The organism is Kitasatospora sp. NPDC005856, from assembly GCF_040629945.1.
GTDB lineage: Bacteria > Actinomycetota > Actinomycetes > Streptomycetales > Streptomycetaceae > Kitasatospora.
Genome location: NZ_JBEXWT010000021.1, coordinates 56,850 through 114,520 on the forward strand (window position 1 = coordinate 56,850; position 57,671 = coordinate 114,520).

The 57,671-nt window shown below is 70.7% G+C and carries 46 protein-coding genes and 1 pseudogene (2 of these 47 cut by a window edge); 18 read left to right on the forward strand and 29 right to left on the reverse strand.

Annotated features, from left to right (window positions below; genetic code table 11):
* The 7 genes from dgoD to ABZ449_RS15570 all read left to right on the forward strand — a co-directional run.
* A protein-coding gene (dgoD, locus tag ABZ449_RS15540; RefSeq protein WP_360345723.1) for a galactonate dehydratase crosses the window boundary here: on the forward strand, positions 1–127 show its 3' end. Its footprint begins 1,019 nt before the window's first position; only the last 127 of its 1,146 coding nucleotides appear in the window; its start codon lies off the left edge, out of view; its stop codon occupies positions 125–127.
* Positions 121–1,020, forward strand: a complete 900-nt coding sequence (locus ABZ449_RS15545) for a hypothetical protein (protein ID WP_360345725.1) — start codon at positions 121–123, stop codon at positions 1,018–1,020. The genes dgoD and ABZ449_RS15545 overlap by 7 nt, the downstream gene beginning before the upstream one ends.
* Positions 1,011–1,637, forward strand: coding sequence for a bifunctional 4-hydroxy-2-oxoglutarate aldolase/2-dehydro-3-deoxy-phosphogluconate aldolase (locus tag ABZ449_RS15550; protein WP_360345727.1), 627 nt, complete (start codon positions 1,011–1,013; stop codon positions 1,635–1,637). The genes ABZ449_RS15545 and ABZ449_RS15550 overlap by 10 nt, the downstream gene beginning before the upstream one ends.
* Before the next feature lie 70 nt (positions 1,638–1,707).
* Positions 1,708–2,664 (forward strand): sugar kinase, encoded by a 957-nt coding sequence (locus ABZ449_RS15555; protein ID WP_360345729.1) that lies wholly within the window; start codon positions 1,708–1,710, stop codon positions 2,662–2,664.
* Between the two features lie 221 nt (positions 2,665–2,885).
* Positions 2,886–3,269 carry a hypothetical protein gene (locus ABZ449_RS15560; protein WP_360345731.1) on the forward strand — a complete coding sequence of 128 codons (384 nt, stop codon included), beginning with the start codon at positions 2,886–2,888 and terminating at the stop codon, positions 3,267–3,269.
* On the forward strand, positions 3,266–3,733 hold the full coding sequence (locus tag ABZ449_RS15565) for a hypothetical protein (RefSeq protein ID WP_360345733.1): 468 nt from the start codon (positions 3,266–3,268) through the stop codon (positions 3,731–3,733). Before ABZ449_RS15560 ends, ABZ449_RS15565 begins: the two co-directional genes overlap by 4 nt.
* A gap of 34 nt (positions 3,734–3,767) precedes the next feature.
* Complete coding sequence (locus ABZ449_RS15570) at positions 3,768–5,573, forward strand: hypothetical protein (RefSeq protein ID WP_360345735.1); 1,806 nt, start codon at positions 3,768–3,770, stop codon at positions 5,571–5,573.
* 34 nt (positions 5,574–5,607) lie between these two features.
* Here the strand turns inward: ABZ449_RS15570 and ABZ449_RS15575 are convergent.
* From ABZ449_RS15575 to ABZ449_RS15585, 3 genes and pseudogenes are all read right to left on the reverse strand, one after another.
* Positions 5,608–5,940 (reverse strand): annotated as a pseudogene (locus ABZ449_RS15575) (TetR/AcrR family transcriptional regulator C-terminal domain-containing protein); the annotation flags it as partial.
* A 27-nt stretch (positions 5,941–5,967) separates the two neighbouring features.
* The gene (locus ABZ449_RS15580; protein WP_360345737.1) at positions 5,968–6,492 is read right to left on the reverse strand and encodes a hypothetical protein; all 525 of its coding nucleotides are present in this window, start codon (positions 6,490–6,492) and stop codon (positions 5,968–5,970) included.
* 192 nt (positions 6,493–6,684) lie between these two features.
* The gene (locus ABZ449_RS15585) at positions 6,685–7,227 is read right to left on the reverse strand and encodes a hypothetical protein (RefSeq protein WP_360345739.1); all 543 of its coding nucleotides are present in this window, start codon (positions 7,225–7,227) and stop codon (positions 6,685–6,687) included.
* A 262-nt stretch (positions 7,228–7,489) separates the two neighbouring features.
* On the opposite strand from ABZ449_RS15585, the gene ABZ449_RS15590 reads away from it, so the two are divergent.
* The gene (locus ABZ449_RS15590) at positions 7,490–8,431 is read left to right on the forward strand and encodes an RICIN domain-containing protein (RefSeq protein ID WP_360345741.1); all 942 of its coding nucleotides are present in this window, start codon (positions 7,490–7,492) and stop codon (positions 8,429–8,431) included.
* Positions 8,432–8,583: 152 nt separating this feature from the next.
* Here the strand turns inward: ABZ449_RS15590 and ABZ449_RS15595 are convergent, their stop codons facing one another.
* Positions 8,584–9,612 carry an alpha/beta hydrolase gene (locus ABZ449_RS15595; protein ID WP_360345743.1) on the reverse strand — a complete coding sequence of 343 codons (1,029 nt, stop codon included), beginning with the start codon at positions 9,610–9,612 and terminating at the stop codon, positions 8,584–8,586.
* A gap of 11 nt (positions 9,613–9,623) precedes the next feature.
* Positions 9,624–10,913 carry a lipase gene (locus tag ABZ449_RS15600; RefSeq protein ID WP_360345745.1) on the reverse strand — a complete coding sequence of 430 codons (1,290 nt, stop codon included), beginning with the start codon at positions 10,911–10,913 and terminating at the stop codon, positions 9,624–9,626.
* Positions 10,914–11,484: 571 nt separating this feature from the next.
* On the opposite strand from ABZ449_RS15600, the gene ABZ449_RS15605 reads away from it, so the two are divergent.
* Positions 11,485–12,663, forward strand: a complete 1,179-nt coding sequence (locus tag ABZ449_RS15605) for a ricin-type beta-trefoil lectin domain protein (protein ID WP_360345747.1) — start codon at positions 11,485–11,487, stop codon at positions 12,661–12,663.
* 67 nt (positions 12,664–12,730) lie between these two features.
* On the opposite strand, the gene ABZ449_RS15610 is transcribed toward ABZ449_RS15605, so the two are convergent.
* The 5 genes from ABZ449_RS15610 to ABZ449_RS15630 all read right to left on the reverse strand — a co-directional run bounded on the left by ABZ449_RS15610 (position 12,731) and on the right by ABZ449_RS15630 (position 19,161).
* Entirely contained in the window at positions 12,731–12,856 is a 126-nt protein-coding gene (locus ABZ449_RS15610; RefSeq protein ID WP_360345749.1) for a hypothetical protein, read from the reverse strand.
* Positions 12,857–12,864: 8 nt separating this feature from the next.
* Positions 12,865–13,254 (reverse strand): hypothetical protein, encoded by a 390-nt coding sequence (locus ABZ449_RS15615; protein WP_360345751.1) that lies wholly within the window; start codon positions 13,252–13,254, stop codon positions 12,865–12,867.
* A 171-nt stretch (positions 13,255–13,425) separates the two neighbouring features.
* Complete coding sequence (panD, locus tag ABZ449_RS15620) at positions 13,426–13,887, reverse strand: aspartate 1-decarboxylase (protein ID WP_360345753.1); 462 nt, start codon at positions 13,885–13,887, stop codon at positions 13,426–13,428.
* 19 nt (positions 13,888–13,906) lie between these two features.
* The gene (locus ABZ449_RS15625; RefSeq protein ID WP_360345755.1) at positions 13,907–15,883 is read right to left on the reverse strand and encodes a radical SAM protein; all 1,977 of its coding nucleotides are present in this window, start codon (positions 15,881–15,883) and stop codon (positions 13,907–13,909) included.
* A gap of 938 nt (positions 15,884–16,821) precedes the next feature.
* Entirely contained in the window at positions 16,822–19,161 is a 2,340-nt protein-coding gene (locus ABZ449_RS15630; protein WP_360345757.1) for a non-ribosomal peptide synthetase, read from the reverse strand.
* 594 nt (positions 19,162–19,755) lie between these two features.
* On the opposite strand from ABZ449_RS15630, the gene ABZ449_RS15635 reads away from it, so the two are divergent.
* From ABZ449_RS15635 to ABZ449_RS15645, 3 genes are all read left to right on the forward strand, one after another.
* Positions 19,756–20,952, forward strand: a complete 1,197-nt coding sequence (locus ABZ449_RS15635) for an aminotransferase class I/II-fold pyridoxal phosphate-dependent enzyme (protein ID WP_360345759.1) — start codon at positions 19,756–19,758, stop codon at positions 20,950–20,952.
* A gap of 24 nt (positions 20,953–20,976) precedes the next feature.
* Positions 20,977–21,114, forward strand: coding sequence for a hypothetical protein (locus ABZ449_RS15640; RefSeq protein ID WP_360345761.1), 138 nt, complete (start codon positions 20,977–20,979; stop codon positions 21,112–21,114).
* Positions 21,115–21,226: 112 nt separating this feature from the next.
* A complete protein-coding gene (locus ABZ449_RS15645; RefSeq protein ID WP_360345763.1) occupies positions 21,227–22,531 on the forward strand; it encodes a condensation domain-containing protein in 1,305 nt (434 codons plus the stop codon).
* A gap of 211 nt (positions 22,532–22,742) precedes the next feature.
* On the opposite strand, the gene ABZ449_RS15650 is transcribed toward ABZ449_RS15645, so the two are convergent.
* The 19 genes from ABZ449_RS15650 to ABZ449_RS15740 form a co-directional block, all read right to left on the reverse strand.
* Positions 22,743–25,394 (reverse strand): amino acid adenylation domain-containing protein, encoded by a 2,652-nt coding sequence (locus ABZ449_RS15650; protein ID WP_360345765.1) that lies wholly within the window; start codon positions 25,392–25,394, stop codon positions 22,743–22,745.
* A gap of 71 nt (positions 25,395–25,465) precedes the next feature.
* The gene (locus ABZ449_RS15655) at positions 25,466–28,906 is read right to left on the reverse strand and encodes an amino acid adenylation domain-containing protein (RefSeq protein WP_360345767.1); all 3,441 of its coding nucleotides are present in this window, start codon (positions 28,904–28,906) and stop codon (positions 25,466–25,468) included.
* A gap of 55 nt (positions 28,907–28,961) precedes the next feature.
* Positions 28,962–29,714: an alpha/beta fold hydrolase gene (locus ABZ449_RS15660; RefSeq protein WP_360345769.1), complete on the reverse strand. Its 753-nt coding sequence runs from the start codon at positions 29,712–29,714 to the stop codon at positions 28,962–28,964.
* Positions 29,711–29,926 (reverse strand): MbtH family NRPS accessory protein, encoded by a 216-nt coding sequence (locus tag ABZ449_RS15665; protein WP_360345771.1) that lies wholly within the window; start codon positions 29,924–29,926, stop codon positions 29,711–29,713. The genes ABZ449_RS15660 and ABZ449_RS15665 overlap by 4 nt, the downstream gene beginning before the upstream one ends.
* A gap of 36 nt (positions 29,927–29,962) precedes the next feature.
* Positions 29,963–31,351 carry a condensation domain-containing protein gene (locus ABZ449_RS15670; protein WP_360345773.1) on the reverse strand — a complete coding sequence of 463 codons (1,389 nt, stop codon included), beginning with the start codon at positions 31,349–31,351 and terminating at the stop codon, positions 29,963–29,965.
* 185 nt (positions 31,352–31,536) lie between these two features.
* Positions 31,537–32,232 carry a hypothetical protein gene (locus ABZ449_RS15675; protein WP_360345775.1) on the reverse strand — a complete coding sequence of 232 codons (696 nt, stop codon included), beginning with the start codon at positions 32,230–32,232 and terminating at the stop codon, positions 31,537–31,539.
* A gap of 20 nt (positions 32,233–32,252) precedes the next feature.
* Entirely contained in the window at positions 32,253–33,959 is a 1,707-nt protein-coding gene (locus ABZ449_RS15680; protein ID WP_360345777.1) for a non-ribosomal peptide synthetase, read from the reverse strand.
* Complete coding sequence (locus ABZ449_RS15685; RefSeq protein ID WP_360345779.1) at positions 33,959–34,141, reverse strand: hypothetical protein; 183 nt, start codon at positions 34,139–34,141, stop codon at positions 33,959–33,961. The genes ABZ449_RS15680 and ABZ449_RS15685 overlap by 1 nt, the downstream gene beginning before the upstream one ends.
* 34 nt (positions 34,142–34,175) lie before the next feature.
* Entirely contained in the window at positions 34,176–35,372 is a 1,197-nt protein-coding gene (locus tag ABZ449_RS15690; protein ID WP_360345781.1) for a cytochrome P450, read from the reverse strand.
* Entirely contained in the window at positions 35,369–35,500 is a 132-nt protein-coding gene (locus tag ABZ449_RS15695) for a hypothetical protein (protein ID WP_360345783.1), read from the reverse strand. Before ABZ449_RS15695 ends, ABZ449_RS15690 begins: the two co-directional genes overlap by 4 nt.
* Positions 35,497–36,192 (reverse strand): alpha/beta fold hydrolase, encoded by a 696-nt coding sequence (locus ABZ449_RS15700; RefSeq protein WP_360345785.1) that lies wholly within the window; start codon positions 36,190–36,192, stop codon positions 35,497–35,499. Before ABZ449_RS15700 ends, ABZ449_RS15695 begins: the two co-directional genes overlap by 4 nt.
* The gene (locus ABZ449_RS15705) at positions 36,189–37,856 is read right to left on the reverse strand and encodes a non-ribosomal peptide synthetase (protein ID WP_360345787.1); all 1,668 of its coding nucleotides are present in this window, start codon (positions 37,854–37,856) and stop codon (positions 36,189–36,191) included. The genes ABZ449_RS15700 and ABZ449_RS15705 overlap by 4 nt, the downstream gene beginning before the upstream one ends.
* Positions 37,857–37,888: 32 nt before the next feature.
* Positions 37,889–38,662 carry an alpha/beta fold hydrolase gene (locus ABZ449_RS15710; RefSeq protein WP_360345789.1) on the reverse strand — a complete coding sequence of 258 codons (774 nt, stop codon included), beginning with the start codon at positions 38,660–38,662 and terminating at the stop codon, positions 37,889–37,891.
* Between the two features lie 49 nt (positions 38,663–38,711).
* On the reverse strand, positions 38,712–40,469 hold the full coding sequence (locus tag ABZ449_RS15715) for an ABC transporter ATP-binding protein (RefSeq protein WP_360345791.1): 1,758 nt from the start codon (positions 40,467–40,469) through the stop codon (positions 38,712–38,714).
* Positions 40,466–42,202 carry an ABC transporter ATP-binding protein gene (locus ABZ449_RS15720; RefSeq protein WP_360345793.1) on the reverse strand — a complete coding sequence of 579 codons (1,737 nt, stop codon included), beginning with the start codon at positions 42,200–42,202 and terminating at the stop codon, positions 40,466–40,468. The genes ABZ449_RS15715 and ABZ449_RS15720 overlap by 4 nt, the downstream gene beginning before the upstream one ends.
* 210 nt (positions 42,203–42,412) lie before the next feature.
* Positions 42,413–43,678, reverse strand: coding sequence for a condensation domain-containing protein (locus ABZ449_RS15725; protein ID WP_360345795.1), 1,266 nt, complete (start codon positions 43,676–43,678; stop codon positions 42,413–42,415).
* A 20-nt stretch (positions 43,679–43,698) separates the two neighbouring features.
* The gene (locus tag ABZ449_RS15730; protein WP_360345797.1) at positions 43,699–44,841 is read right to left on the reverse strand and encodes an acyl-CoA dehydrogenase family protein; all 1,143 of its coding nucleotides are present in this window, start codon (positions 44,839–44,841) and stop codon (positions 43,699–43,701) included.
* Positions 44,842–44,915: 74 nt separating this feature from the next.
* On the reverse strand, positions 44,916–46,124 hold the full coding sequence (locus ABZ449_RS15735) for a pyridoxal-phosphate dependent enzyme (protein WP_360345799.1): 1,209 nt from the start codon (positions 46,122–46,124) through the stop codon (positions 44,916–44,918).
* A gap of 223 nt (positions 46,125–46,347) precedes the next feature.
* On the reverse strand, positions 46,348–47,280 hold the full coding sequence (locus tag ABZ449_RS15740) for a TauD/TfdA family dioxygenase (RefSeq protein WP_360345801.1): 933 nt from the start codon (positions 47,278–47,280) through the stop codon (positions 46,348–46,350).
* Between the two features lie 316 nt (positions 47,281–47,596).
* On the opposite strand from ABZ449_RS15740, the gene ABZ449_RS15745 reads away from it, so the two are divergent.
* The 6 genes from ABZ449_RS15745 to ABZ449_RS15770 form a co-directional block, all read left to right on the forward strand.
* A complete protein-coding gene (locus tag ABZ449_RS15745; protein WP_360345815.1) occupies positions 47,597–47,809 on the forward strand; it encodes an acyl carrier protein in 213 nt (70 codons plus the stop codon).
* Positions 47,810–48,138: 329 nt separating this feature from the next.
* Entirely contained in the window at positions 48,139–50,130 is a 1,992-nt protein-coding gene (locus ABZ449_RS15750) for a carbamoyltransferase C-terminal domain-containing protein (protein WP_360345803.1), read from the forward strand.
* A 206-nt stretch (positions 50,131–50,336) separates the two neighbouring features.
* The gene (locus tag ABZ449_RS15755; protein WP_360345805.1) at positions 50,337–50,900 is read left to right on the forward strand and encodes a class I SAM-dependent methyltransferase; all 564 of its coding nucleotides are present in this window, start codon (positions 50,337–50,339) and stop codon (positions 50,898–50,900) included.
* Between the two features lie 105 nt (positions 50,901–51,005).
* Positions 51,006–51,614, forward strand: coding sequence for a class I SAM-dependent methyltransferase (locus ABZ449_RS15760; RefSeq protein ID WP_360345807.1), 609 nt, complete (start codon positions 51,006–51,008; stop codon positions 51,612–51,614).
* A 65-nt stretch (positions 51,615–51,679) separates the two neighbouring features.
* Positions 51,680–54,220, forward strand: coding sequence for an amino acid adenylation domain-containing protein (locus tag ABZ449_RS15765; RefSeq protein WP_360345809.1), 2,541 nt, complete (start codon positions 51,680–51,682; stop codon positions 54,218–54,220).
* Positions 54,213–57,671: the 5' portion of an SDR family NAD(P)-dependent oxidoreductase gene (locus ABZ449_RS15770; RefSeq protein ID WP_360345811.1), read on the forward strand. Its footprint extends 1,170 nt past the window's final position; 3,459 of the gene's 4,629 nt are visible here — the first part of the coding sequence; its start codon is at positions 54,213–54,215; the stop codon falls past the right edge of the window. Before ABZ449_RS15765 ends, ABZ449_RS15770 begins: the two co-directional genes overlap by 8 nt.

Consider the following 57,671-nt stretch of genomic DNA (forward strand, 5'->3'; position numbering starts at 1 on the left):
CCGCCCCACCGGCCCCGGCCTGGGCATCGAGATCGACGAGCGCGCCGTCCGCCGGGCCGCCGAGACCGGCCACCGCTGGCGCAACCCCGTCTGGCGCCACGACGACGGGTCGTTCGCGGAATGGTGACCCGACTCCCGGTCACGGCCCGGACCGACCCCGCACACGGCGGCCGCTGGACCTCGCTGCGCACCGGCGGACGCGAATGGCTCTGGCGCCGGCCGAACCTCGACGACGACCGCGACGGCGACGGCGCCCGCTACCGCGACGGCGACCGCGAGGCCGTCCGCCCCGGCGACGCGTTCGTCGACGCCGGCGGGCTGGAGGAGTGCATACCCACCGTCCGCGGCACCCCCGACCACGGCGACGCCTGGTCCCGGCCGTGGCACCGGCTCGACGACGGAACCGCCGTCCTCGAACATCCCGACTTCCTGCTGCGCCGACGCATCCGGCACCGACCGACCGCACTGCGCGCCGAGTACGAGCTGTCCGCCGAACCCGGCTACCGCTTCGTCTGGGCCGCCCACGCACTGCTGGACCTCGGAGAACAGGCTGTCCTGAGCGCCCCGACGGGCACCGCGACCCGTCTCTTCCCCGAGGCGGCAGACCTGCTCGACCGCCCCTGGCCCACCGGCGCCCGCCATCTCACCGGCCCCTGGCCGAGCCCGCACGGCCTGCGCCTGGACCGACTCGGCCCCGACGACGGCACCGCCGTCGGCGCGATCCTCACCGACTGCGCGCACGTGACGGTCACCGACGGTCCGGACGCCCTGTCACTCTCTCTGCACACCGACGCCCGGGTCCCCGTCTCCGTCGCCCTGTGGCGCAACCTCCGCGGCTTCCCCGCCGCGGAGCCGTACCGCAGCATCGGCGTCGAACCCATGCTCGGCGCCGTCTTCGACCTCGCCGAAGCCGCACCGGACGACGCGGCCACCGTCCCGGCCGGCGGCGAACTGCGCTGGGAACTCGTCATCACCGCCACCCGTGCCCCCTCACCACCCGAAGGACGTTCGTGGAGCTGACCGAGCTGCCGTACCGGACACTGGCCATCGTGCGCGGCGCCGACCGGGAGGCCGCGCTGCGCACCGTGATCACCCTGGCGGAGGAGGGGTTCACCGCGGCGGAGGTCTCCCTGACCACCGCGGACGCACTGTGGGTGATCGAGCAGGCCCGCCGCGAGCTGGGCCCCGGCACCCTGCTGGGCGCGGGGACGGTGCTGACCGCCGCCGACGCCGACCGAGCCGCGCTGGCGGGGGCGGACTTCCTGGTGACTCCCGGCCTCGGGAACGGGCTTCGGCAGGCGCCCGCCCTCGGGTTGCCCGTCCTGGCGGGTGCCCTGACACCGAGCGAGGTCATCACCGCCATGGAGTTCGGTGCGTCGGCGGTCAAGCTCTTCCCGGCCTCGCTGGGCGGCCCCGGCTACCTGAAGGCGCTGCGGGATCCCTTCCCGACCGTGCCGTTCGTACCCGTCGGCGGCATCGACGCGCAGGCCGCGCTCGCCCATCTGGCGGCGGGGGCGGTGGCGGTCGGGGTCGGCTCGCCGCTGGTGGGGGACGCGGCCGGCGGCGGCGACCTCACCGCGCTGCGGGCGCGGGCCGCACACTGGCGCGGCGTGCTGGGCCGGGCGGTGGCCGCGTGAACGCCATGACCAAGCAGGGCGGTGACGGCGTGAACGCCATGCCCGGCCGGACGGTGACGGCGTGAACGCCATGGCCACGCCCGAAGTCGTCACCGTCGGTGAGGCGATGGCCGCCCTGCGGGCCACCGGCCCGATCAGGCTGGCCCCGCCCATGGAGCTGTCCGTGGCCGGCGCGGAGGCCAACGTGGCGATCGGCCTGGCCCGACTCGGCCACCGGGTCGGCTGGGTCGGCGCGGTGGGCGACGACTCCTTCGGCGCGCTGGTGCTGCGCACGCTGCGGGCCGAAGAGGTCGACGTCACCCACGCGCGGATCGACACCGACGGACGGCCCACCGGTCTCCTGGTGCGCGAGGACGGCCTCGGGGACCTGGCCAGGATCGGCTACTACCGCACCGGCTCGGCCGGCTCGGCGATCGCCCCCGAGCACGTGCTGCCCGCCCTCGGACCGGGCCTGCGGATCCTGCACCTGACCGGGATCACCCCCGCCCTCGGCCCGGCGGCCGCCCGGGCCGTCCTGGCCGCCGCGCAGCGCGCCCGCGAACTGGGCGCCCTGGTCTGCCTGGACGTCAACTACCGCTCACGGCTGTGGGATCCGGATCGCGCCAGGGCCACCCTCCTGCCACTGGCCCACGCCTGCGACGTCCTGGTCGCCTCCGCCGACGAACTGCACCTGGTCGCCGAGGACCCCGCCCTGCCGGAACCCGACGCGGTCGCCGCCTTGCTGGCGCGAGGACGGCGCGAGGTCGTGATCACCCGCGGCGGCGACGGCGCGAGCGCCACCACGCCCGACGCGACCGCGCGCGTTCCCGCGCGGCGGGTCCCCGTCACCGACGTGATCGGCGCCGGTGACGCCTTCGTCGCGGGCTACCTGTCCGCCGTCCTCGACGGACTCGACCTGGAGGCCCGCCTGCGCCGGGCCGCCGGCACCGCCGCCTTCGCCGTCGCCACCCGCGGCGACTGGGAGGGCCTGCCGCTCCGAAGGGACCTCGCACTCCTCGACGCCCCGGCCGGCACCACGCTGCGCTGACCCCGGCGGCGACCGTGACACCCGCTCCCCGACCGGCGACGCGACCGGCCGGCGCGACCGTCGAGGGCGGGGCCGTCACGGACGGGGCCGTCACGGACGGGGCCGTCGCCGCCGCCCCACCCGCACCCGCACCCTCACCCTCACCCGGCCGTGACGTCACACTGTGACGCCCCCGTTTCACGCCTCTCGGGTGTCCGCTTCGAACGACACCGGAGGTCATCATGCCGCGCACCCGCAAGGACGAGGCACCGTTGCTCGTCGACGCGCCGGTCATCCAGGGCCGGTACGTCGACCTGGACGACTACACCGTCTCCTTCGAGACCTTCCCCGCCGACGCCGACGCCACCGAGGTGTTCCGCGGGCTGCCCGACGACCGGTGCCAGTGCCCGCACTGGGGCCTGGTGCTGGCCGGTCGGCTGGTCCTGCGCTACCCGGACCACACCGAGACCTACCGCGCCGGGGACGCGTACTACGCCCCGCCCGGCCACGTACCGGTCGTCGCCGCCGGGACGGAGACCGTCGAGTTCAGCCCCGCCGCCGCGCTGCGGCGGACCACGGACGTCGTGGCCGCGAACATGGCGATGGCCGAGGGAGGCCCGCGATGAGCACCGCACCCGCCGATGCCCGTGCCACCGCCGACACCGCCACCGCCACTGCCACCGCCGGCACCGACATCCGGCTTCGCGAGACCGCCGCCGACTTCGTCGCCTTCCTGGAGACCGGCACCCCGCCCACCGGCCTCTTCACCACCGACGTCTTCTGCGACTTCACCATGCCCCGGTGGCGGCTTCAGGCGCGCGGAGTCGACGACGCGGTCGCCCTGCGCCGGGCCGGGCACCCGGGGCCCAGCCGGGTGCCGAGGTCGCGGTTCGACGCGACGCCGACCGGCTTCGTACTGGAGGTCGAGGAGCGATGGGAGCAGGACGGAGAGTCCTGGTACTGCCGGGAACTGTTCCGCGCCGACGTCTCCGAGGGCTCGATCTCCGATCTGTCGGTGTACTGCACCGGCGACTGGGACCGCGCCCGCGTGGCCGAGCACGCACGGGCCGTGCCCCTGCTGCGGCCCTGAGCGCCGGCAGCCGACTCGCCGTACGATCTGGGCCATGGAGGCTGGGTCGGACCCGGCAGCCGACACCCTGGCCGGGCTGCTGGCGGCCTACGAGCGGGCACGTGAGACAGGGGACGCCGAACTCATGGCCGCGGCGGCCCTCGACCTGCCGTCGGGCCTGCGCTTCGGGGTCCACCCGGGGCAGGTCCCGGCGCTGATCCACGAGGCGTACGCGGTGGCCGTCTCACCCGCGAGCCGGTGCCGGCTGGCCGCCGCCCTGGCCCGGGCCTGGGTGTACGGGGGCGACGCGGGCCGGGCGGCCGCCTTCGCACGGGAGGCGGTGGCCGTCGCGGACGGCCTGGGTGATCCCGCGGTCCTCGCCGAGGTCCTGGACGCCTCGCTGGTCGCGCACTGGGGGCCGGACGACTTCGCCGAACGGCTGGCCCTCTCCGCGCGCCTGGCCGACACGACGGCGCACCTCACCGACCCCGAGCGCCGGCTGACCAGTCACCTCTGGCAGCTGACCACCGCATGGGAGTGCCTGGACGTCGTCGCCGTGCAGCGCCAGCTGCGCGCGCTCGACACCCTCGCCGAGGAGTCCGGCCGGGCGCGCCCGGCCTTCTTCGCCGCCTCCCGCCGCGCCGCACTCGCCCTCGTCCACGACGAGATCGAGACGGCCGACCGCCTGCTGGCCGCCGCCCGAGGCCTGGGTACCGACGCGGCCGAGCCGGACCTGGCCGCCGTCCTGCACAGCCTCGCGGCCGCCCGGGCACGGCAGCTGGGCGACGTGGCGGCGCTGCGGCGGGAGGCCGCCGCCTTCGAGGAGTTCGGCGCAGCCGAGGGCGTGCCGTCGGTCTCCGCCGAGGCGGCCGTCCTCTGGCTGGCCGCCGGTGAGGACGGACGGTCCCGGCGACTGCTCGACCTGCTCGCCGGTGCGGGGTTCGAGGCGGTACCGCGCGACGTCGACTTCCTGCTCACCATCGCCTGCCTCAGCGAGGTCGCCGCCGCGCTGCACCGCCACGACCTCGCCTCCGAGGGCGCCCTGCTCCTCGCGCCGTTCACCGGCCGGGCCGTGATCAACGCCGGGGCGGTCACCTTCCACGGCGTGGTCGACGACTACGTCCACCGCGCACAGGCGGCCCTCGGACTCCCCGAAGCGGCCGCCGCGCAACGGGACGCGACAGCCGCCTACCGGCGGATCGGCGCCACCTGGTGGCTGCGCCGGCTCGCCGAACCCGCTCCCCCGCCGACCGCCCGTCCCCGCACCGTGCACCTGCACCCGACCCCGGACCGTGACGACGCGCTCGGCTGGCTGATCGGCGAGGAGGGCGCGACGTTCGCACTGCCCGACCTCAAGGGACTGCACCACCTGCGTACGCTGCTCGGACGCCCGGGCACCGACGTGAGCGCGGGCGACCTCGCGGCCGCGGCAAGCGGCCACCCCGGGCTCACCGTCACCGAATCCGGCACCGCGGAGATCGCCGACCGGCAGGCCCTGGACGCCTACCGCCACCGGCTGCGCGACATCGACGCCGAACTGGACGACGACGCCGGGTGGGCCGACCAGGGCCGCCTCGACCGACTGCGGCTGGAACGCGAGGCGCTGCTGGACGAGATCCGCACCGCCACCGGCCTCGGCGGACGCCGGCGCCGCTTCGGCTCCACCGACGAACGCGCCCGGGTCGCCGTGCGCAAGGCCGTCGTCTCCGCCCTCGACCGCATCGCCCGCCACGACGCCCCACTGGCCAGGCTGCTGCGCGACACCGTCCACACCGGCGCCTCCTGCCGCTACGACCCGGACCCGGCCCGCCCGGCGACCTGGCTCCTCGACCCCCCGAAACCGGCCCGAACCGACACCTGATGACTCCGGCGCTCGGAGGTGACCGGCCGGCCGGCTACGCGCCCGGAGCCTCGTCCGGGTGGAGGGCGTCGAGGACGAGAGCGAGGCCGAAGGCGAACTCGTCGGCGTAGTCGTAGCCGGGTTTGAGGACGTGTTCGGTGGCCAGCTCGGCGAGGTGGGGGTAGGCGTCGGCGGGCATCCGGCTCACGATGGCGCCCGCGACCTCGGCCGACTCCGCCCCGTCCTTGAACGGCAGGCTGACCTCCTGGAGCACGAAGCCGTACAGGTAGCTGTCGATCAGCGAGACCGCGTGCGCGGTCATCGGCACGGAGAATCCGCCGGCGCGCAGCGCGCCGATGACGGCGTCGTGGTGGCGCAGGGTCGCCGGGCCGAGACGATCGGACCGGTGGCCGGCTCAAGCCGACTCGAACTTGACCATCGCGTCGCCCGCGGCTGCGGCCGCGGCGAAGAACGACTTCAACTCGCCCGGATCGGCCGCCAGATGCGCGGCCCACGCCGGGCTCCAGGATCTGGTGAAGCCCAGGGACCTGACCTCCTGTTCCAGCGCGACATCCAGGTCCCTCACAAGGGCGTCGACCGCGATGTGCTGCAGGAACGCCGCGGCCTCCCGCACCTCGTCGGGACGGAGCACCCACAGCTCCGTCCTGACGGCCCCGCACTCAGGGTCTCCTTCTCCTTCGGCCCGTTGCTCACCGCCGAAAACCGGCAGCTGGGCGACGTCACCCGACGTCGTGCGGCCTGCGGTCAACGCGAAGTCCATCAAGTAGCCGTTGCGTTCGACGGCCATCACCATGCCGGCCTCGCCGAGCGGCCCGAAGTCCGCATCGGACCAGTACGGCACCAACGCGGCCAGTTCCTTCGGCGAGAGCTCGTCCAGCAGCCTGTCGTCCACACGCCGCCAGAAGAAGTCCACGCTCATCTCGGCCCCACTCCCCTACTGCCGCCCCGGCGTCCTCAGCACCGCTCGCGCGGCAGATCAGATGATCACTCTGACAAGTCGGGCGAACGACAGGGGTCTCGATGGGGTCGCGGGCCCGTGGGCGCCTGGCGGTCCCGGCGGTCTGCTCCCCTCGGCAGACGAGGCAGGTGATCGACGCGGTTCACACCTTCGTCAGTCCGGCATGAGGTCGTCGGTGGCGCGCACGGCCTGCTGGAGGAGCTCGAGGGCTTGGGGCTCCTGCTCCCGACCGATCACCGCGATTTTGGCCACGTACTGGCCGTAGCGGAGTTCGCCGAACCAGCGTTCACAGCCCTCCTCCTTGAAGGTCTTGTCCCGGATGAGGCAGGTGTAGGACTGCTCGTCCGCCTTCGAGCTGCCGGCGACCTCGACCGGCACGGTGGTCCACGGCTTGTCGTCGTCCGCTATGCGCCGGTGGAAGTGGAGCCAGGCCCAGGTCGGGGAGTCGAACCGATTGATGCTCTGCGAGAAGCCGCGGCGCAGGAAGTCGCTGCCGTGGAGCACGAAGTTCCGGCCCTCCTGTTCGTCGAGCCCGGACTCGGGCAGATACACGCCCACGGGGTAGCTCTCCCAGGCCCCCGGCCCGGGCGGGGACTGCGGTAGGAGCCGGGTGAGTTCGGGCTCCCCCCGCCACTGCCCGGCCAGCGGCACGTTCCACAGCAGGACCGCGGCCAGCACCGGTCCGAGGGTTCCCACAGCCAGGAGGCGCCCGCGCCGTGTCGCGGGTATCGAACGCATCGTCACGAATGCGACAGACGCGCTAAGCGCGCACACAGTTGCACCCACGGCCGCCATCGCACCGCGGGCCGTTCAGGGGGCGGGGACCATCCTAGAAAACTCGGATACCGGAGTTCGACTGGACACGGACAAGATGGGGGCGGACGGGCCGCCGCGAAGCGCACCCCAGGCGGCCGGCCCGCCCCCCATTCGTCGATCCGTTGATCAAATGGAGTGGCCCGTGCGTTTCTCATCAGTCAGGCGCGTCCTGACGGCACTCGTGCTGGCACTGGCCGGCCTGGGGCTGTTTCCGGCCGCCGCGTCGGCGGACGCCCCGGCGACCGTGCTGTTCAACCAGTTCTCCGAGCGCTGTCCGGACGCCGCGAGCGGCTACCAGGACATGCACCCCTGCGCCCCGGCGGACAACCCCGGCATGTGGGTGATCAGCCGGCTCGCACCCAACCGGTACACGATCACCGACGTCCGCGACCACAACGCCTGCCTGACCTCCGCCGATGCGCCGGTCGTCCAGCCCTGCGCGCTGTCGGACGAGAGGCAGAAGTGGGAGATCACCCGGTACGAGCCCGAGCCGGGGCGCTACGGCATGGTCGGGATGCGGATCAAGAACGCGAAGACCGGCTGGTGCCTGGACAACTCGAAGAAGACGTTCGGGGGCTGGACCATCACCCAGCGCGCCTGCCTCGACGACACCCACCAGCAGTGGGACATCTACCGCACGACCTACGAGGCCGTGTGGGGCACCCCGGGCGCACACGCCGGCATGACCTGGACCACCCTGGCACAGCGCGCCGACAACGTGGTTCACGTCGGGTTCGACGACCTGAGCCGCAGCAACCCGTACCAGGGTGACACTCCCTCCAGCGCGGTGCTGCCGATGCTGTGCATCTACCGCGACGGCCGCCCGGCGCCCGGCGGAGTGCCCACCGACGGGTACCACGCCTGGTCGGGTGGAGAGGTGCGGGCGACCACGCCGGTGGCCGGCTGGCAGCTCCCCAGCCGCCAGGCCGCCGACCAGCGGTGCTCCGACAGCTTCGGCGGCGGCTGGCGGATGGCGGAGTTCCACGACGGCAACGGCTGGGGGCTGTGGGCCCACGGCACCCTGCCCGGGGGCACCCGGTTCTGGACCGCCATCAACGACCAGCCCGCCAACCCCTGGAGCTGAGCGCCCGATCCGCCCCGGCCGGTCGACAGCCTGACGACGACCGGCCGGGGCGGCAGGAATGACAGGACGGCCGGTCGATCCGAGGATCGACCGGCCGTTCGCCGCGAACTCAGCACCGCACCCGTACGGCCGCTCCGCGACGGCCGTCACGGTCATGCCCCGTCCAGCACCTCCACGAGCGCCGCCAGGAACTCCTTCGGTCGCTCCAGCTGCACGCTGTGCCCGGCGCCTTCGACCGCGACCTCGCGCACCCGCCCGCCGGCGGCGGCGTAGCGGTCCAGCGCGGCCCGGGTCTGCGCCACCATCGGCTGTGCCGGGCAGGTGTCCGCGCCGGGCCAGCCCGGCACCGCGCCGATGGCCCCCAGGTGGGCCAGGTCGAAGAGCGAGGTGTCGGAGACGATCACGTCGGCCGTACCGCGGATCCACAGGATCGGCGGCTTCGGCTCGACCAGTTCCAGGTCGTCGATCCGGAAGTGGGTCGGCGCCATCGAGTTGAGCACCCCGCGCTCGCCGGGCCCGAAGCCGGGCCAGGCGTCGCTCGTGCGGCTGTCGCCCGGGTAGTGGTCCTCCCCGGTCCAGGTGGTCAGCATCGCGGTCACGTAGCGGTCCGGGTCCGCCAGCGGCTCGCTGACGTAGGCGCTGTTCAGCACCGAGCGCGGCGCGAACGGTGACTCGGCGCCCTGTTCGCCCTCGCTCAGCAGCCGGACGAACTCGGGGGCCGCGCCGCCGGCGCCGGAGCCCGCTCCGTCGGGCGAGTTGAGCCGCCCGTCCACCCCGTGGGTACCGCCGAAGCCGTACGGGGAGACCGGGTTGACCAGGGTGAGCGAGCGGACGAGTTCCGGGTGGTCGCGCAGCAGTTGCAGCACCACACCGCCGCCCATGCTCCAGCCGACCAGATGGACCGGGCCGAGCGCCAGTTCCCGGAGGTAGGAGAGCAGGTCCTCGCTGTGGTCGCGCAGGCCCCGGGTGGCGTCCACCGGCAGCGGCTCGGTGCCGCCGAAGCCGCGCAGGTCGGGTGCCAGCGGGCGGTAGCGCTCGGGCAGGGCGGTCATGGTCGAGTGCCAGAAGACGCCGGAGGAGACGTTGCCGTGCACCAGGACCACGGGTTCCCCGGTGCGGCCCTCGATCTCGGCGTGGCTCATGGTGAGCCGGTCGGTGGCGACCAGTCGATCGGTGATCATCCGGGTGGTCCTCAGTTCAGCCAGCCGGCGACCTGCGCGCTCGCCGCGCTGTCCCAGCCGAGTTGCAGGTGGTTGGCGAGGGCGATCAGCGCGGTTCCGCCGACGGTGCCGAAGCCGGTGGTGTCCAGCGCGCTGGCGACGAAGACCACTCCGTCGCTGGGCCCGCGGTTCTCGTTGAAGATCCCGACGATGCTGGGCGTGCCGCCGGCCAGGAGGTACGACGTCACCGAGGAGGGCACTCCGGCCTGCTGCAGCGGGGTGATCAGCGAGCCCGCGTTGATCGCGGCCTGGATGCCGCCGCCGTCGGTGTAGAAGCCCTGGCCCCCGTAGTAGGTCGTGTACCAGTCCTGCTGGGTCTGGTCGATGCCGAACACCGAGTCCCAGCGGGCCAGCATCTGCCGCTGCCCGGGGTAGACGTCATAGCCGCTCGTCGGGGTGAAGGAGAACTCCGGGTGCGAGGTGTAGGTGCCGTAGCAGGTCATCCGCAGGTGCGGGGACGGCGCGTTGACGGCACCGCCGCACTGCGGCCAGATCGAGAAGTCGTGCGCCCAGCCGTGCGCGAACGGGTAGTCGTAGCCGCCGTTCGGGCCGCCGAGGGTGATCAGCTTGCGCACGTCGCCCGCGTACGGGCGGCCCCAGGAGGGCTTGACCGAGGACACGTAGGCCCGCGAGGACATCTCGCCCTTGCTCCAGCCCACCACGTCCACCTGCGGGACGCCGAGCTTGGCACGGATCAGCGCGACGGCGTCGCCGACCTCCTGGGCCTGCATCAGGTTGTCGCCCTGCTTGTGTGCGAAGCCGATCGCGAAGACCCGGTAGCCCCGACCGGCGAGGTTCTGCATCAGCCCGGCGTTCGGGCAGGAGGCGGAGCCGCAGCCGTAGCCGCCGGACTCGCCGGGGTTGGCCCACGCCCGGTCCGGGTTGTCGTTGGCGCCGTGCACCAGCAGCACCGGGACCTGGTGCGAGCCGGTGTTCCAGCCCGGAGCCGAGTAGAGCAGGAAACGGCCGGAGAAGGGCTGCTTGACGCCACCGAAGAAGGTGAGCCGCTGGCCGTCCTGGTCGCCGCGGCCGTCCGGCGGGTACTGCTCCTGCCGGAAGCCGGTGGTGGTGTCGAGGTACCGCTCGACGCGTTCCCAGCCGTTGGAGACGCTGTTGTACGTCGCCTCCAGGGTCAGGTTGGACGGCACCGCGGCCGCGGCGGCCACGGCCGGCACCGACGGCACGGCCGCACCGACCAGGGCCAGCACGCCCGCGAGCACCCAGCCCAGTCCTCTTCGCCTGCTGCGTCCGATTCTTCGCATACGCGTTCACTCCTCCACGCCGAGGGTCCGGTCCGGGACACCCTAGGGGGGCCTGAGTGCCCTCCCTATGTCGGCCGCACACACCTCAGGCCTCCCGATGTAGCCCTCGACCACCTGGCCAGGGGCCGGCCGCGAACGGTCCACCTCGCCCACCCGTTCGACCCGTCGAGCCCGGCACTCCCCCCGACGACGAGCCCTCCGCCCGGGCCCGTCGGCCGCGTTTCCACGCGCTCCCGCCTCGATCACGCGTGGCCGGGGTTCCTCTTCCTGCGAATATCGCATCATTGCTTCGATGAAAGCCGAATCGAGCACATCATCAGCACTGGCACATGAATTCCGATTCGACGAATCTTGCCCGCATTCCCGCCGGGCTATAGGATCCGCCCCACATGGGCGAACTGCCGCCCCCCGCCGACGAACCGAGCACGATCGACCGCAAGTCGCATCATCGACCCACGACATTCCGCGACATTCTCTTCAGCGTTCCGGAAGAGTCACACCGGCCGCCCGTCCGACGTCCCGGCGATCGGTATTCCCCGTACCACCGCCATTCCATCCGGGAGGAGATCCCGTGCGGTTTCGAACGCTTTTCCACACCCGACTGAGGCCCGCCGCGAGAGCGGTCTGCGCGGTGCTCGCCGCGCTCTGCACCGTCATGGGGCTCGCGAGCCCGGCGGTGGCCGCCGGCTCGACCCCGGGCACGTACAGCTACTACGCCTTCCCGTCCGGCACGTCGAAGCTGGGCTCGGTCACCTTCGCGACCACGGTGCAGTCCGACCCCGGGCGGGGCAACGTCTTCTGGTCGCACCAGTTCGGATTCACCAACGGCGTCAGCGGTTACATCGGGATGCAGCGCCACCGGACGGACCCCGGCATGTACCTGTTCTCGTTGTGGGGCGCGACGAACGCGCAGGCCGGCGACACCGGCACCTACTGCCAGACGTTCACCGAGAGCGGGGGCGGCGGGTACAGCTGCCGCCTCAACGCGGGCTTCGTCGCCGGCCACACCTACCGCTACGACATCACGCCGGCGAACCCCGGCTGGTACCAGGCCAAGGTCAGCGACACCACCGCGGGCACCTCCTTCGTCCTCGGCACCCTGCAGGTCGGTACGGGGCAGGCGATCCAGGCGACGGACATGGTCGACTGGGTCGAGTACTTCGACTGGAACAACAACGCCGCGACCTGCGCCGACGAGCCCTACTCCGCGGCCCGGTTCGCCCTCCCCAGCGGCGTCGACGCCACCACCGGACTGCCGGTCGCCTCCACCGTCTCCGGCACCTCGACCAGCAGCACCTGCGCCAACCAGGCGAACGTCACCCCGAACGCCGCCGGCAGCGTCCACCGCGACGCCATCGGCAACACCTCGTCCGGATCCATCACCGGCATCGGCGGCCAGTGCGTGGACATCACCGGCGGCAGCAGCACCGACGGCACGCGGCTGGAGCTGTGGGGCTGCGGCCAGTGGCAGGACAACCAGAACTGGGTCCTGGCCAACGACGGCACCGTCCACGCCCTGTTCAAGTGCATGACGGCCAGCGGCTCCGGGACCGCCAACGGCACCGCCGTCGTGCTCTCCACCTGCAACGGCTCGCCCGGCCAGCAGTGGACCCGGACCAACGGCACCCTGCTCAACCCGAACTCCCACCGCTGCCTCGACGCCACCAGCGCCAGCAGCACCCCCGGAACCAAGCTCGAACTCTGGGACTGCAACGGCGGCACCAACCAGCAGTGGCACACTCCGTCCTGACGGGACCCGACGGGCCGACTCCGGAGATCGAGGAGCCGGCCCGCCTCCCGCCGTCGGCACGGGTCCGTCAGTGCTGGCTGTTGCGGAAGCCGATCACGACGGCGCCCCACCAGCAGATCTGGGAGACGAGCGCGGTGGTGGCGCCCCAGGCCAGCAGACGCGGGGTGAGCGCGGCTGGTCCGTGCTGGGCCATGCGGCTGTTCAGGAGCCCGGCCTGGAGGCCGTTGACGGTGAGGACGAGGACCAGCGCGAGCTTGACGCAGGTGAGGGGGACGACAGATCGGGCTCCAGCATCACACCGCTGACGACGAGTCCTCCGAGCCCGGCCCAGATCGGCAGGTGCAGCCGGTTGGTGGCGCCGAGTGCCTCGCGCAGTGCGCATCGCCGTGTCATCCAGAGCAGGCCGTAGTAGTCGGCGACGAGGACGGCGCCGAAGCCGAGGACCAGCGAGGCCAGGTGGACGAAGAGGGCCGCCGTGTGCAGCGCCGGGTCGACGTCGAGGTGCGTCGAGATCCACGCGCACGCTGCCAGGCCGGCGCAGGCCGCCAGGGCCGCGGCGGCGACCGTCCACCACGTGTCGTGCAGGCGCACCGGTCGGGCAGACGCTCCACCGGACCCGCCGAAGACCGTCCCCTCGGGGAGTCCGCGTGTCCGCCCGTCGCCGTTCCACGCAGACCGTCGGCGCCGTGGCCGTCGAACACCAAGACCAGGCGCACCGAACTCACCACCGAGCAGCTCCAGGCGCCGGCCGCAGAGGCCGGGTCAGCCGGCGGGTCGGCTCTGCCGGCGTGCCACGTCTTGAGAGGAAGGAGCGACGATCCTGTCGCCACGCAGGAGTCCGCTGTCCTGTGGGGCCTCCGCGGGGTCATGGCCGGTAGTGACGATTCGGTTGTCCTCGTCAACGAAGACAACCTGGGGCTTCATGTCGCGGGCCTCCTCATCGGATAGCTGCGCATAGGAGATGATGATGACGAGATCTCCTGGGCTGATGAGTCGCGCAGCGGCACCGTTGATGCCGATGATCCCTGTGTCCCTCGGCCCTTCGATGACGTAGGTGGAGAGGCGGGACCCGTTGTTGATGTCGACGATGTCGACCTTCTCGCCGGGCAGTAGATCCGCAGCCTCCATGAGGTCGGAGCTGATGGTGAGCGAACCAACGTAGTGGAGGTCGGCCTGTGTGACTGTGGCTCGGTGGATCTTGGACTTCATCATGGTGCGATGCACGGCGGTTGATCCTCGTCGTTTAGATGTCGTCATAGTCCGGCGTGGACATGCCGGGGCTGTCGGATTGATCTTCCTGGACAGGAACCGCGGCAGCATCATTGCGGGCCCCACCCCAGCGTTTCTCGGTCTCCCTGTGAATGTGCCAGATGTCGTCCTCGGTAAGGAGGACGGAGACGACACCGGGAAAAGCTTCCTCGAAGTAAATATAGGGCTTCCGGTTGTCGATGCGCGGGGAGTGGTAGTCGAGTTGGTCCCGCATGCCGTGCTGGCGCGTGACCGGTGTCGCGGGGTGATAGGTGAGTATGTTCGGGCTGGCCAGATCGATCAGCTTGTCGTCGACGAGACGGCCCACTTCGTGGATGGTCTCGTCGATGCTGTCCCGCGTCTCACCGTCGAGGCCGAAAAGAACGGAAGTTCCCAGCTGCAGGTCCTGCGCCTTGACGAGGCCCGCAGCTTCCCTGACCTTTTCCCGCCAGGGCTTCCGTTCGTCCCGGCGGATATTCTTGTGAATGTTGTTCATGACCTGCGTCGACATGCTCTCGATGCCGATGTAGATGTAGCTGCATCCGGCATCCTTCATCTTTCGCAGGATTTTCGACGATTCTTCAGCCGAGTGCAGCGCGACGAGGGTGTCCACGGTCAGCTGAGCACCCCACTGGAGGTCGCGCAGCCGCTGGACATCGCCTTCCTCGCGAACGAACCTGCGGTAACGCGGTTCGAGTGAACCGCCCTCGTCCCGGCGGAGCCGGCTGAGCTCTTCGCAGAAGTTCTCGATGTCCCGATACCGACCGCTCCAGAAGACGGAGTCGTCGAAGAAGAGCGACTCGGCGCCATAGCTGACGTATTCACAGACCCGCTCCGCCGCCGCACCTATCGCATCGTCCTTGAACCGCTTGAGCCCAGTGCCGAGTTGCGACGACTCGGAGCAGAAATTACATCGGTACGGACAGGCGTTGGACACCATGAAGTGCGCGGTGCGCATCACCTCCCCCGTCCCGGGGCGAGTGAAGATGGGGAATCGGGATCGGATCGCGAATGCCTCGTACGGCGAGGGCAAGGACGCGAGGTCGAGCGTTCGGCCACGGAGCGGAACGGCGTCGAAGGTCTCCCCCGCCGCCAGGACGACGACCGACGTGCCGGGCACGGAACCCTCTTCGGCGAGCAGCCCCTGCAGGCACGGCAGAACCTGGTCACGGTCCACCCAACGCCGGTCGAGATCGGTGGCAAGGGCGAGGGCCCGCATGAGCAGGTCCACAGCGAAGTAGGCCTCGCCGCCGACGACGGCGTCGACCACTCCGGGAGCCTTGCCCTCCTGAATGACTGCCACCGTGCTGCTGGGTTCGAGCACGAGGGCCTGGCCGTCAGGGGTGCAGGTGGTGGTCTCGTCCACATGACGGCCTCCGAGTATGACGAAGGCGTCCGGGACCTCACGCTTGACCAGCCTCGCGATTTCGAGCGCGTAGCGGTGCGCGGGTGACACGGCGCTGATGAGCACGACCCTGGGCTGGACCTCGCGCAGTAACCGCAGCCATCTCGTGCGCGCCGCGTCGTCCCAGACCCGGGGGTCGAACACCGTCTGGTCGGTGTTGGGTGACGTGCCGTAGGCCCGGTATCCGTCGTCACTGGCGGAGAGCCGGTACTCCTTGGACGGGAACCGGGTCCACTCGGGCGCGAGGTCGCTGTAGTGCACGGCCTCCTCCAGCGGGCCGGCGTCCGCCACGGCACGGTGCACGGCAGCACTCAGCGCTGTATAGAGACACATCGGGTCGCCCGGATAGGTGATTTCACCCTCGGATTGGGTCATGACGGGCGCCAGTACCGACAGCACAGGGAAATAGCGGGTGTCCGTTCGCGCACTCGCCAGGTCGTCTAACAGCCGGCTCCTGCGTGTCAGACGCCGTTCCCGAAACGCGTCCAGATCGGACACTTCCCCCGGGCGATGCATCTGAATGTCGCCGCCCCCCGAATGTATCTTCTGAATAGCGTGCGTGGCCATCAGTCCCCCGTCCTTCTGCTTTCCCGAAAAACACGCATCCCAATCAGTCACAGATTGGGGCGTTCCCAAAGCCTGGCCGCATTTTTCTTGTGACGGTCCGGCAACTCCTCAATCGAGGGATCACCCGGTACGACCTCGAACTCACCCGTGATCTTACTCGACCCTACTAGGTCGTGTCTGCAAATTTCATGTCCACATCAGTCCTCAGTCATTCACATACGCGCGCCGGCCCGAGGGCTTCGACCGGGGTTTCCGCGAACGCGGAACGGCCGACCGAGCCAAACGGTTCCGGGCCCGCATCGAAGAACTCACCCGGCAGCTCGGCGAACTCGACGCACCCGAACCACCTCGCCTATCAGCAGATCCTCACCGCCCTGGCCGACACAGGCGGCCCGATGCGCGCCCGCGACCTCGCCAGGCCCTCGGCCTGCCGAATGCGCCGGCATGATCAGCAGGCATGTTCGTGGCTGTTGCGAAGACCGATGCGGTTTGTCGAGGTGCCCGTTGTCGCTCCGTGCCCGTTCCGGTGAGCGAGTCCCGTCTCCGGCCGCGCGGATCGCGCGGGCGAGCAACCCGGGCGGTGCGACGGCGGTGCGGGTGAGCGACCGGCGGGACGGGCCGTGGTGCGCGACCCGACCCGGCTGGAACTGGTCACCGAAGCCGTCCGTACCGTGCCGGAAAAGGTGGCCCGCACCACTCCGCACCTGCTGACCGACCTGGCCGGCGAGGGCTGGGAGCGCCGCTACGGCCGTCAGGTCCGTCTGGGCAAGAACCCCACGCTGCCCAAGACCAGGATCCTCGCCGCCGGCGCCGACGCCTGCCGACTCCTGGAACACCTCCACCGGCACGGACCGTGCGCTGCTCGACGACTGGCCGAGGCCCGACGCGGCCTGGCCGACAGCGGGTGCAGGCACGCCTTGTCCACCAGGCCCGTCCCGTTACGCTGCGCCACTCTGTCCGGGGTCGGAGTTCCCCGCCCCGGGCAGAGCGGCCGTGGCCTGAAGATACGCGGCCAGGCTCTGCAGGGTCGGATGGCTGTGCAGAGCCACCAACGTCAGCTCGGGCACCTGCGCCATACTGCGCATGGCCTTCATCGAGTCGCCGCCCAAAGCGAAGAAGTCGTCGTCACGCCGGATCGCATCGATACCCAGAACGTCCCGCCATGCCGCGGCGATCCACTTCTCCCACGGACTGCTGGGCTCGGCATCCACGGGCACGGTGCCGCCACGGCGCTCCTCGTGCGGTGAGGGGGCCGTGGGAAGCGACTTGCGGTCCAGCTTCCCGTTGGGGCTCAGCGGCATGGCCGGCAGCACGAGCACAGTGCCGGGAACCATGTGAGCCGGGAGGCTGGCCGCGAGGGTCCTGCGGATGTCCTCCGGATCCAGGACTTCGCCGTCGCACGGCACGGCATATCCGACCAGGACCGGGACGCCGACGGCATCGGTCTGTGCGGTCACCGCCGCTTCTTTGACCTGAGGATGGTCGCGGAGTACGGACTCGATCTCGGTCAGCTCCACCCGCAGCCCGTGAATCTTCACCTGAAGGTCGGTCCGGCCGATCAGTTCGATCAGTCCGTCGGCACCGAACCTCGCCAAGTCGCCGGTGCGATACAGCCGCTCGTCGGCCACTGGGCCGTACGTCCAGTCGATGAATCGCTCGGCGGTCAATGCGGGCTGGTCCAGGTAGCCGAGCGCGAGGCCGACGCCGGCGAGGTACAACTCGCCCGTGACACCCGGCGGAACGGGTTGAAGTGACTCGTCCAGGATGTACGTGCGCTGATTGGCCATCGGGCGCCCGTACGGAATGCTCCTCCAGGTGGGTTCGGTGGCCTCGACCTCGAATATCGTCGAATAGATCGAGGCCTCGGTGGCCCCACCCAGGGAGATGAACCTGGCATCGGGCGCGGCTCCGCGGGCGCGTCCGGGCAGCTTCAGCGGGATCCAGTCTCCGGCGATCATGATCAGCCGCAGTGCGTTGACCGGTGAGGGCCCGCCACCCCCGCCGCGCTCGACATGATCGAGCACCAGTTCCAGCAGCGCCGGGGCGGTGTTCCACACCGTGACGCCGTGGTCCGCCGCCAGTTCGGCCCAGTGCGCCGGATCCTTGGCCCGGCCGGGCGCAGGAAGGACGAGAGTGCCGCCTGCCGCCGTCATCCCGAGGAACTCGTAGACCGACATGTCGAAACTCGGGGATGACAGGCCGAGGACACTGTCGCCGATGCCCACAGCGAAGCGGGAGTTGAGATCCTCGATGTTGTTCATCACGCCCCGGTGGCGCAGCGCGATCGGCTTCGGCTTTCCGGTGGAACCGGAAGTATGGATGACGTAGCAGAGGTTGTCCGGCCCGGCCTGGGCCTTCGGATCGTGATCGGGCTGAGCGGACAGGGCGGCGGTCTCGCGGTCCAGTAACACCAGGAGTTCCTGCCGTACGGAGTCCTCCCCGGTCAGAGCGGCAGCGAGCTTGCTATGGCTGATCAGAGCCACGCAGGAAGCACCGGTGATCATGGTGGACACCCTGGCCCGCGGATAGCCGGGGTCGAGTGGCACATAGGCCCCGCCGGCCTTGAGTACCCCGAGCATCGAGATCAGCAGATCAGGCGAGTGCTCGAGGTAGAGGCCGACGCGGTCGTCGGGGCCGACGCCCAGGCCCCTCAGATGATGTGCCAGCCGGTTCGCCGCGACGTTGATCTCCTGGAACGTCAGCCGGGTCGCTCCCTGGATCACGGCGACGGCCTCGGGGGACCGCGCGGCCCGCTCCTCGAACGCCTCGTGCAGACAACCTTCCTCGCGGGGCAGCTGGACAGCGGTGTCGTTCCATTCCATGAGGATCCGGTGCACCTCGGGCCCAGCGAGAAGCACGAGATCCGCCACCGCCTGGTCCGGCCGGTTCGCGCCGTCCTCAAGCAGGTTCTGGAAGTGGGCAAGCAGCTGGTCGCCGGTCGCCGTTTCGAAGAGTCGCTCGTCGAAGTGGAGAGCGGCCGACCGGGACGCCGCCTCGGCCACAGGCAGCACGAGCTCGGCCTCGTACGGCCGATCGCCCTCGCCGGCCCGATCCGCACCGAAACGTACGCCGATGCGCGCGGGCTCCTTCCCGGGGGCCGCCACGGTACTGGCCGCACCGGTCAGTCCGCGGAGCGTGCTCTCCCCGGTGACGGAGAATCGGAGCAGCCAGTCCTCACCTCCTTCGCGGCGCACGTGGAACTCGACCTGGTTCTGGCCGGAGTACCGGTACAGCAGCGCGGCGAAGCCGGCGAGCAGCACACTCTCCGGGGCGGTCACACAGGACACCGCCACGTCCCTGACGGCGCTGGCGTAGAGACCGGGAATTTCTCGGCGTACCACCCCCGTGCAACGGGGTGCGTCGACGCCACGCGGCCGGTCCGCAGGGATTTGGGCGGCATGGGAGGACAATTCCTGTCTCCTGTCACAGATTCTCGACATCGCAGATGTAATTCGACTGTGAATATCGGATGGGCGCATGTGCGCACCGACTGCCGGGCCAGGAAGCTCCAAGCTTTGGGAGCGACCAGCCTCAGCGTCTGATCCGGGCCGAGGAAGGCGCTGTTGGCGACAGTATCTGCGGGTTGCGAACGCCGCAATGTGGCCGACGTCACACTTCGCGGTCGAAGGCTGTCGCATAACCTTGTGTGCTCCCCTCATAGGGCGACCATGACGTACTCGGGGAGGGAACTCCCTTGTGGCCCAACAGGACTGTGGGGATGCGACCGGAGGGCGGGGGGACTCGCAGGAGTTCTGCCGAGCGATCGGTTTCCTGCCGCAGGCTTTCCGTACCAACCTCCTCTCCGTCGTGCGGCACTGCACCGGCATTGGTCCGCACAGCGCTGTGCCATCGAACCAACACGGAACAGGACTATGAACGCCGACACTTCGTCAACTGCTCTCGACGCCCTCGAACTGAGCCGCCTGTCACAGCGGGACGGGGAGAAGTGGGCCACCGCGGGCGACGGCATGCTGGCCTCTTGGGTCGCGGACATGGACTTTCCGACCGCACCCGCGATACGCCAGGCCCTGCTGCGCCGCGCCGACGGCGATCTCGGCTACCCCCCATGGTTCGACGAGAGCCGCGGCGGCCCGCTCGGCGAGGTGTTCGCCGAGCGGACGCGGCACCGGTATGGCCATGGGCCTGATCCCACGCACGTCCGGCTGTTCACGGACATCAACCAGGCGATGCTCGCGACGCTCCAGGTCGCCACCGACCCCGGCGATGCGGTACTTCTGCACACCCCCGTGTGCCCGCCGTTCGTCGATGTCATCGAGAGGATCGGCCGCAGGGCGCTGACCGTTCCGATCCAGGAGGGCGAGGGCGGGTGGGAGTTCGATCCCGCGCTCATGGAGCGGACCGCGGCGGACGAGGGCTCGGGGCGCTGCCGTGTGCTCTTCCTCGTCAACCCCCACAACCCCACCGGCCGGGTGTTCCGCCGTGACGAGCTGGAGTCACTCGCGGAACTCGTGCTCAGGTTCAACCTGTTGGTGATCTCCGACGAGGTGCACGCGGATCTGACCCATGCCCCGAACCAGCACATTCCCTTCGCCTCGCTCAGCCCGGAAATCGCCGCCCGCACCGTCACCCTCACCTCGGGGAGCAAGGCATTCAACCTCGCCGGGATCCGCTGCGCGCTGGCACACATAGGACCGCAGGCCGTACGGGATGCCGTCGACGCCCGGCGCGGGCTGCTTTTCGGCCAAGTAGGAGTGCTCGCGGTCGAGGCACTGAAGGCCGCCTGGACCTCGGGCGATGCCTGGCTGGACGACGTGCTGGCCATCTTGGACCGGAACCGGCGGCTACTGGCCGAGCGGCTCCCGGAGGGGATCCGATGTCAGACTCCGGAGGCCACTTTCCTTGCCTGGCTCGACTGCCGGCAGCTGGGGATCGGTCCGGACCCCATGCCCTTCTTCCGCGACGAGGCCAAGGTGCTCCTCTTCTCCGGTCCGGCCTTCGGAGCCGGCGGCGATGGATTCGTACGGCTCAATTTCGGTACGTCCCCACAGGTCCTGGAAGAGACCCTGGACCGTATGAGCGCCGCGTTGCGACGGCGCGGACGTCATTGAGAACCGCGTCAGCCTCGATCGTTCATGAGGGTGCCGCAGGCCTTGTTCGGGCAGGACTTCGCGCTCACCTCAGCCGTTGTCATGAGCGCCACACCGATCGGCATCCTGGTGGCGGTCCGGGCGATCCACGGCATCGGCCTGCCTTGGACCCTTCTCGCCTAAGGTGCCGGTCACCTCGCCCTGGTCCTCGTCCCCCTGCGCAATCGCGAGCTGCACGACATGGACGTTCCGATCAGCACCAACAACCCCGCAGGCACGGACAAGGAGCTTTCCTGTGACTGACCACGCGACGGTGCGGGTCCAGCTGGCCTCCGCCCTGGAAATGCAGTTCTGGCTCGGTGAGCAGATCGCCCCGGCGAGCCGCGCCGGCTGGGTCCTCGCCCAGGTCCGCGTCGACGGCCCGCTCGATCTCCCCGCCCTCGACGCAGCGCTGTCGGCGGTGGCGCGCCGCCAGGAGGCGCTGCGCACCGCCTTCGTCTTCGAGCAGGAGCAGGTGGTCCGCAAGGTCCTCGCGGAGCCGGTCGCAGAGCCGCTACTGCGCCTCGGGTCCGGCACCGGCTTCGAGGAGGCGGCCGCCGCCCTGCTGAACGCTGACACCTTCGATCTCGCCGCGGGCCGCGTTCACCGGGCCGCAGTCGCCCCGGACGCACAGGGCGCCACCGTCTTCCTGGCGGTCCATCACATCGCCTTCGACGGCCTCTCCCAGGAGGTGTTCGCCGCCGATCTGGCGTGTGCCTACGCACGGGCCGTCGACGGCGTCGCGACCGGTCTGCCCGTGCTGGAACGAATGGAGGCCGCAGAACTCACGCCGGCGCAACACGCCGAACTCACCACACACTGGCGTGCCTTGCTGGCTGGGGCGGCCGACCTGCCCACCCCGGACGGCAGCCCGGCGCCGAACCAGCACGAGCTCGGTGTAGGTGGGTCGGCCGAGCTCCGAACCACCTGTCCGCCCAGCACCTGGCAGGCGGTGCGCGACCAGGCCAGGCGCAGCGCCTGCTCACCATTCGCGGTGCTGCTGGCCGCGTACGGCCGGGCTCTGGCCGAGATCACCGGCGGCTCCGACTTCTGCGTCGGCACACCGGTGGCCGCCCGCTCGGCCGGGCAGAAGGACGAACTCGGCTGCCTGATGGACATCCTGCCGGTGCGGATGCCCGAGCTGTCGGCACCCGGGGTGGTCGAGCGGGTCTGGGCTGCCGTGCGGCAGAGCATCATGGGCTCCGCGCTGCCCCGTTACGAAATCGTCCGGGCCGTACAGACCGTCCCCGGTGGTCGGATGCCCGTCTACCAGGTGCTGTTCGCCTTCGAGAACTGGCAGCGCGTCGAGCATTCGGCCGGTCCGGTAAGGATGCACACCGTTCCGGTGCCGCCGGTCGGCGCGGTCGCCGAGGTTCAGCTCCAGGTGTGCGAACTGCCCGACGGGACCCTGAAATGCGTCGTCCAGGCTCCGCTGACCGGTTCCTGGTCGCAACGGCTCCCTGATCTGCTGCGCGCCTTCGACAGCCAACTCGTCGAAATCGCCCCGCCGGCCACGACGTCAGCCGCGCCGCACTCTTCCTCCTCGGAAGCTCCCGCCTGACCACCACGTTGATGTGCTTGCCGTACGCCGGTGCGGGAGCCGGGGTCCACCGTCCCTGGCAGCTTCCAGGAGTCCGCCGTGCCGCGAGCCCCTCCCATCCAGGTACCCGGACGGGAGGGGCAGTTCAACAGGGGCAGGACTGTCCGCCGGCCTGGGCGCAGTCGGAAAGGCGGTGCGGCACCGCGTAAGCGAGCATCGACGCGCGGAAGGGTCATGCGTCGAGCGGGAACGGGGCTCCGTCGGCTCCATGGGCCAGCAGTTCGGCGAAGGCGGCCACTGTCGGGGCCTTGAACAGGCTCGGGACGGTCACTCCGATACCCAGCGCCTCACGGATCCGGGCCACCAGGCGGATCGCGTCGAAGGAGTTGCCGCCCAGAAGGAAGAAGTCGTCGTGGATCCCCATGTCGGGCGCGGCAAGCACGTCGGCGAACAAGGAGCAGAGCAGCACCTCGGTCGTGTCGCGCGGAGCGGCCGTTCTCCCGGTCGGTCGGCGCCGGGGCGCAGGGAGTGCCGCCCGGTCGAGCTTGCCGTTGGCCGTCAGCGGAAGCGCGTCGACGATCACGAAGTGGTCCGGAACCATCTGTGGCGGGAGCCGGAGCTCCGCTTCCCGCCGCACGTCATCGACGTACAGATCCGGAGACGACCAACCCGACCCACGGTACGCCGGTGCGCCACTCTCCCCGCCGCCGGAGGCCGGCTGCCCGCCGCGGACTGCGTAGAGGGTGACCAGACCGGTCTCCGAGAGCATCGCCAGCCCGTCGACGGTGACCCGGTACCCCCGCTCCTCCAGTTGGCCCCGGATCCAGTCGATCCGGCCCGGGGCGTTGTGCGCTTCGATCACCAGCTGGCGGACCAGGTTCCAGTGCTCCTCACGGAGCCCCAGAAGCACCTCGCGTTCGCTCTTCTCCGCATCGATCTTGAGCAGGTCGATCCGTTCCACACCGGTCTCGTCGATGACGTCCGACAGCGTGCGCAGCTCGCAGGTCACGTCGGTGTGTCGCAGCCGCTCTGTGAGCAGACTGTCGAGATCCGCCGCGCCGCTCTGCGGAAGGGCTTCCCGCATCGGCTGCTCGTTGCGGACGAAGGCCTCCAGGACACCGCGTTCCTCGGCGATGTCACCGAATCGCCCCGACATTATCGACAGTTGCGGATAGTAGGTGAACGACGCTGTACCCGCCGCTTCGGCGAGGCCACACGGGAACAGCCTGGCGTCGACTCCGTGCAGTCGGGTGTTGAGTTCGAGCATGCGGAACAGCTGCGGAATCGGCTCGAACGAATGGACCACGCTGCCGGGACGGGCGCGGGCCACCGCGAGCGCGAAGAACCCGATGTGCGCGCCCACGTCGAAGACGCAGGCCCCGGTGTCGGGCAGCGTGATCCCGTGCCGCAGATACTCGCCCTCCTCGAAGATCTCGCGGTACAGGAAGTCCGCCTCCGCCCGGTTGGACGCGACGACGGCCATGCCGTTCGGTAGGGTCTGCAGGTCCTTCCGGTCGAGGAGCCCGGCTTCTTCGAGGCGGCACAGGTTCCGCAGCGCGGCGGCCTCGACGGGGTCGGGTACCAGGTAGGCGGTCAGCCGCGTCTCGCCGGCCTCGTCGGGCCTCGCGGCCACCACCGCGTCGGCGACCGCGGCGTGCCGGGCCAACGTCGCTTCGATCTCGCCGAGTTCGATGCGCACGCCGCCCACCTTGACCTGGTGGTCGGTGCGGCCCAGGTAGTGCAGGATCCCGTCCGGGTCCCGCCGGGCGAGATCCCCGGTTCGGTACATCCGGCTGCCTTCAGGGCCGTGGGGATCGGGGACGAACCGCTCTGCTGTCAGCCCCGGCCGGTTGACGTACCCCCGGGCCAGCTGGACACCCGAGATGTAGAGCTCGCCGGCCACACCGGGCGCGGCCTGGTTCAACTGCTCGTCCAGAACGTACAGCCGGGTGTTCCGCACCGGGGCACCGATCGGCACCGGGCCGGGTGGGTCGCCGGGGCCGCAGCGCCAGTAGGACACATCCACCGCGGCCTCGGTGGGCCCGTAGAGGTTGTGCAGTTCGGCGTCCAGGAGGCGGAAGAACCGTGACCGCAGGTCGGCCGAGAGCGCCTCGCCGCTCGCGAACACCCGGCGCAGCGAATCGCATCGGGCCGTCGTCGGCTCTTCGAGGAAGTGACGCAGCATGGACGGGACGAAATGCACGGTCGTGATCCGCTCCGCCCGGATCAGCTCGGCGATCCGGGTGGGATCCCGGTGCTCGTCCGGCCCGGCCAGGACGAGGCGCGCACCGACGCACAGCGGCCAGAAGAACTCCCACACGGAGACGTCGAATCCGGAGGGGGTCTTCTGCAGGACGCGGTCGTCGTGGCCCAGCGGATACTCCGCCTGCATCCAGCGCAGGCGGTTGACGATGGCCTCGTGGGACACGGCCACCCCCTTGGGCCGGCCGGTGGATCCCGAGGTGAAGATGACGTAGGCGGTGCTCGACGGGTGCAGCGAGGGCCACCCGGTCTCGTCTGTCTCGGACGCGCCCTCCTCCGACATCCGCCGGACGTCCTCGCTGTCGAGCATCAGCACGGGCCGTGCGTCCTCGGTCATCTCCCGTACACGCTCGGCGGGCAGCAGCGGATCGACCGGAAGGTACGCGGCCCCGGCCCTGTGCACCGCGTAGAGGGCGACCAGCAGTTCCACGGATCGCGGCACCGCGACCGCCACGATCGTTTCGGGCCCCGCCCCCTTGGCCATGAGCAACCGCGCCAGTCGGCCGACCCTGGCGTCCAGCTCGGCGTACGTGAGAGATGCGTCGACGCCGACGAGCGCGACGGCGTCAGGGGTACGGGCCACCTGGGCCGCGAACAGATCGGGCAGAGTCTCTGCCGCCATGTCGTGAGCCGCGGAGTCGCTCATGACGTCACTTCCCATCGTTGTCGAACTGACCGCCGGACCGAGACACGCTACGGAAGGGGCGTTGCGGACGCATGGAAGGCCGCCCGGCGCAGTGCCTCGATGTGCGCGGCCAGCGTCTCGACGGTCGGCGTGTCGACCAGGGCGCGCACCGGGATGTCCAGCTCGAGCTCGGCCCGCAGTCGGCTGACGACCGCCAGCAGGGAGAACGAGTCCCCGCCGGCCTCGAAGAAGTTGGCCCGCACGTCCACCTCGGCGAACCCGAGCACCTCCGCCCAGGCCGCCGCGACGGTGCGCTCCGTCTCCGTGCTCGGCGGCGTCACGGCCGTCGGAAGCACAGGAATCGGCTCGGGTCGGGGCAGCCGCTGGCGGTCCACCTTGCCGGTCGGGGAGAGCGGCATGGCCTCGAGCCACATGAACACGGCCGGCTGCATGACGATGGGCAGCTTCGGGGCGAGGTGGGTACGGAGCGCGGCCTCGTCGAGCCCGCTGCCCGGTGTCCTGACCACGTGGGCGACCAGCCGCTGGTCGGGCTCCAGGACCACCACGGCGTTCGCCACCTCCGGGTGACCGCGCAGCACCGATTCGATCTCCTCCAGCTCGACCCGCACGCCGCGGATCTTGACCTGATTGTCGACCCGGCCCAGGAACTCCATCTCCCCGTTGGGCAGGCGGCGCACCAGGTCACCCGTGCGATAGAGGCGTCGGTCGGGCCGGGCCGGGTCCGGGGCGAACCGGTCGGCGGTCAGGGCGGGCTGGTTGCGGTAGCCGCGAGCGACGCCGTCACCACCGATCCAGAGCTCGCCGGGCACGCCGATGGGCTGCAGGTTCCCCCAGCGGTCGACCACCGCGCAGGAGGCGTTGGCGATCAACTCACCCAGCGGCATGGAGCTGCGCTCCAGCGGCTCGTCGCCCATCCGGCCGACCAGGGCCGCGCCCGCGGTCTCCGTCGGCCCGTACTCGTTCCAGATCTCGCACCCGGCGGAGACGACCGCACGGGTCCGCGCCACCAGGTCGGCGTCCAGGTTCTCGCCACCCATGGACACGTGCCGCAACGTCGGCATGTCGAGGCCGGCGTCGGTGATGCCGCGCATCTGGGTCGGCGTCAGGTACAGCATGTGGATCGACTGCTCGTTGATGAACCGGGCGGTGGCCCGGCCGTCGGCCTTGACCTCACGGGGCAGCATGACCAGGCAGGCGCCTGCGGTCAGTGCGTGGAACATCTGCTCGACAGACCAGTCGAAGTGGTAGGAGAGGTTGTGCACCACCCGGGTGCCGGGCCCGATCGGACGGATGTCCTGGGCCCACTGGATCCACGGGGTGATCGCGGTGTGCGGCAGGCCGACGCCCTTGGGCCGGCCGGTGGTCCCGGACGTGTACATCAGGTACACCAGCTGCGAGGGATGCAGCGCGGACCCCGGGGCGCCGCCCCGCGCGCCGTCCCGCGCGGTGCTCACCACGTCCACGCTCTCCAGGACGGCCGTCGGCAGCTGGTCCCGCAGTTCCGGGGTGGTGACCAGGATCTTCATCCCGCTGTCCGCGACGACGTACGACATCCGGTCGACGGGGGCGAGCGGATCGATCGGCACGTAGGCGGCACCGGACTTCAGGATGCCGAGGATGCCGACGATGAGGTCCACCGACGGGTCCGCGCACAGGCCGACCAGATCGTCGGTGCCGATGCCGCGCGCCGTCAACTCGTCGGCCAACCGGGATGCCCTGCTGTCGAGTTCGCGGTAGCTGACCCGCTCGTCGCCACTCTCCACCGCGTCCGCGTCCGGGGTCCTGAGCGCCTGCGCCTCGAACAGCCGGTGCAGGAAGAGGTCCGTGGGGTAGGGACCGCAGCCGGCGGTGGACCACTCCTCAAGCTGACGACGCTCCTCCTCGGGAAGGATGGTGAGCTCGGAGAGGCGCTTGGCGGGGGCGGCCACCGCGTCGGCCGCGAGCACGGCCAAGTGGTCGAGGATGCGCCAGGCCTTGTCCTCGAGGAAGAGGTCGGTGTTGTAGTCGATCGCGAGGCGGTACGTGAATTCGGTCTCGACGACCCGGAACACCAGGTCGAACTTGACCGCCTTCAGGTTCAGGCCCAACTCGACGTCGTTGACGGTGATCCCGGCCAGCTCCGGCGCCGGGACCGCGTGCTGGTACGCCAGCATGACCCGGAACGGCCCCTGCCGTGAGGAACGGTCGGTCGAGACCGCGTTGACCACCCGCTCATAGGGGACGTCCTGGTGGGCGAAGTCCTCCAGGATCCTGCCCCGGACCCGGCCGAGCAGCTCGGCCAGCGTCGGGTCGCCGGACAGGTCGCTGCGCAGGGCGAGGGTGTTGAGGAAGCACCCGAGCATGGACTCGAGCTCCGGCAGATCACGGTTGGCGCTGGGGATGCCGACCACGATGTCCGTCTGGCCGCTGTACCGGCTGAGCAGCACGTTGAGCAGCGTGAACATGGTCATGAACGGAGTGGCGTTGTGCTCCCTGGACAGCTCGCGGATCCTACGCGACACCGCTCGGGGCAGCTCGATGTCCACCGACGCCCCCTGGCTCGTGCCGGTCTCCCGGGGCGGCAGATCGGTCGGAAGGTCCAGCACGGGGAGCGGGCCGCGCAGTCGGTCCTTCCAGTAGTCCAGTTGGCGTTCGAGCGTGGCCCCGGTGACCGTGCGCCGCTGCCAGGCGGCGTAGTCGGCGTACTGCACCGGCGGCTTCACGGCCGCAGGGATCCCGCCGTCGGCGGCGGCGGCGTAAAGCTCCAGCAGCTCGGCCATGGCGAGTTCGAAGGAGTACACGTCGGTGATGATGTGGTGCAGGTTGATGAGCAGGACGTGCCAGTCCTCGTCCAGCCGGTACAGCTCGACCCGGAGCAGCGGCCCCTGCTCCACGTCGAACGGCCGCTGGGCGGAGTCGAGGAGCAGACCGGCCAGAACCTGCTCCTGCTTCTCCTCCGGCTCGTCCCGGAGGTCGACCACGGTCAGCGGCAGTTCGGCCTTGGCCTGGATCACCTGCTCGGGGAATCCGTCGACCGCCTTGATGGTGGTGCGGAACACCTCGTGCCGGTCGACCAGCGCCTGGACGGCCTGCCCCAGGGCCGTGATGTCGAGCGGGCCCACGAGCTCGTTCGCCATCGGGATGTTGTAGCGGGAGCTCGCACCCTGGATGTGCTCGTCGACCCACAGCCGCTGCTGGGTGAACGAGGTGGGCGCGTGGAAGACCTCGCCCGAGCGCCCCTCGAACGGCTCGATGGTCTGTTCCGCCCCGGGCTCCGTCTCCCGCATCGCCTCGATGGCCGCGGTCAGCTCGACGAGGGTCTGTGCATCGAAGAGCACGCTGAGCGGAATCCGGATGCCCAGCTCCTCGCGCAGCCGGCTGATCGCTCTGGCACCTTTCAGTGAATTTCCGCCCAGCGCGAAGAAATTGGCGTCAGGACCGGATATCTCGGTGTGCAGGACAGCCGTCCACACATCCGAGACGACGTCCATCACGGACCGCTGCGACATGTCGTTCCACCTAAATCCGTCGATCGAGAGGATGGTTGTTTCGAAGGGCTTCGGGTCAGTGACCGTTCTGCCGGGGCACGGCAGCGAGCCGCCCGGCGATCTCGGCGAGCACGGCCGGACGGGCAGAGTGCAGGAAGAAGTGGCCGCCGGGAAAGACCCGCAGGTCGAAGCCGCCGGCTGTGAGCTCGCCCCAGCGCGGCATCGCCGCATTGCCCGCGGGATCGTCCTCGGTCCCACCGAACGCCGTGACCGGGCAGGTCAGCAGCGGCCCGCCGGTGAACCGGTAGGTCTCGACCACCGCGAGGTCGGCCCGGATCACCGGGAGCATCAGGCGCATCAGTTCCGGGTCCGCCAGAACCGCTTCCGGTGTCGCGGACCAGGAGCGCAGTCTCCCGATCAGCTCCTTCTCCGGACCGGCGTGGTACGCGGTCTCCTCCCGGGCTTGGGGCGGTACGCACCCCGAGACGAACAGCCGGGTGGGTGAGCCGATCTCCATCCGCTGCAGGGTGCGGGTGAGGCTCCAGGCCACCAAGGCGCCCATGCTATGCCCGAAGAATGCGAACGGACGGTCCAGGTGCGGGATGACCGAGGGCACCAGGACGTTGAGCACCGCGCCCATCCGGTCGAACAGCGGATCGCCCAACTGGTCTTCTCTGCCCGGAAGTTGTACCGACCACGGCTCGATGTCGGCGGGCAGGGCGGCGGCCCAGTCGCGGAACACCGAGGCACCGCCGCCGGCGTACGGGAAGCAGAACAGCCGCGTGGCCGCCTGTGGTCGCTCGGCGAGCGGCCTGACCGTCACCCTCATCGGCCGGTCCCACCCGCCATCTCCCGGCGCAGGCTCAGCGGACGCATGTCCGTCCACACCTCGTCGACGTGCGCGAGACAGGCCTCCTTCGAGCCCCGCTCGCCCGTCTCCCGCCAGCCGGCGGGCAGCTCGCGGCCCTGCGGCCAGATGGAGTACTGCTCCTCGGAGTTGATCACCACGACATAGCCGTCGTCGTCACGCTGTCCGTCCATGGGCCCTTCCTTTCGGTGAGATGGCGGAATACCGGCTCAGGCGTTCGGCGTCCCGGGCCGGGAGGCTCGCAGGGCCCCCAGCCGACGACGGCCGGCGGGTACGGTCCGCGCCGCCCGCCGGGCCCGCGCCAGCGGCTCCGCCAGGGCGGCCAGCGAGACCGTCACGTCCTCGACGACCGTCCGCAGGACAGCCAGAAAGGCCGACCGGACCTCCTCGGCCTCGGACTTCGCCAGCCGTCGGGAGTTGTAGTTGAGCCGCAGACTGAGCCGGTCGCCGTCCGGCTTACCGAACAGGCAGAGGTCGAGCTGCGAGGTCTGCCGGGCCGGGGGCAGGAAGTCCGCGAACTGGAAGGAGGTCGAGAAGACCGGGTTCCGGCCGGGTCGGGATTCCACATCGAGCTTCTCGAGCAGCAGGGCGAACGGATAACGGCTGTGCGCATAGGCGCCGATGCTCACGGCCCTGGTCCGGCGCACGACCTCTTCGAAGGGGTCCGCACCCGACATCCGCACCCGGACGGAGAGCGGGTTGACGAAACTGCCGAACATGCCGTCCAACTCCTTGGTGTCCCGGCCGGAGAACGGGACGCAGACCACGATGTCGTCGTCGGCGCTGATGTCTCGCAACGCGACCGCGTAGACGCTGAGCAACAGGATGTGCGGCGTGACGCTCAGCTTCTTGACCAGTGCCGCCAGCCCTGCGGCCGTGTCGGCCTCGACGTCGAACTCCAGCGTCTCGTTCACCACCTCATCGGCGGGCGCATCGTAGTCCCCGATGCGCAGCCGTGGCAGCGGGGCGGCCAGCTGGTCGAGCCAGTACACCTCCATGGCCTTGCTCCGGTCGCTCGCCAGCCACTCCCGCCGACCCCGTACGAAGGCGTCGTAGGTCGTCGGGAGCGGGGGCAGCTCCGGCTCTCCATCCGCGGCGAAAGCTCTGTAGCAGAGCAGCAGTTCGCGGATGAAGATGCCCATGCTGGTGCCGTCCGTGATGATGTGGTGCACGTTCACGTAGAGGCAGTGGTGGTCGGCAGCCAGCTTGAACACCTTGAGCCGCACCGGCGGGGTGGCGAGTTCGTCGAAGGGGGTCGCGTTCTCGGCCCGGACGCGCCGATCCAGTTCGGCCGTCGGATCGGCCGCGCCGGTCAGGTCGACGAGCGGCACGTCCAGGTCGAATTCAGGCAGGACACGCTGGCGCGGACCCTCCGGAGTGTCCCGGAAGGACAGCCGCAGGGCCTGGTGCCGGTCCATCAGGAAGGCTGCGGCACGGCGCACGGCGACGATGTCCACCGCCTCGTACAAGTGCTGCCAGTACGGAAGGTTGGATTCCGCCCGACCCTCGTCCAGCTGATGCTGGAGCCACAACCCCCTTTGACCGTTCCACAGTTCGAACCAGGCCCTGTCACCCTCGAAATCGTAGGGGTCTGCCACTTGGCCAGCCAATCTTCAAATCAATGGTTTACAGAATGCCCGGACCGACGTGACCGATTCAGAGAGGCTTTCCACTGATTCCGAGCATTTCAACAGGCGTGGGTAGCACCCGACAGGAGAATTAATTCACACGCCGCGACCCACATAGTCTCTTTCGATTCCCTTCACCCTGTCAAGATTCCCATTTACCGGATTTCATTCTCATCCCCGGTGGCCAGCAGGTTGGTGAGCAGGACCTTCACAGCGGGCGCGCGGAACAGCTCCTCCGCCGTCACATCGACCCGGTGCACCGCCCCGGAGCCCGGCCAGTCGAGCGCCTCGCTCAGCAGGACGTGGGTGGGAGCCGGCGGGACCTCCGGGGGCACCGCCGCGGTCAGAGTGAAGCTGAGCCAGGCCCGCTGCCCCTCGGTCAGTTCGACCAGGATCTCCTCGTCGAGCCCGGGCGAGCAGCCGACGATCACCGAGAGCAGGAAGGAGCCGGCCAGGGTGAGCGCGTCTCCGGACGGCAGGCCGGTGATCGTGGGCACCTCGGCGGACTCGTCCATGGCCAGGGCGAGGTCGTCCAGCAGTTCCTGAGGAGCCTTGGGGTCGACCGGTGCCGGGTCGAGCACGATGAGCGGGACGTCCGGCCCGGGCAGCGCCTCCACCAGCGCCGAGGCCAGGCCGACGGCCGAACAGTAGGCCAGCACCGCGACCGGGGGCGGCCCGGCGGCGGTGATCCGCTCGGCCCAGTGGGCGGCCTGCTCAGCCGTCCCGACGACTCCGTCGGCGAGGCCGGGGTAGTGCAACGGGTCGATCCTGAGGGTCCGCTCCTGCCAACCGTCGGGCAGGATGCCGCCGAAGGTCCTCCGGGGCACCTCGTTCCCGAACTCCAGTATCACGAGGGGCCGTTGATCCTGCATCACTCTGCACTCCTGACGGCTTCGTCGACCGCGGCGGAGAAGTCCGCGAGGACCGGATGATTGAAGATCACCTGCAGCCCGATCTTGATGCCGAACTGCTCACGCGTCCGGGACACCGCCCGGGCGGCGATCAGCGAGTGCCCACCGATCTCGAAGAAGCTGTCCCCGGAGCGGGGGACGTTCCCGGTCAGCTCAGACCAGATCTCGGCGATCCGCGCCTCGGTGGCGCCGAGGGGGGAGGGCTCGGCCGCGGCTGCGGCCGGAGTGTCCGGCAGGGCCTTCCGGTCGATCTTGCCGTTGGGTGTCAGCGGCATCGCGACGAGCCGGTGCAGCCCGGCGGGGAGCATGTACGCGGGCAGCCGACCGGTCAGTGCGGCGCGGATGTCGCCCGGCTCGGCCTCGCCGCAGTAGAAGGCGCGCAGCGATCCGCCGTCCTGGTCCGGCACGTGGACGACGGCCGTCTGGTCCACTCCGGGAACAGCCAGGATCTCCTGCTCGACCTCGGCCGGCTCCACCCGGTGACCGCGGATGCTGACCTGGGCGTCCCGTCGCTCGACGAACTCCAGCTCGCCCTCGGCCGTCCAGCGGCAGAGATCGCCGGAGGAGTACCAGCGGTTCTCGTCCTGGTCGGCGACGAACTTGCGGCCGGTGAGCTCCGGGTCGCCCCGGTAGCCGAAGGCCAGGACATCGCCTCCGATCAGCAGTTCCCCGGGCACTCCGGGCTCGGCGACCTCGACCCCGTCGGCATCCACCAGTCGGACCTTCGCGCCGGCGATGGGGCGTCCGATCACCGGCGCGCCCTCGGTGGGGCAGCGGCGCAGGTCCGCGCTGGCGGTGGTCACCACGGTGGCCTCGGTCGGCCCGTAGTGGTTGAAGACCGCGGCGGGGAAGCCGGCCGGCGGGCTCACCCGGAGACGGTCCCCGCCGGTCAGCAGGACGGCCAGGCCGACGGGCGGGGCCGGGAGGGCGAACAGTTGCTCGGCGAGCGGGGTGCTCAGGAAGCAGTGCGTGATGGCGCTCCGCTCGATGAACTCGGCGATCACCGCGCTGTCGACGATCAGCCGCTCGGCCGGCAGCACCAGCGTCGCCCCGCTCGCGAGAGCCGCCCAGACCTCCCAGACCGTGGCGTCGAACCCCAGCCCGGCGAAGGCTCCGACCCGCACCCCGGGCCGGGTGCCGTAGGTCTCCCGGTGCCAGGACACCAGGTTCGCCAGGCCCGCGTGGCCGACCTCGACGCCCTTGGGCGTACCGGTCGAACCGGAGGTGTAGATGACGTAGGCCAGCGGGGCCGGCTCCACCGACGCCGGGGCCGCCCCGGTGCCGTCGAGTACCGGAACGCCCGCGGGCACCCGTCCGGCGAGCCCCTCCTGCGCGAGCACGGCCACCGGCCGGGCGTCGTGCAGGATCGCCTCCACCCGGCCGTCCGGCAGTGCCGGGTCGAGCGGCAGGTACGCGGCACCCGCGAGCCAGCTTCCGAGCTGCGCCACGATGCCGTCGATGCCGCGCTCGAAGAGCAGACCGACGAGGCAACCGCTCCGGTGGTCCTCGGCCTGCCGTATGCGTCCGGCCACCGCGGCCGCCGCGTCCCAGAACTGACGGTAGGTGAGCTTCTGCTCGCCGCACTCGACCGCGACCACGTCCGGATGCGCGTCGACGATCGCGCCGAGCATCCGGACCACCGTCCGTTCGTTCACGATGCCCTGCATCAAAGACCTCTCCTATCCCCGGCAAGCAGTTTCTGGTCCGCCCGGGCGACGCGCTCCACCACGTCCCTGTCGCCCCGGTGATCCTGGTGGGTGAGGACCTGGCGGACGTGGTGCTGCGACACCCGCTCCCCACCGATGAGGCTGTCCGCCGACTCCGGGGAGCCGCTCGTCACTCGTGTCATCCCGACTCTCCTTTCAGCGATGTGCGGTCGGCCGTCAGGAGGCCGTGCCGCGCACGGCCAGGCGTTCCAGGAGGGTGATGCCGAAGTGCTGCCTCGTCACCGGCGGCCCGTCGAGGGCGAGATCCGCCCACCTGCCGGCGAGGCGCTCCAGCACGATCTCGGACTCCAACCGCGCCAGCCCCGCCCCGAGGCAGTAGTGCGCGCCGAAGCCGAAGGTGAGGTGCCGCCTGATCTCGCGGTCGTAGTCCAGAAGGTCGGGGTCGGCGAAGACGGCCGGGTCGCGGTTGGCCACGCCGAGCATCAGCAGGACGAGATCCCCCTCCGCGATCAGGTGACCGGCCGCCTCCACCGGCGCGGTGGCCACCCGGGCCACCTGCTGGACGGAGGTGTCGAAACGGAGCAGCTCGTCGACGGCCGAGCCCGGTTCACGGCTCCGCAGTCCAGCCCAGGCATCGGCGTGCAGCGCGGCCCGAACGGCCTTGCCGATGAAGGTCGAGGTGGTCTCGTACCCGGCGTAGATCAGCAGGCTCGCGGTGGCCCAGATGTCGGCGGCCTCGATGACGCCCCTCTGGTGGGCGTCGCGCAGGAGCCAGAGCCCGGTGCCCTCGCGGACCTCCGAGCGCAGGGCCTCGTCCACCACGTCCGCGATTTCCCGCAGGGCCCGATGCCCCCTGGTCCTGACCTCCGGCAGGTAGTCCGCCATCAGCAGCGCCGCGATGTCGGGCGCCCAGTCGTGCAGCCGGGGCGCGACCTCCCCGGGCAGACCCAGGATCCGGCAGATGACCCGGCTGGAGAGCGGGACGGCGAGTTCCGTCATCACCTCCAGCCCGTCCGTCCGCCCCGCCAGGAGCTCGTCGACCAGCTCTTCGACGACGGGACGCATCGCGGCGAGCCGGTCGGCCGCGAAGAGCGGTGCGACGAGCCGGCGGGCCGCCGCGTGCTCGGGGTCGTCGTTGAACATGAACCACCTGCGCACGACCTCTGCGGCGCGCCCCTCGCCCTCTCCCTCCCGGTGCAGGGTGGTGGTGCCCCGCTGCGGCCAAGCGGCCGACAGAGCGGGGTGCCGCAGCAGAGCTGTCGTCTCACGGAACCCGGAGACGATCCACACCTCCAGGTCCTCGTCCCAGCGGACCGGCTCCTCCTCCCGCAGCGGGAGGTAGTCCGCGCAGGGGTCGGCCGCCGGACGGTCGTCGTCGCGGTAGGGGCAGCCCGCGGCCTGTCTCACGGTCACTTGGCACTCTCCGGGTTCTGGTCGACCCGGCGCAGCGGGGCGTACTCGATCTCGTCCGGCGCGGACGGCTCCGGGTCGCGGATGACCGTCACCCGGTCAAAGGTCTCCGGTGCGACGGCCGGACTCACCACGGCTCCCCCTTCGTGCAGACCGCCTCGACGGCGGCCACGAGCTCACGCTCGGCGGAGTGCAGGAAGAAGTGGTCGCCGTGGATCTTCTCCACTCGGAAGGGACCATCCGTGTAGTCCGCCCACACCTCGACCGAAGCCAGGTCCGCCTCGTCGTCCGTGTCCCCGTAGAACGCCACCACCGGGCAGCCGACCGTACCTGGGGTACCGGTGCCGTACTCACCGAGGATCCGGTAGTCGGCGCGGATGACGGGAAGGTAGATCTCCATCAGCTCCTCGTTCTCCAGCAGCTCCTTCGGAGTCCCGCCCACCGCCGCCAGCCGCTCGATGAGTTCGGCGTCGGAGAGTCGGTGGTTGTCCGCGTCGACGGCCGGCAGCCGGGGTGCGCGGCTGGCCGAGACCAGCAGCGCCGACGGCTCCGGAGCACCCTTGGAGCGGAGCGACTTGGTCAGCTCGAAGGCGATCACAGCACCGAAGCTGTGGCCGAACAGCACGTATGGCGAGGCCGGGTCGAGCTGCTGGTACAGGTCCGCGAGCAGGGCTGCCAGCTCGTCGACCGGCTCCTCCACGCAGCGTGAGCCCCGGCCGGGGAGCTCCAGCGGCACGACGGTGACGCAGTCCGGCAGGTGCCGCTGCCACGAGTCGTAGACGCGTGCCGAGCACCCGGCGTAAGGAATGCAGTAGAGGTTCAATTGGGCATCTCCGTACGGAGGATGTGGTCGGTCAGCGAGGCGACGGTCGGGTACCGGAAGATGTCCTTGATCGGCACCCGGACGCCGAGGCCGTCGGTGAGCCGCTTCTGGAGCACCGTCAGGAGGACCGAATTCCCGCCGGCGTCGAAGAAGTTGGTGTCCTCGTCGACGGAGTCCGCGGCGAGCGTCTGCCCCCACGCCTCGGCCACGAGTGCCCGGACGTCCCCCGAGGGCGCTGCGGCGGGCGATTCGGCGGCCTGCACCACCCGGTCGCCGACGGCCAGGCCGGCCGCCAATCCGATCCGGTCCACCTTTCCTGTGGTGGTGCGGGGCAGCACGGACAGGGCAGTGATCCTGGCGGGGTGGTGGCTCGGCGGCAGCCGGTCCTTCAACCAGCCCTGGAGGTCCGCCTCGGCGCGCTGTACCACGAAGGCCACCAGCGCCGCGGCGTCGGGCCGGTCGGCGTCCTGGACCAGCACGACGGCCTGCGAGACCTCCGGGTGCTCCTCCAGGACGGCCTCCACCTCGCCCAGCTCGATCCGGTGTCCGCGCAGCTTGACCTGGCTGTCCAGGCGGCCGAGGAACACCAGTGCGCCGCCCGGCCCCCGTCGGACCCGGTCCCCGGTGCGGTAGAAGCGGCGGCGGCCGTCAGGGGTGTCGCGGTGCAGAAAGCGCTCAGCCGTCAGTTCCTCCAGGTTGAGGTAGCCGTGCGCCAGCCCCTCCCCGTAGAGCAGGAGTTCACCGCTCTCGTCGGCGAGGAGGCCCACCCCGGCCACCGGCTCGCCGAGCGAGATCCGCTCGGCGGAGTCCACCCGCGCCGCCGTGGCCCAGAGGACCCCCTCGGTCGGGCCGTACACGTTCCAGAGTTCACCGCACCGCGGCAGCAGCTCCCGGGCGAGGCTCGGGGTGAGCGCCTCTCCGCCGGTCCACAGCCGGCTACCGGGCGCGCCCTTCCAGGCGGAGGCCGTCAGCATCCGCCAGAAGCTGGGGGTGGCCTGGACGACGTCCGGCGCGGCCTCCGCCACCAGCTCCGCGAAGGCCAGCGGATCCGCCCTGATCTCCTCCGGGACCACCGTGAAGGAGGCCCCCACGGTCAGCGGAAGGACCAGCTCCACCAGCGAGATGTCGAAGGACAGCGCGGCCATCGCCAGCACGCTCTCGCCGGCCGCCAGTCCCGGCCGCTCAGCCAGGGCGGCGAGGCGGTCGATCAGGGCCTCGTGGCCCACCATCACACCCTTGGGCTGCCCGGTCGAGCCGGAGGTGTACAGGATGTAGGCGATCTCACCCAGGTCCGGTTCCCTCGGCGGCGAGGGAAGTCCGTTCCCCTCCAGGACGAACTCGCCCTCGGCCAGCTCGCGCAGCAGCAGGGCAGGGCGGGCGTCGTCGAGGACCCGGGCCCGCCTGGCCGGCGGGCTCTGCCGGTCGAGCGGCAGCACGGCGCAGCCCGCGGCATTCGCGGCGAGGATGCCGACGGCCCCACTGAACCGGCTGGCCGCGTCGAGCGCCACGACGGAGCCCGGCCGGACCTTCGCCGCTATCCGCTCGCCGAGGTCTCCGGCCAGCGCGGCGACGTCACGGTAGGTGTAGGTGCGTGCCGTCCGCGCGGCCACGGCCTCGGGCGTCCGCTCCACCTGAGCCTGGACGACATTCCACACTGTCTCCACGCGAGCCCCCTAGGTTCGAAGAGAAGTACTGGTCAGTGGCCGACGACCGGGAGCGCCCGGGACACGCTCCGGAGCACGGCCTCCCGCTCGTCGTTGAGGAAGAGGTGGCCGCCGGGGAAGACCTCCACCTCGGTCCGGCCGGTGGTCAGCTCGGCCCAGCCCTCGAGGTGCTCCTCGGCGACCCTGGGGTCCGCGTCACCACCGAAGACGGAGACGGGGCAGGTGAGCGACTCGCCCGGCCGGTAGACGTAGCCGGCGAACAGCGAGAGGTCGGCCCGGAAGGTCGGCAGGATGAAGGTGGCGAAGTCCGGGTTCTGCAGCAACGTCTCCGGCGTGCCGTCGAGACGGCGGAGCTCGTTGATCAGCTCCTCGTCGGAGAGGTCGAGTTCGCTCGGCTTCCTGGACTCGTGGGCCGGAAGCGCCCGGCAGCCGGACACCATGATCCGGACCGGCTCCAGTCCCTGCTCACGCTGCAGCCTGCGGGCGAGCTCCCAGCTGACGATGGCGCCCATGCTGTGCCCGAAGAAGGCGAACGGCCGGTCCAGGTAGGGGAGCAGGGCGGGGAGAAGGACGTCCAGCAGCTCTTCCATGTCCTCGATCGCCCGGTCGAAGAACCGGTCCTCCCGACCCGGCAGCTGCACGGCGAATGCCTCCACTCCTTCCGGGAGTCCGGCGCCCCACCCCCGGAAGACCGAGGCGCCTGCCCCGGCGTACGGGAAACAGAAGAGCCGGAGGGCGCCGGGCTCGGTCCGGCCGGGAATCGGCCGGACCCAGCTCTGGGCCGTCTGCGGTGGTGCCGAGTGCATGGGGTTCCGCTCCTACTGGTCGAGAGGGGCCGAGAGGGCTGGGACGCGCTCAGGCGCCGTGCCAGGACTTCCACAGCGCGGCGTACCCGCCGCCGGCCGCCAACAGCTCTTCGTGACTTCCCAGTTCGGTCACCCGGCCGCCGTCCATGACCGCGACCCGGTCCGCGTCGTGGGCGGTGTGCAGGCGGTGGGCGATGGCGATCACGGTGCGTTCCTTGAGCACGGCCGCCAGCGAGCGCTCGGTGTGCCGGGCCGTGGTCGGGTCGAGCAGGGAGGTGGCCTCGTCCAGGATCAGCGTGTGTGGATCGGCCAGGACCACCCGGGCCAGGGCGAGTTGCTGGGCCTGTTGGGCGTCCAGACGGAGCCCACCGGCACCGAGTTCGGTGTCCAGCCCGCCCGACAGCTCGTCCACCCAGTCGATGTCGACGGCGGCCAGCACCGCGTGCAGGTCCTGGTCGGTCGCGGCGGGCGCGGCGATCAGGAGGTTGTCCCGGACGGTGCCGAGGAAGACGTGATGCTCCTGGGAGACCAGGACGACGTGTCGGCGCAACTGGGCCGGGTCGAGCTCGGCGACAGGCACCTGCCCCACCGTCACCCGTCCGGTGCGGGGCGTCTCCGCCCCGGCCAGCAGCCGGCCCAGAGTGGACTTGCCGGCTCCGGACGGGCCGACGATCGCCAGCCGCTCGCCCGGACGGACGGTGAGGTCGACGCCGTGCAGGACGTCCCGCTCACCCTGGTAGGCGTACCGGACGTCGACCACGTCGATCCGGTCGTCCTCGGGCCGGCCGCCGCCGGTCACGACCGGGGCGTCCACCTGGCCGATGCCCTCGACTCGGGCGAAGGAGGCGTTGCTGCGCTGGAGTTGGTCGAGCCAGAGCAGGACCTTGTCCAGCGGCTCGGAGAGCTTCCAGAAGTAGAGAGCGCAGGAGACCACCGCGCCGGTGGTGACCGCGCCGGTGTCGCGCAGGGCGGCGCCGAGCAGCAGGATGCCGGCGACCGGGGCGATGTACGAGAACTCGACCACGGGAAAGAGCACGGTGCGCAGGTTGAGGGTGTGGGTACGGGTGCCCCGGCAGTGCTCGACCGCCGCGGCCGTGGCGGCGATCCGGCGGTCCTGGAGGCCCAGGGCCTCGACGGTGCGGGCCCCCGTCGCGGTGGAGGTGAGAATCTCGATCAGCGCGGAGTTGGCGGCGCCTTCGGCGAGGTAACCCGCGTGTGCACGGCGCAGGTACCAGCGGGTGGCGAACCAGATCCCGGAGAGGCAGAGCAACCCGCAGATGCCGAGCAGCGGGTTGACCACGAGCATGGCGACCAGGATCAGGAGGATCTGGACGAGCGCCACGGAGACCTCCGGCCCGGCGTCGCGCAAGGTGGTGCCGACGGCGGCGACGTCGGCGGTGCCGCGCGTCAGCAGGTCACCGACGCCGGCGCGTTCGGTCACCGAAGCGGGCAGGGCGAGGGCGCGGTCGACGAACCGCTCTCGGATCCGCGCCAGAGTCCGCTCACCGAAGCGGTGGGCGGTGTAGCGGGCGAAGCGGCCGAGGAGCAGCTGCGCGAGCGCGAAGCAGAGGATACCGAGGGCGAGTCGGTCGACGTGTCCGACCCCGGCGCCGCCCCGGACGTCGTCGATGATCCGGCCCAGCAGCCAGGGGCCGCCCAGACCGGCGGCCGCGGCCAGCCCGTTGAGGGTCAGCATCGCGGCGACCGCACGGCGGTCCTGCCCCATCAGACGCACGGCGGCCCGGCGGACCTCGGCGGGACCGGCAATCGGGAGCCGCCCGGGGTCGGTCTCGGTCTGAGCGGTCATCGGACGGCCTCCTCGGCGGGCGTGGACCCGGTGGCGGTTTCGCCGCGGGCCACCAGCGCGCGGTAGCCGGGCTCTGATGCGAGCAGTTCCTGGTGCGGGCCGGCCGCCGCCAGACGGCCGTCGACGAGGTAGCAGACGGTGTCGGCCTGCTCCAGGAGGACGGGGGAGGTCGAGGTGAGGGCGGTGGTGCGCCCGGTCCGCGCCCGGCGCAGCCCAGCGGCCATGGCGGCCTCGGTGTGGGCGTCCACGGCGGAGGTGGGCTCGACCAGCAGGAGCACCTCCGGGTCCGCCAGCAGGGCACGGACCAGCCGCAGCCGCTGGCGCTGACCGCCGGAGAGGTTGCTGCCCTGGGCCTGGATCACGGCGTCCAGGCCATCGGGCAGTGCCTGCACGATGTCCTCCGCCGCGGCGTCTCTGACGGCCTGGGCGATGGACGGGCCGGTGTGCTCGGACCGGCCGCCGACCACGGTGCGCAGCGTGCCGGAGAAGAAGTCGGCGTCGTTGTCCGCCACCACGATCCGGCTGCGGATCTCGGCCAGGGCGACCTCGGCGAGCGGCACGCCGCCCCAGGTCGCAGCGGATGCGCTGTACCGGCCGAGCCGGTCGACCACCGCCGCGGAATCGGCCGGGCGAGCGCTCACGATCGCGGTCAGCCGGCCCGGGACCAGTTCCACACCGGTGTCGGCGTCGCACAGGACTGACGGTTCGTCATGGGCCGGCCGGAGTGTCGCGGCGTCTTCGAAGGCGGGCTTCAGGTCGAGCATCCGGACCACCCGTCGGGCGGCCACCAGACCCCTGGTGAGGTCGTATCCGCCCTCGATGAAGTTGGAGACCGGTACCACCAGGACGGCGACGTAGCCGTAGACGGCGACCAGCGTGCCGATCGTGATGGTGCCCTCGGCGGCCATCCGGGCGGCCAGCCAGGTCACCAACGCGAGGAAGAGGGCGGGCAGGCCGACCGAGAGCGCTTGGATCCAGCTGGTCACGGCGCCGACCCGGTATCCCTCGGCCTGCAGGTTCTGCGATCCGCGCAGGTAGCGGCCGGCCATCATCTCCTTGCCGCCGATGCCGTTGAGTACGCGCATGCCGCCGACGATGTCCCCGAGCCGGGCGGTCAGCGCCCCCTGCTGCTGGCGGTACTTGGACTCCGCGCCCTGGAGGCGTTCCAGCAGCGGCCCGACCACGACCGCGAGCAACGGCACCCCCAGCAGGACCACGAGGGCGAGCGAGACGGAGACCGACAGCAGCAGCGCGGCCGCCACCAGGTACGCGACGACAGCACCGACGCCCGGGCCGGTGATCGTCAGGGTCTGGCTCATCTGCGCGACGTCGCCCACACCGATGCTGGCCACCTCGCCGGCCGTCACCTTCCGGGGCAGTTCGGCACCCAGCCGAGTGGAGTGCGCGACCACGACCTTGATGGTCCGGAAGGTGGCGTCCATCCGGACCCGCGTCATGATGCGGTGGCGCATGATGCCGAGCCATGCGTTGAGCAGCGCGGCGCCGACCAGTGCGGCCACCCAGCCGACCAGGACGCCGGTCTTCCCCCGCTGGAGCCCGTCGTCGATCGCACGCTGTATGAGGTACGGCGGCAGCAGGAGGCAGACCATCCAGAGGGTGCCGATCACCGCACCACCTGTCACCCGTCGGCGCTGACTCATGGTCAGCCACCACAGGTAACGCGCGGCACTTCGGTGATCCGGGGCTCCCGGGTCGGCATACGAATCCGTCATGAGTGAAACCCTAACCGTCTTTCCTGGTCCTTATCCAGAATTTCCTTCCACCTCCCGACCGCCTGTGGCTATAGTCACCACGGACAGGAGGTGTTCATCATGAAGAAGCAGCTTCGCGGAATCTGTGCAGGCTTCTAGAACCGGCTCGACCAAGCCGCGGGATGCCGAAGTGCGGGGGGAGAAGCGTTTCCCCCCGCATTCTGCTGCCCTTCAGAAAATTCGCCACGGATTATCCAGCGAGACCTCCGCCAGGGAGTTCTCGAACCCCTTGGACATATTGATCAGACCAGCCTCGATCGACGCCGCGAGAACGGCTGGGAGATTTCCGTCGAGATAGTCGCGGCTCGCGCCCACTCCGATGAGGATTCCCTTCCCCGTGGCCACTGCCAGGTGGAAGTTCGGCCCTGACCGCTGGGTGGACGGACGCCACTCGATCCCGGTGCGCAGGGGGGATCCGGCGGCCGGCTCGACGTCCACATCGCCGAGGAAGTTGTAGTGCTTGGCGAAGGCGGTGGGGTCCGTCTCCGGCAGGCCGGCCCCCCGGAGACTCTCCTTCAGCGCATCGACGTCGTAGCAGCCGTTCATGTACGCCGTCATGGACTGGAAGTAGCAGGCCCGCAGATACTCCAGCGGGTGGGCCTCCTCGTCGACCGTGACGGTCACCGGGGCGAACTGGTTGAGCGAGCCGACCAGCGGCGCCCACCGGGTGGTGAGCCGGTTGGCGGCCATCAGTGCGAAGGTCATCCGCTCGATGCGCTTGAGCCGGGACAGCGCGAGCGCGCCGACGCCGAGCACCACCGACTGGACCGAGATCTTCAGCCGGTCGGAGAGCTCCTGCGCGGCGGTCAGTCCCTCCAGGCTGTAGAGCGACGCCCGGCGTCGCTCACTGGCGTCCTCCGGATCCCGGTCCGCCGGGACGAGCCGGCTCCAGGCCTCGGTCCAGTGCCGGACGCTCCGGGTGCCCGGTTCCTCCTGCTGCTCCTGCGCCATCTCCAGCGGCTGCACCACCGGCCCGAGCGCCCCGCCCTCCAGGAGGACGCCGAGTTGCTCCTCCAGCACCCGCAGCGCGCCGTTGTCGGCCGCCACATGGTGGATCACGGTGACCAGGTGGAGCGCATCCCCCTGGTGGGTGGTGACGAACGCGCGCCACGGCAACTCGGTCTCGATGTCGATCGGCTCGACGGCCGCCTCGGCACCCAGCCGGAGGGCCGCCGCGAAGCTGTCCTCGGCCAGCTCCAGCGCGGCCACCCGGGACGGACGGTACGGGTGGACCGTCTGGGCGGGCATCGGGCCGCTCAGGTCGTAGGTGGTCCGCAACGACTCGTGTCTCTCCACCAACTGGAGCCAGGCGTCCATCACTTGGGCCGCGCCGAGACCGAACGGCACCTCCCAGACACTGACCAGATTGGCGACCGCCCGATGGTCGGGTCCGTGTGTCTCCAGCGAACGCAGGACCGACAGCTGACCGTAGGTCACCACCCCCGTCCGGAGCTCGCTCACAGCCGGGCCGCCCGGACGGCGAACTGACCGAGCATGCTCTGCTGGATCTGCGTGGTGCCCTCGATGATCTCCATCACCTTGGCGTCGCGGTAGTGACGCTGAACGGACGCCTCCGCCCCGATGCCCTGGGCACCGTGGATCTGCACCGCGTCGGCGGCCGCCTTGACGGCGATCGTCGAGGTCCGGTACTTCGCCAGCAGGGTGTGGTTGACGGACTCCGTCTCCCCCCGCTCCTTGCTCACCCCGGCGTGGTAGCAGAGCAGCCGGGCCGTGATGGTGTCGGTGAGCATGTCGGCCAGCAGCTGCTGGACCAGCTGGTGGTTGCGGATCTCGGTGCCGTACTGGGTGCGGCGGCCGGCGTACTCCGTCGCGGCCTCCAGGCACGTCTGGGCCAGACCGACCGAGCCCCAGGCGGTGCTGTAGCGGCCGAGGTCGAGGGCGCTGGAGGCGACGAAGGTGAGGCCGATGCCGGGACGCCCGACCAGGTTGGCGGCCGGGATCCGGCAGTCGTCGAAGGTGATCCGGCCGAGCATCGAGCCGCGCAGGCCGAGCAGGCCCTCGATCGGCTCCACCGACAAGCCGGGAGTGTCCCGCTCCACCAGGAAGGCGGTGTGCTGCCCGTCGAACGTGGCGAAGACCAGGAAGAGGTCGGCGATCTGCGCGAAGCTGATCCACTTCTTGGTGCCGCGCAGGACGACATCGGCGCCGTCGGCCGTCGCCGTGGTCTCGACGGCGGCGGCGTCACTGCCGACGTCCGGCTCGGTCAGGGCGAAGGCCGCCAGCGTTCGGCCCGAGGTGATCCGGGGGAGCCACCGCTGCTTCTGCTCCTCCGTTCCCCACTTGTGGATCGAGTGGGCGACCATGTCCTCCACGGCCACGAGGTTACGGATCGACTGGCAGCCTCGGCCCAGTTCCTCGGTGAGCAGTCCGTATTCGACCCAGTCCATGCCGAGGCCGCCGAACTCCTTCGGGACAGGCGCGCCAAGGTAGCCCTGCCCGGCCAGGTCGGCGACGATCTCTCGGGAGACCACTTGCTCGCGGTCGCAGCGGTCCGCCTGCGGGACCAGGACACGGTCGGCGAAGGCACGGAACTCGGCGTGGCGCTCGGCCTGCTGCGGGGTGAGGTGACTGAGTATCAACGCATTCCTTGCGAACGTGAGGGCGGGCACATCACTCCGGTGGGAGCGGTGGCATCCGGCTCGGAGAGGGAGGCTCAGCCGGCGGTGGCGGCGGCGAGGGCCGGTCCGGCGACGGCGGCGGTGTACCGCTCACGGCCGGTCAGGTTGACCAGTACGACCTGGTCCGGGGTGATCCGCTGGGCCGCGGCCTCGTTGCGCAGCGCGGCAATGGTCGCGGCCGAGGAGTGGCAGACGTCCAGCCCCTCCAGCTCGCGGAGCATCGTACGGGCTTGGACCAGTTCGTCCTGGCTCACCGAGACGATGGAGCCACCACTCTCGGCGGCGATGTCCCGCATGTAGGGATAGGTGGCCCGGCCGTCGCCGAGCAGGATGGCCCGGGCCAGACCTGTCGGGTGCTCGATGACGTCGTCCTCGGTGAGCTCGGCCCGTCCCTCCCGCCAGGCCACGGCCATCGGCGCGCAGGTGTCCTGCTGGACCATCACGAAGCGGGGCGAGGAGGTGAGCCGGCCGCAGGCGAGGTACTCTGCCACGCCCTTGCGTACGGCCATCATCCCCATGCCGCTGCTGATGGCCTGGACGACGACGTCGGGCTCGTCGTCCATGGCGTCGAAGGCTTCCAGGTAGGTGAGCTTCAGACCCTCGCGGCGGGCCCAGTTGAAGAACCCGCCCTCCCAGACCAGCCCGTGCCGGTCCGCGAACTCCTGGGCCGCCTGGGTGGCTTGCGCATAGTTGCCGTCCACGACGGTGAGGGACACCCGGTCGTTGGTCTCGATGTCGTGGTCACCGGTGAAGTCACGGCCGCAGAAGAAGTGTGCCCGCATCGACTGGTCGCGCTGCACGGCGCGGGCCAGGGCGGTGGAGCTGTTTCCGGTGCTGGAGGCGACGAACTCCTTGATCCCGAACTGCCGGAACACGGCCAGGACCACGGAGGCCAGCCGGTCCTTGGTGGTCCCCGTCGGCTGCTGGGACTCGTCCTTCACCCAGAGGCGGGGCAGGCCGATGGCCGCTCCGAGGCGCGGGGCCGGACGGCAGGGGGTCCGCACGCTGACGTCGGCGTCGAGTAAGTGCTCGGATTCGACCGGCAGGAAGTCCAGGTAGGTCAGCTCAGGCCGGTCACCGTCACGCGCGGTGACGTTCTCCAGGTTCAGCCTGGGATCGAGTGCACTCGAACATCGGGGACATCGGAGCCTGAACTCCGGATCGGACGTCCAGCCGCAGCTGACACATGACAGGTGGTACTTGGGTGGTGCCTCGGTTTTTTCACGGTGGTTGACGATCGGCATTTTGCGTTTCCCCTACAAAGGTTCCCGGAGAATGAACCGAATGACCCGGATATACGCCGGAGTCACGATGTCGGCGCATCTGCGTACGACCGTTCCGGCTGCACATGGACTACCGGGCGACCCGTCGATGACGTTTCTCGAAATGGCCCTTCGGGGCCCCGGCCCGGAACTCGGCACCGGAGTCGGAGCCCGCACGATCGCCCTGGTGTCACGGCGCCGGCGCTCAGGCCAGCGCCTCGAACCGCCCCCCCATGAGGGCGCGCGAGACGAAGCCGTCAGGCCCGCAGGGCACGTCGCCGACGACGGTGGTGCGGTGCACGATCCGCTCCTCCTGGAACATCAGGCCGTCCACCGGCCCCGCATGGGCCACGGCGCGGTTGTCCCACATGACGAGGGTGTCCTGCTCCCAGCGGACCCGGGCGTGGATCTCGTCCCGCCCGGCGAGCTCGTCGAGCAGGAAGTCCAGCAGGGCCGTGCTCTCGCGGGGCTTGAGACCGCGGATGGTCTGGAGGAACACGGCGCTGACGAGCAGGCTGCGCACACCGGTCTCGGGGTGTACCCGCACCAGCGGATGGACGGCCGCGAAGGGGCCGGCCGGCTTGCCGTCGAGGCGGGGCGCCGCCTCCGGGGCATGCCGGGAGTGAATCGCCTGCAGGGTGTCGAGGTACCCCCGGAGGGAAGGCGAAAGCCCCTCGTAGAGCGCTTCCAGATCGGCGAAGAGGGTGTCGCCGCCGGCCGGCGGAATCTCGACACCACGCAGAATGGTGATGGCGTTCGGGTTGACCACGAAGGTGCTGTCGACATGCCACTCGGTCCGCAGGCGCCGGGGCGTCGATCCCTTCAAGGGGTGACTGAGGCCGGCCTCGGCCTCGACCAGCGCCCGCCGTTCCTCTGACAGCGCGGTCCGCAGCACGGCGGGCTCTTCGGGCAGGCCGTTCACGATGGGATGGGCCGCGGTGGCACCGCCGAAAGCATTGGTGAGTTCGACGTGTTGCGCGTCGTTCATCGGCTGATTGCGGAAAACGAGGACCTTGTGACGCAGCAGGGCCTCACGGAGACGGGCCACAACGGCCGGCGACAGGTCCGCAGCGAGATCGACGCCTTCCACCTCCGCGCCAGTGATTGGCGTGAGAGGCCGAAAGCTGATTTCTAACACCACTACCCCCAGTACTGTGGCTGTGCGGTGAAACCTCGGGCAGCCTACCCCAGGGTAGGCATGGCTTGTCGAGCCCCGGTCAGGCCGAATATAGCAACAGGGCAGTTCGTTGGCCATGCCCGTTTCGCACCCGAAGCCTTGGCCCCGTTCGCCCGGTCTTACATGGCGCAATTTGGACATCGTGCCACGTATCATCCCAACCCAAAGATGGGTCTTGACGCTGCGTCATCAACATCATAGGGTCAATTACCTGGATAAGCTTTGAATAGAAGAGATCTGGGAATACGAAATGTCGAACGAGCAGTCCGGCAACTTGATGTCGGTGATTTCCGAAGTATTCGCTCCCCTTGAGGTCTCGCTGGACAGTACTTTCGATGACCTCGGAGCCACCTCCGTGTCGCTGCTCCGCCTGATGGTCTCGATCCAGAGCACGTTCGACGTCGACCTGGACGTCGTCGACATGTTCACCGTGGCCAACGTCGGTGAGCTGGTCCAGCTCGTCGAGGGGCGGATCGCCGCTTCGAAGTAGTCCCGGCACGACGGCACGACCGGGCTCAAGCGATCCCGTCGCTTGCCCCGGAGCCGACGCATCCGGATGAGGGGACCGGAGTCCGTCCCCGCCGATCCCACCCCGCAGCCCCGTAGCCGGCCGTAGCCCCTGTGCAGGCGGCCGCCGGGATTCCGGCCCGAGGCCCGATCGCACCCGACCGGGCGGCCTGTCGCACCTGACGCCGCCGGTACACACCGAGGCCCGGTCGAGCACGCCCCGGCAGTCTCACGACCGCCTGCGCCGACCGCTTCCAGGACCGTCGGGCCCGAAGAAGAAGTAGCCACTGTCCAACCGCCGAAGGGGACATCGTGACCGCGTACCCAGCCGCGAAGTACTTCCTGTCGAGCTACATCTCCCCGCCCGGCAGCTTATCCGTCATCGCACCGCGCCATGACCAGAACATCGCGCTCTGGCGCAGTCACGACTCGCGGGTCGAACTCGTCAGAGTCTGGGAGCTCGAGCGCGTCAGCGGACAGAAGCACCACTTCTGGCCACTCTTCACCGTCGACCGTTACAACAAGGTGCTGACCGAGCTGCTCGCGGCCGAGGGGCTCTCCCTGGAGGACGTGAGCCTGTCCTGGGGCACGCCCGGCCTGCCGCACCACGCCGACATCAAGCTGCCCGCCGGCGCCGAGGACTTCCCGATCCACAGCCTCGCCCACCTCTACAGCGGGCTGCTGCTCGACTCCGAGGCGTTCCGCGGCGAGACCATCATCGGACTCGCCCTGGACGGCCGGCCCGACTTCGGCCTCGACCTGGCGAGCAAGAAGTACTGGTACACCGGCTGCGTGTCCACCAAGGGCGACGTCGACTTCGCTCCGGTCGAGTCCCCGGCCCCCATCTATGACGCCGCGTCAGCCGAGTTCGACAAGGAGCCGGGCACCCTGATGGCCCTGGCGTCGGCCTGCCCCACCGAAATCGCCTTCGACACCGAGGCGGCGGTGCGGGAGCTGGAGCTGTTCGGCGGCCGGCGGGTACCGCTGGTCGACACCCTCCCGTTCGTCCAGGACGTGATCCGTGCAGCCGAATCCCAGCTGCCGTCCATGGAGTTGGACAGCCGCTTCAGCGAGCAGGAGCACCTGCAGTCCGCGGTCATGAAGATCGTCCAGACGGCCTGCGAGCTCGTCATGGTGCGCAACGTCGACCGGCTGCTCGAGTCGGCAGGGGTGGACCCGAGCCAGGCGTACCTCTCCCTGAGCGGGGGCTTCGCCCTCAACTGCCCGACCAACTCCTTCCTCCTGCGCCGCTACGGCTTCAAGGGTCTGCTCACCCCGCCGAGCGCCAACGACTCCGGCCAGTCCCTCGGGATCGGCCTCCTCGGCCTCCTCGGCGAGGGCCTGCTCCCGGGCGGTGGCTTCAAGCTCGAGTCCGCCTACCACGGCTCCGAACTGACCGATGTCGAGGACGCCCTGCGGCACTTCGACGACTTCATCGAGGACGTCCAGGACTTCACCGAGGCCCAGTTCGTCGAGGACCTCTCCACCGGACCGCTGGTGTGGGCGGACGGGGCGGCCGAGATCGGCCCGCGCGCGCTGGGCCACCGGAGCATCCTCGCCGACCCCCGCTCGCCCCGGTCGAAGGAACTGCTGAACGACTGGAAGAGCCGGCAGTGGTGGCGCCCCGTCGCTCCGATCGTCCTGGAGGAGTACAGCGGCGAGTGGTTCGAGGACCCCTGGCCCTCGCCCTACATGCTCGAAACCGCGTATGTCACCGAGTCGAAGCGCCACCTTGTCCCGGCCATCCTCCATCTCGACGACTCGGCCCGGCGGCAGACCCTGTCCGCCGCGGCCAACCCCCTGCTCCACCGGGCGATCGAGGCGTTCCGGCAGGCCACGGGGGTGCCGATGGTGTGCAACACCTCCCTGAACGACAAGGGTGAGCCGGTGGTGGACACCGCGGCACAGGCCCTGAACTTCGCCATCCGCAAGGGCGCCGCCGTCGCCTACATCGCTGGTCGGCGGGTCCGGTTGCGCGCGGAGGCCCGCGGCCGGAGCCCGGTCCCCACGCGTCGGCACGATCGCCGCGAGGAGCTCTTCGCGGGCCAGGAGCAGGACCGCGACGCGATCTGGCAGTCCTGGGTCGACTCGGGCTACACCACCGCGGCCATGGTCCTGATGTCCCGCTCCCCCGAGCTGCGCGATCAGGGGCTGGCGACGCCCGCCATGGTCAACCAGCTGGCCGAGGTCGCGGCCGCCCGGGATGCGAGCGGCACGCTGGCCCTCGCCGCGGCGAAGCACGCCCGGATGTTCGGGCCGACCGCCGTCTACGATCCCGAATCCGCGGAAGGAGCGGCTTTCTGACCGCTCGGCGGGTGCGCTGACGGCAAGAGCGGACAGCCCCCGGGGCCGCCGCGACGGTGTGTTCCGAAGCAGGCCATCGCCCGGCCTCGATCGCGCAACGGTTCGATCGGTGATCGTGCCGCCATGTCCGGCTTCGCTCAGCAGTCTGGAGAGTCAGAGCAGTGAACACGGAATCACTTTGGGCGCAGACCTCCGAAGTCGCTTACATGAGCGAGGACGGACGGGCCGCGCATCCCTCGCACTCGGCCGTGACCGAGCGGATCGCGGCCCTGCACACCGGGGCGCCGTTCGAACTGCTCGACTGCGGCATCCTCTCCGGGGTCACCTACCGCCACCTGCTGGCGGCCGGCCTGGAGGTCGACTACACCGGCATCGACATCGGCGAGGCCGCCCTCGCCCACTGCCGCGAGCTCCACCCCGAGGCGCGGTGGCGGCAGATGAGCATCACCGACCTCGCCTTCCCGGACGGCTCGTTCGACGTGGTGAACTGCCGCCACCTGCTGGAAACCCTGCCGTACTACGAGACCGCCGTCCGCGAGGCGTTCCGAGTCGCCCGCCGCACCGTGGCGATCTGCATGTTCCAGATCCCGCAGGAGCCCGAGGTACTGCTGCGGCGGGAGACGGCCAACGGCTACATCTGGCTCAACCGCTACGCCCCCGGCCCGTTCGAGGCGCTGCTGCACTCGCTCTCGGAATCGGTCGAGACCGTCGACGTCACCGCGGACAACGGTCGGAACCGGATCTTCTTCTGCACCAAGCGACCCGCGTAGCCGCGGCCCCTCCGGCAGGACGGACGACGCGCGTCCCTGCCCCGACCGTCCCGAGGCGACGTCATGACACTCCATCACTCTGCAACGCCGGTCCCGGAATCCGCAGTGGAAACGGGATCGCTCTGGGCCCGGACTTCCGACGTGGCCCACATGGGCGAGGCCGTCCGGGCCGCGCATCCGTCGCACTCGGTCGTGACCGAGCGGATCGCGGCCCTGCACACCGGGGCGCCGTTCGAACTGCTCGACTGCGGCATCCTCTCCGGGGTCACCTACCGCCACCTGCTGGCGGCCGGCCTGGAGGTCGACTACACCGGCATCGACATCAACGGGCTGGCCGTCGCCGACTGCCGTGAGCTCCACCCCGAGGCGCGGTGGCGGCAGATGAGCATCACCGACCTCGCCTTCCCGGACGGCTCGTTCGACGTGGTGAACTGCCGCCACGTGCTGGAGCACCTGCCGTACTACGAGACCGCCGTCCGTGAACTGTTCCGAGTCGCCCGCCGCACCGTGGCGATCTGCATGTTCCAGATCCCGCAGGAGCCCGAGGTACTGCTGCGGCGGGAGACGGCCAACGGCTACATCTGGCTCAACCGCTACGCCCCCGGCCCGTTCGAGGCGCTGCTGCACTCGCTCTCGGAATCGGTCGAGATCATCGACGTGCCCGCCGACCACCGTCGGAACCAGGTCTACCTCTGCACCAAGCGACCCGCGTAGCCGTGGCCCGCTCCGGCAGGACGGGTGACGTACGTCCTCGCCCCGAACTCCTCAAGGCAATCTCCATGACACTCCCGCACTCCGCAACACCCGTGCCCGGCCCCGAAACCGGCGGGCACCTCGCCGATCTTCCCGTCGCGCCGGAGCTCCCGTTGGACCGGACCCATCCGGCGCAGCGGGATCTCCGCGGCGACTCCGTGCCCTTCCTGGTGTCCGCTTCGGCGACGGCCGCGCTGCGGCAGCTGGGTGAAGCCTGTGGAGCCGGGCTCCCGGCAGCGGCGTTCGCCCTCTACCTGGCACTGCTACACCGGTACAGCGGGCAGTCCGAGCTCGCGGTCGGGGTGACCAACGGCGCCGGGGTGACCACGCCGGTCCGTGCCCGGACCGACGGGAGCTTCCGGGACCTGGTCCGGCTGGCGGGCACCGGGCTGGCGGAGGCCGAGCAGGCCCGTACCGCCAAGGTCGTGCACCTCTGGCCGGGCTTCTCCTGCCGACCGGCACCGCGCGTCGCCCCCGAGACCGTCTCCTGCGACCTGGATCTCCGACTCTGCTACGTCGACGGCGAACTGACCGGTCAGCTGGTGTTCGCCACCGACGTCCTGGACCCCGCCACCGCCCGCCGCGCGGTGGAGCACCTGCTCCGGCTCCTCGACGGCGCGACGGCCGATCCGGACCGGTCGGTGGCCGAGCTGCCCCTGCTCACCGCCGAGGAGGAGCAGACCGTCGCCAGGCTGAACGGCGTCCCGGGTGAGCCGACGGACGTGGGCTTCCACCAGCTCTTCGAGGAGCAGGCCGCCCGCACCCCCGAAGCGATCGCGGTCCGGGCCGCGGACGCCGCCCTCAGCTACCGCGAACTGAATGACCGGGCCAACCAGTTGGCCCACCTGCTGCGTGAGACCGGGGTCGGCCCCGAGGCGACGGTGGGCCTCTGCGCCGATCGCGACGTGCGGCTGATGGTGGCCGTGCTCGGCATCCTCAAGGCCGGCGGCGCGTACGTACCGGTGGATCCGAACGACCCGGTCGAGCGGCGGGACGGCATCCTCGCGGACGCGGCCGTGCGGATCGTGGTGGCGACGGCTCCGCTCGGCACCGCCCACCAAGTGATCGAACTCGACGCCGAGCTGGCCGTGCTGGCGGGCCGCCCGACGGAGAACCGCCCGCCGGAGCGCTCGACCTGCGGCGATGCCGCGTACCTGCTCTACACCTCCGGCTCCACCGGAAAGCCCAAGGGCGTGGTGATCGAGCACCGCCAGCTCGTCGGCTACACCCGCGCCGTCATCCGGCGGCTCGGCATCGACGGGCCGCTCAGCTACGCGATGGTGCAGCCGCTGACGGTGGACTCCAGCGTCACGGCCTTCGCCCCGCCGCTGTGCACGGGCGGCGAGGTACAGCTGATCTCCCGTGACGTCGCGCTGGACGCGGAGAGGCTGGCCGACTGGGTGCAGACCCGGGGGGTCGACTGCCTGAAGATCGCGCCCTCCCACCTCCGGGCCCTCCAGACCTCGCCGCGCTTCGCTGAACTCCTGCCGCGCCGCCTGCTGGTCATCGGCGGCGAGGCCTCCGACTGGCGCTGGCTGCGCGCCCTCCAACGCCTCGTCCCGCACTGCCGGGTCTTCAACCACTACGGTCCGACCGAGACGACCGTCGGTGTGCTGACCCTCGCCGTGGCCGACCACCCGGAGGCGGAGTGGGAGACCGCGCCGATCGGCGTTCCGCTCCCGGGCACCCAGGCCCACGTGGTGGACCCCGCGGGCCGTCCCACGCCCGTCGGCGTCGCCGGAGAGCTGCTGATCGGCGGCGACAACCTCGCCCGCGGCTACCACCGCCGGGAGGACCTCACCGCGGCGGCCTTCGTCCCGGACACCCTCGGCGGCGGGCCGGGCTCCCGCCTCTACCGCACCGGCGACATCGTCCGCCGCCTGGCCGACGGGACGATCGCCTTCCTCGGCCGGCGCGACGACCAGATCAAGGTCCGCGGCTTCCGGGTCGCCCTGGGCGAGATCGAGGCCAGCCTGAAGAGCCATCCCGAGGTGCGCCACGCCATCGCCGTCGTCCGCGAGGACGTCCCCGGCGACCGGCGGGTGGTCGCCTACATCGAGCCGCACGGCCCCGGGTTCAGCACCGCCGGGCTGGAGCGCCACCTGCGGGACCGGCTCTCCCCGCACATGGTGCCGCAGGCGATCGTGACGCTGGACCGGCTGCCGCTCTCCGGGCACGGCAAGGTCGACCGCGGCAGGCTGCCCCGGCCCGCCGAGCCCGCCACCGCGCCGCTGCCACCGCGGAACGAACTGGAGCGGCTGGTGGCGCAGGTGTGGCAGGAGGTCCTCCACACCGAGGAGGTCGGCACCGACCAGAACTTCTTCGACATCGGCGGGCACTCCCTGCTCATGGTCGGGCTGCACCACCGGCTCCGGGCGACGACCGGCCGGGAAGTCGAACTGCTCGACCTGTTCCAACACACCACCGTCCGGGCCCAGGCCGAGCTGCTCTCGCAGCAGAGGCGGGGGGTGGCACCGGCCGCCACCCGCGGCAGGAACGCTCAGCAGAACGCCCTGCTGAAGCGCCGCCAGCAGCTGCTGCAAGCGAAGCGAGGTCACCATGAGTGAGTACTCCCCCGAACTCGACCCCACCGTGGACGCCGAGCTGGACTCCGATCCGGACTCCGAACAGGCCGACGGCTTCGCCGAGTTCGACGACAGTCTGGACATCGCCGTCGTCGGCATGGCCGGCCGCTTCCCCGGCGCCCGGACGGTCGAGGAGTACTGGAGCAACCTCAAGGCGGGCGTCTGCTCCGTCACCCGCTTCGAGGACGAGGAGCTCGCCGCCCGGGGCGTGGACGCCGCCACCCTGGCCGACCCGAACTTCGTCGGCGCGGGCTACCCGCTGGCGGACAGCGAGAAGTTCGACGCCGCCTTCTTCGGCTACTCCCCGCGCGAGGCCGAACTCATGGACCCGCAGCACCGGGTCCTGCTCGAATGTGCCTGGGCCGCCCTGGAGAGCTCCGGACACGACACCGATCGGCAGGGCGGCCTGGTCGGCGTCTACGCGGGCGCGGGCAACAACACCTACCTGCTCTTCAACATCGCCTCACAACCCGGCGCCGCGCAGATCCTCGGCGACAAGCAGACGGTGATCGGCAACCGGCCGGACTTCCTCGCCAGCCGGGTCTCCTACAAGCTCGGTCTGGAGGGCCCCGCCCTCAACATCCAGTCCGCCTGCTCCACGTCACTGGTCGCCGTGGTCGAGGCGTGCCAGGCACTGCTGGCCTACCAGTGCGACACCGCACTGGCCGGCGGCGTCGCCGTCGACGGGACCAGGAGCAAGGGCTACGTCTACCGCCCGGACGGCATCTTCTCGCCGGACGGCTACTGCCGCACCTTCGACGCCCGCGCCCAGGGGACGGTGGGCGGCGACGGCGTCGGGATGGTGGTGCTCAAGCGCCTCAAGGACGCGATCACCGACAACGACCACATCCACGCGGTCATCAAGGGCTCCGCGCTGAACAACGACGGCTCCCGCCGGGCCGGCTTCAGCGCGCCCAGCGCCGCCACCCAGTCCGCCGTCATCTCCACCGCGCTGGCGAACGCGGACGTGCCGGCCGACAGCATCGGCTACATCGAGCTGCACGGGACGGCCACCATCCTGGGCGACCCGATCGAGTTCTCCGCACTCGCCTCGGCCTACTCCGGGGTCGGGGAGCGCAGTTGCGCCCTCGGCTCCGCCAAGACCAACATCGGCCACCTCGACTCGGCCGCCGGGGTCGCCGGCCTGATCAAGACCGTGCTGGCGGTGGAGCACGGGCAGCTGCCGCCCACCCTGCACTTCGAGCGGCCCAACCCGCGGATCGACCTGGCCGGCAGCCCGTTCTACGTCAACACCGAGCTGCTGCCCTGGCCCGAGGGCGACGGCCCGCGCCGCGCCGGAGTCAGCTCCTTCGGCCTCGGCGGCACCAACGCCCACGTCATCCTCGAACAGGCCCCGGAGCTGCCGCGCGAATCCCGGCAGGCCGACGGCGCCGAGCAGTTGCTGGTGCTCTCCGCGAAGAGCCCGGAGGCCCTGGAGGCGGCCACCGACCAGCTGCACGACCACCTCCGGGCGCACCCCGAACTCCCGCTGGCCGATGTCGCGTTCACCCTCCAGCAGGGCCGCCGGGCGTTCCCGTACCGACGGATGCTGGTGGCGGCCGGCACCCAGGAGGCGCTGGCGGCACTCGACGCCCGCGACGACGGTCGGCTACTCACCGCGACCGCGCCCGAGGCCCCGCACCGGCCGGTCGCCTTCATGTTCACCGGCTTCGGCTCCCAGTTCCCCGGCATGGCGCGCGAACTCTACGCCCAGGAGCCGGAGTTCAGGGAAGCGATGGACGAGTGCGCCGGACTGCTGGAGCCGCTGCTCGGCACGGACGTCCGCGAACTCGTGTTCACCGTCGACGAGTCCGCGGCCGCCGCCTCCGGGCAGCCCTTCGACTTCCGCAAGCTGCTGCTCCAGCCGGAGCGCAGCGAGCACCCGCTGGACCAGCCACGCCTCGGCTACCCCGCGGTGTTCGCCCTCGAGTACGCCCTGGTCAAGCTCTGGGCCGCCTGGGGGGTCGAGCCCGAGGTGATGATCGGTCACAGCCTGGGCGAGTACGTCGCGGCCTGTGTAGCCGGGGTCTTCTCGCTACCCGACGCCCTGCGCCTGGTCGCGGAGCGCGCCCGGCTGATCGAGCAGCAGGGCGAGGGCGCGATGCTCGCCGTGCCGCTCTCCGAGGAGGCCGTCGCACGGTACACCGACGCGGAGGTCTGCCTCGCCGCGGTCAACGGCCCGCAGACCTGCGTGCTCTCCGGCACCGTCGAGGGCATCGAGCGGGTGGCCGGTGAACTGCTGGCCGCCGACATCGCCACCCGCCGGCTGACCACCCGCTTCGCCTTCCACTCCCCGATGATGGACCCGGTCGTCGAGCGCTACGCCGAACTGGTCCGCTCGGTCCGGCTGAACGCCCCGGCCGTGCCGTTCGTCTCCAACCTGACCGGCACCTGGATCACCGACGACGAGGCCACCAGCCCCGAGTACTGGGCCCGGCACGTACGGGAGAGCGTACGGTTCGCGGACGGCCTGACCACCCTGTGGTCCGTCCCGGACATCGCGATCGTCGAGATCGGCCCCGCGCCGACCCTGACCCCCGGGGCCATCCAGCACCCCGCCGCCGCCGGCACCGACCGGGTCGTCCTCCCGTCCCTCCCCGGCGCCTTCCTCGGGCAGGGCGACCGCACCGCACTCCTGCGGGCCGCCGGACGCCTCTGGCTCGCCGGCCGGGAGCGCCCCTTCCCGGCCACGGCCGGCGCCCGGCGGGTCCCGCTCCCCACCTACCCCTTCGAGCGGCGCACCTACTGGCTCGAACCCGGCACCGCCCAGCCCGGCAGCGGCTCGGCCCAGCAGCGGCGCGGCGACCTGCCCCAGTGGTTCTACACGCCGTCCTGGAAGCGGCTGGCCGGCGCACCGCAGCCCGCCGAGGTCGGCTTGGCCGACGAGCGCTGGCTCGTCTTCGCGGACGAGACCGGTGTCGGCCACCACCTCGCCGACCGCCTCGAAGGTCTCGGCGCCACCGTGCGCACGGTCTCACGGGGAGCCGAGTGGCACCGCAAGAGCGAGCGCGAGTACGTCCTCGACCCTGCCCGGCCGGAGCACTTCGACCGACTCGCCGAGGCGCTGCGCGCCGAGGGGCCGCTGCCCGGTCGGGTGGTGCACTGCTGGAGCGTCGGCGACGACGCCGACCGGGCCACGGCGCCCGAGGACGTCCGGGCCCTGCTGCACCGCTCCTTCGACAGCCTGGTCCACTGGGTCCAGGCCACCGAGGCCGAGCTGATGACACGGCAGCAGCGCTGGGACGTGCTGTCCTCCGAGGTGCACGCCGTCCTCGGGGACGAGCCGCTCTGCCCGCCGAAGGCCACCGTCCAGGGCCTGTGCCGGGTGCTGCCGCAGGAGTACCCCTCGCTCAGCTGCGTCCACTTCGACCTCCGCCCCGAAGGCCCGCAGGCCGTACCCGGGCTGGTCGACCAGCTGCTGGCCGACCTCGCC

What these genes read in the sequence shown, in the direction of transcription:
- ABZ449_RS15545 (WP_360345725.1), top strand. Translation starts at nt 121, where the DNA reads ATGGTGACCCGACTCCCGGTCACGGCCCGGACCGACCCCGCACACGGC.
- ABZ449_RS15555 (WP_360345729.1), top strand. Translation starts at nt 1,708, where the DNA reads ATGGCCACGCCCGAAGTCGTCACCGTCGGTGAGGCGATGGCCGCCCTG.
- ABZ449_RS15560 (WP_360345731.1), top strand. Translation starts at nt 2,886, where the DNA reads ATGCCGCGCACCCGCAAGGACGAGGCACCGTTGCTCGTCGACGCGCCG.
- ABZ449_RS15565 (WP_360345733.1), top strand. Translation starts at nt 3,266, where the DNA reads ATGAGCACCGCACCCGCCGATGCCCGTGCCACCGCCGACACCGCCACC.
- ABZ449_RS15570 (WP_360345735.1), top strand. Translation starts at nt 3,768, where the DNA reads ATGGAGGCTGGGTCGGACCCGGCAGCCGACACCCTGGCCGGGCTGCTG.
- ABZ449_RS15580 (WP_360345737.1), bottom strand. Translation starts at nt 6,492, where the DNA reads ATGAGCGTGGACTTCTTCTGGCGGCGTGTGGACGACAGGCTGCTGGAC.
- ABZ449_RS15595 (WP_360345743.1), bottom strand. Translation starts at nt 9,612, where the DNA reads ATGATCACCGATCGACTGGTCGCCACCGACCGGCTCACCATGAGCCAC.
- ABZ449_RS15600 (WP_360345745.1), bottom strand. Translation starts at nt 10,913, where the DNA reads ATGCGAAGAATCGGACGCAGCAGGCGAAGAGGACTGGGCTGGGTGCTC.
- ABZ449_RS15610 (WP_360345749.1), bottom strand. Translation starts at nt 12,856, where the DNA reads ATGGCCCAGCACGGACCAGCCGCGCTCACCCCGCGTCTGCTGGCCTGG.
- ABZ449_RS15625 (WP_360345755.1), bottom strand. Translation starts at nt 15,883, where the DNA reads ATGGCCACGCACGCTATTCAGAAGATACATTCGGGGGGCGGCGACATT.
- ABZ449_RS15635 (WP_360345759.1), top strand. Translation starts at nt 19,756, where the DNA reads ATGAACGCCGACACTTCGTCAACTGCTCTCGACGCCCTCGAACTGAGC.
- ABZ449_RS15640 (WP_360345761.1), top strand. Translation starts at nt 20,977, where the DNA reads ATGAGGGTGCCGCAGGCCTTGTTCGGGCAGGACTTCGCGCTCACCTCA.
- ABZ449_RS15650 (WP_360345765.1), bottom strand. Translation starts at nt 25,394, where the DNA reads ATGGCGGCAGAGACTCTGCCCGATCTGTTCGCGGCCCAGGTGGCCCGT.
- ABZ449_RS15655 (WP_360345767.1), bottom strand. Translation starts at nt 28,906, where the DNA reads ATGTCGCAGCGGTCCGTGATGGACGTCGTCTCGGATGTGTGGACGGCT.
- ABZ449_RS15660 (WP_360345769.1), bottom strand. Translation starts at nt 29,714, where the DNA reads ATGAGGGTGACGGTCAGGCCGCTCGCCGAGCGACCACAGGCGGCCACG.
- ABZ449_RS15665 (WP_360345771.1), bottom strand. Translation starts at nt 29,926, where the DNA reads ATGGACGGACAGCGTGACGACGACGGCTATGTCGTGGTGATCAACTCC.
- ABZ449_RS15680 (WP_360345777.1), bottom strand. Translation starts at nt 33,959, where the DNA reads ATGCAGGGCATCGTGAACGAACGGACGGTGGTCCGGATGCTCGGCGCG.
- ABZ449_RS15685 (WP_360345779.1), bottom strand. Translation starts at nt 34,141, where the DNA reads ATGACACGAGTGACGAGCGGCTCCCCGGAGTCGGCGGACAGCCTCATC.
- ABZ449_RS15710 (WP_360345789.1), bottom strand. Translation starts at nt 38,662, where the DNA reads ATGCACTCGGCACCACCGCAGACGGCCCAGAGCTGGGTCCGGCCGATT.
- ABZ449_RS15715 (WP_360345791.1), bottom strand. Translation starts at nt 40,469, where the DNA reads ATGACCGCTCAGACCGAGACCGACCCCGGGCGGCTCCCGATTGCCGGT.
- ABZ449_RS15720 (WP_360345793.1), bottom strand. Translation starts at nt 42,202, where the DNA reads ATGACGGATTCGTATGCCGACCCGGGAGCCCCGGATCACCGAAGTGCC.
- ABZ449_RS15735 (WP_360345799.1), bottom strand. Translation starts at nt 46,124, where the DNA reads ATGCCGATCGTCAACCACCGTGAAAAAACCGAGGCACCACCCAAGTAC.
- ABZ449_RS15745 (WP_360345815.1), top strand. Translation starts at nt 47,597, where the DNA reads ATGTCGGTGATTTCCGAAGTATTCGCTCCCCTTGAGGTCTCGCTGGAC.
- ABZ449_RS15755 (WP_360345805.1), top strand. Translation starts at nt 50,337, where the DNA reads ATGAGCGAGGACGGACGGGCCGCGCATCCCTCGCACTCGGCCGTGACC.
- ABZ449_RS15765 (WP_360345809.1), top strand. Translation starts at nt 51,680, where the DNA reads ATGACACTCCCGCACTCCGCAACACCCGTGCCCGGCCCCGAAACCGGC.